56 protein-coding genes and 3 pseudogenes (2 of these 59 only partly in view) are annotated in these 55996 nt (G+C 61.5%); 32 read left to right on the top strand and 27 right to left on the bottom strand.

The window, feature by feature from the left end; all coding sequences use genetic code 11:
- From ACX82Z_RS05150 to ACX82Z_RS05140, 3 genes are all read right to left on the bottom strand, one after another.
- Positions 1-61, bottom strand: partial view of an SDR family oxidoreductase gene (locus ACX82Z_RS05150; protein WP_459586950.1) — the 5' end (the start) only. 671 nt of this gene lie to the left of the window's left edge; 61 of the gene's 732 nt are visible here — the first part of the coding sequence; it begins with the start codon at positions 59-61; its stop codon lies beyond the left edge, outside the window.
- Between the two features lie 254 nt (positions 62-315).
- On the bottom strand, positions 316-1587 hold the full coding sequence (locus ACX82Z_RS05145) for a polysaccharide biosynthesis/export family protein (protein ID WP_459586948.1): 1272 nt from the start codon (positions 1585-1587) through the stop codon (positions 316-318).
- A gap of 65 nt (positions 1588-1652) precedes the next feature.
- Positions 1653-2330 carry a sugar transferase gene (locus ACX82Z_RS05140; protein ID WP_459586946.1) on the bottom strand — a complete coding sequence of 226 codons (678 nt, stop codon included), beginning with the start codon at positions 2328-2330 and terminating at the stop codon, positions 1653-1655.
- 608 nt (positions 2331-2938) lie between these two features.
- On the opposite strand from ACX82Z_RS05140, the gene ACX82Z_RS05135 reads away from it, so the two are divergent.
- From ACX82Z_RS05135 to ACX82Z_RS05125, 3 genes are all read left to right on the top strand, one after another.
- The gene (locus ACX82Z_RS05135) at positions 2939-3175 is read left to right on the top strand and encodes a hypothetical protein (RefSeq protein WP_459586945.1); all 237 of its coding nucleotides are present in this window, start codon (positions 2939-2941) and stop codon (positions 3173-3175) included.
- A 233-nt stretch (positions 3176-3408) separates the two neighbouring features.
- Positions 3409-4425, top strand: coding sequence for a glycosyltransferase family 2 protein (locus ACX82Z_RS05130; RefSeq protein WP_459586944.1), 1017 nt, complete (start codon positions 3409-3411; stop codon positions 4423-4425).
- Positions 4426-4533: 108 nt separating this feature from the next.
- The gene (locus ACX82Z_RS05125; protein WP_459586943.1) at positions 4534-4818 is read left to right on the top strand and encodes a hypothetical protein; all 285 of its coding nucleotides are present in this window, start codon (positions 4534-4536) and stop codon (positions 4816-4818) included.
- Here the strand turns inward: ACX82Z_RS05125 and ACX82Z_RS05120 are convergent.
- Both ACX82Z_RS05120 and ACX82Z_RS05115 read right to left on the bottom strand, forming a co-directional pair.
- Positions 4815-5819: a glycosyltransferase family 2 protein gene (locus ACX82Z_RS05120; protein ID WP_459586941.1), complete on the bottom strand. Its 1005-nt coding sequence runs from the start codon at positions 5817-5819 to the stop codon at positions 4815-4817. The two genes, ACX82Z_RS05125 and ACX82Z_RS05120, sit on opposite strands and share 4 nt — an antisense overlap.
- Positions 5812-7281: a glycosyltransferase family 2 protein gene (locus tag ACX82Z_RS05115; RefSeq protein WP_459586940.1), complete on the bottom strand. Its 1470-nt coding sequence runs from the start codon at positions 7279-7281 to the stop codon at positions 5812-5814. Before ACX82Z_RS05115 ends, ACX82Z_RS05120 begins: the two co-directional genes overlap by 8 nt.
- A gap of 310 nt (positions 7282-7591) precedes the next feature.
- Between ACX82Z_RS05115 and exoK the strand changes: the two genes are divergently transcribed.
- From exoK to ACX82Z_RS05085, 6 genes are all read left to right on the top strand, one after another.
- The gene (gene exoK / locus ACX82Z_RS05110; RefSeq protein WP_459586938.1) at positions 7592-8386 is read left to right on the top strand and encodes an endo-1,3-1,4-beta-glycanase ExoK; all 795 of its coding nucleotides are present in this window, start codon (positions 7592-7594) and stop codon (positions 8384-8386) included.
- 102 nt (positions 8387-8488) lie between these two features.
- Entirely contained in the window at positions 8489-9937 is a 1449-nt protein-coding gene (locus ACX82Z_RS05105; RefSeq protein ID WP_459586936.1) for a lipopolysaccharide biosynthesis protein, read from the top strand.
- Positions 9934-10848 carry a polysaccharide pyruvyl transferase family protein gene (locus ACX82Z_RS05100; RefSeq protein ID WP_459586935.1) on the top strand — a complete coding sequence of 305 codons (915 nt, stop codon included), beginning with the start codon at positions 9934-9936 and terminating at the stop codon, positions 10846-10848. The genes ACX82Z_RS05105 and ACX82Z_RS05100 overlap by 4 nt, the downstream gene beginning before the upstream one ends.
- Positions 10845-11753 carry a polysaccharide pyruvyl transferase family protein gene (locus ACX82Z_RS05095; protein WP_459586934.1) on the top strand — a complete coding sequence of 303 codons (909 nt, stop codon included), beginning with the start codon at positions 10845-10847 and terminating at the stop codon, positions 11751-11753. The genes ACX82Z_RS05100 and ACX82Z_RS05095 overlap by 4 nt, the downstream gene beginning before the upstream one ends.
- Positions 11750-12772: a glycosyltransferase family 2 protein gene (locus tag ACX82Z_RS05090; RefSeq protein ID WP_459586932.1), complete on the top strand. Its 1023-nt coding sequence runs from the start codon at positions 11750-11752 to the stop codon at positions 12770-12772. The genes ACX82Z_RS05095 and ACX82Z_RS05090 overlap by 4 nt, the downstream gene beginning before the upstream one ends.
- Positions 12769-13833, top strand: a complete 1065-nt coding sequence (locus ACX82Z_RS05085; protein ID WP_459586930.1) for a glycosyltransferase — start codon at positions 12769-12771, stop codon at positions 13831-13833. Before ACX82Z_RS05090 ends, ACX82Z_RS05085 begins: the two co-directional genes overlap by 4 nt.
- Here ACX82Z_RS05085 and ACX82Z_RS05080 read toward each other — a convergent pair.
- A complete protein-coding gene (locus tag ACX82Z_RS05080; RefSeq protein ID WP_459586927.1) occupies positions 13805-15055 on the bottom strand; it encodes an O-antigen ligase family protein in 1251 nt (416 codons plus the stop codon). The genes ACX82Z_RS05085 and ACX82Z_RS05080 overlap by 29 nt on opposite strands.
- A gap of 302 nt (positions 15056-15357) precedes the next feature.
- Between ACX82Z_RS05080 and ACX82Z_RS05075 the strand changes: the two genes are divergently transcribed.
- The 5 genes from ACX82Z_RS05075 to ACX82Z_RS05055 all read left to right on the top strand — a co-directional run bounded on the left by ACX82Z_RS05075 (position 15358) and on the right by ACX82Z_RS05055 (position 21894).
- The gene (locus ACX82Z_RS05075; RefSeq protein WP_459586926.1) at positions 15358-16530 is read left to right on the top strand and encodes a glycosyl transferase family 1; all 1173 of its coding nucleotides are present in this window, start codon (positions 15358-15360) and stop codon (positions 16528-16530) included.
- The gene (locus ACX82Z_RS05070) at positions 16527-17519 is read left to right on the top strand and encodes a glycosyltransferase family 2 protein (RefSeq protein ID WP_459586925.1); all 993 of its coding nucleotides are present in this window, start codon (positions 16527-16529) and stop codon (positions 17517-17519) included. The genes ACX82Z_RS05075 and ACX82Z_RS05070 overlap by 4 nt, the downstream gene beginning before the upstream one ends.
- Positions 17516-18481, top strand: coding sequence for a glycosyltransferase (locus ACX82Z_RS05065; protein WP_459586923.1), 966 nt, complete (start codon positions 17516-17518; stop codon positions 18479-18481). The genes ACX82Z_RS05070 and ACX82Z_RS05065 overlap by 4 nt, the downstream gene beginning before the upstream one ends.
- 40 nt (positions 18482-18521) lie before the next feature.
- Positions 18522-19418, top strand: a complete 897-nt coding sequence (galU, locus tag ACX82Z_RS05060; RefSeq protein WP_459586921.1) for a UTP--glucose-1-phosphate uridylyltransferase GalU — start codon at positions 18522-18524, stop codon at positions 19416-19418.
- Positions 19419-19518: 100 nt separating this feature from the next.
- Positions 19519-21894 carry a polysaccharide biosynthesis tyrosine autokinase gene (locus ACX82Z_RS05055; RefSeq protein WP_459586919.1) on the top strand — a complete coding sequence of 792 codons (2376 nt, stop codon included), beginning with the start codon at positions 19519-19521 and terminating at the stop codon, positions 21892-21894.
- Here the strand turns inward: ACX82Z_RS05055 and ACX82Z_RS05050 are convergent.
- From ACX82Z_RS05050 to ACX82Z_RS05040, 3 genes are all read right to left on the bottom strand, one after another.
- A complete protein-coding gene (locus ACX82Z_RS05050) occupies positions 21889-22638 on the bottom strand; it encodes a metallophosphoesterase family protein (RefSeq protein WP_459586917.1) in 750 nt (249 codons plus the stop codon). The genes ACX82Z_RS05055 and ACX82Z_RS05050 overlap by 6 nt on opposite strands.
- A gap of 189 nt (positions 22639-22827) precedes the next feature.
- Positions 22828-23139 (bottom strand): Atu4866 domain-containing protein, encoded by a 312-nt coding sequence (locus ACX82Z_RS05045; protein ID WP_459586915.1) that lies wholly within the window; start codon positions 23137-23139, stop codon positions 22828-22830.
- A gap of 34 nt (positions 23140-23173) precedes the next feature.
- Positions 23174-23896: an SDR family oxidoreductase gene (locus tag ACX82Z_RS05040; RefSeq protein ID WP_459586914.1), complete on the bottom strand. Its 723-nt coding sequence runs from the start codon at positions 23894-23896 to the stop codon at positions 23174-23176.
- A 97-nt stretch (positions 23897-23993) separates the two neighbouring features.
- Between ACX82Z_RS05040 and ACX82Z_RS05035 the strand changes: the two genes are divergently transcribed.
- Positions 23994-24875, top strand: a complete 882-nt coding sequence (locus ACX82Z_RS05035) for a LysR family transcriptional regulator (protein WP_459586913.1) — start codon at positions 23994-23996, stop codon at positions 24873-24875.
- A 54-nt stretch (positions 24876-24929) separates the two neighbouring features.
- Here the strand turns inward: ACX82Z_RS05035 and ACX82Z_RS05030 are convergent, their stop codons facing one another.
- Together ACX82Z_RS05030 and ACX82Z_RS05025 are read right to left on the bottom strand one after the other, a co-directional pair.
- Complete coding sequence (locus ACX82Z_RS05030) at positions 24930-25763, bottom strand: alpha/beta fold hydrolase (RefSeq protein ID WP_459586911.1); 834 nt, start codon at positions 25761-25763, stop codon at positions 24930-24932.
- A 163-nt stretch (positions 25764-25926) separates the two neighbouring features.
- Positions 25927-26850 (bottom strand): alpha/beta hydrolase family protein, encoded by a 924-nt coding sequence (locus ACX82Z_RS05025; protein WP_459586909.1) that lies wholly within the window; start codon positions 26848-26850, stop codon positions 25927-25929.
- Between the two features lie 120 nt (positions 26851-26970).
- Here ACX82Z_RS05025 and ACX82Z_RS05020 point away from each other — a divergent pair, with 120 nt between their 5' ends.
- Positions 26971-27582: a TetR/AcrR family transcriptional regulator gene (locus tag ACX82Z_RS05020; protein WP_459586907.1), complete on the top strand. Its 612-nt coding sequence runs from the start codon at positions 26971-26973 to the stop codon at positions 27580-27582.
- 61 nt (positions 27583-27643) lie between these two features.
- Positions 27644-28030 carry a DUF4260 domain-containing protein gene (locus ACX82Z_RS05015; RefSeq protein ID WP_459586905.1) on the top strand — a complete coding sequence of 129 codons (387 nt, stop codon included), beginning with the start codon at positions 27644-27646 and terminating at the stop codon, positions 28028-28030.
- A 36-nt stretch (positions 28031-28066) separates the two neighbouring features.
- Here the strand turns inward: ACX82Z_RS05015 and ACX82Z_RS05010 are convergent, their stop codons facing one another.
- The 3 genes and pseudogenes from ACX82Z_RS05010 to ACX82Z_RS05000 all read right to left on the bottom strand — a co-directional run.
- The gene (locus ACX82Z_RS05010; protein WP_459586903.1) at positions 28067-28417 is read right to left on the bottom strand and encodes an ethanolamine utilization protein; all 351 of its coding nucleotides are present in this window, start codon (positions 28415-28417) and stop codon (positions 28067-28069) included.
- Positions 28414-29814: an FAD-containing oxidoreductase gene (locus ACX82Z_RS05005; protein WP_459911623.1), complete on the bottom strand. Its 1401-nt coding sequence runs from the start codon at positions 29812-29814 to the stop codon at positions 28414-28416. The genes ACX82Z_RS05010 and ACX82Z_RS05005 overlap by 4 nt, the downstream gene beginning before the upstream one ends.
- Before the next feature lie 210 nt (positions 29815-30024).
- A pseudogene (locus tag ACX82Z_RS05000) lies at positions 30025-30211 on the bottom strand (transposase); the annotation flags it as partial.
- 322 nt (positions 30212-30533) lie between these two features.
- Between ACX82Z_RS05000 and ACX82Z_RS04995 the strand changes: the two are divergent.
- From ACX82Z_RS04995 to ACX82Z_RS04985, 3 genes are all read left to right on the top strand, one after another.
- Positions 30534-30893, top strand: a complete 360-nt coding sequence (locus tag ACX82Z_RS04995) for a type II toxin-antitoxin system HigB family toxin (protein WP_459586901.1) — start codon at positions 30534-30536, stop codon at positions 30891-30893.
- Positions 30894-30995: 102 nt separating this feature from the next.
- Complete coding sequence (locus ACX82Z_RS04990; protein WP_459586899.1) at positions 30996-31556, top strand: recombinase family protein; 561 nt, start codon at positions 30996-30998, stop codon at positions 31554-31556.
- Positions 31502-32770 (top strand): recombinase family protein, encoded by a 1269-nt coding sequence (locus tag ACX82Z_RS04985; protein ID WP_459911621.1) that lies wholly within the window; start codon positions 31502-31504, stop codon positions 32768-32770. The genes ACX82Z_RS04990 and ACX82Z_RS04985 overlap by 55 nt, the downstream gene beginning before the upstream one ends.
- A 128-nt stretch (positions 32771-32898) precedes the next feature.
- On the opposite strand, the gene ACX82Z_RS04980 is transcribed toward ACX82Z_RS04985, so the two are convergent.
- Positions 32899-34250 (bottom strand): IS3 family transposase gene (locus tag ACX82Z_RS04980; protein WP_459586898.1). Its coding sequence is split into 2 segments (ribosomal slippage): positions 32899-33914 and positions 33914-34250, totalling 1353 coding nucleotides; the frame shifts between segments, so codons are not numbered across the junction.
- 92 nt (positions 34251-34342) lie between these two features.
- Between ACX82Z_RS04980 and ACX82Z_RS04975 the strand changes: the two are divergent.
- From ACX82Z_RS04975 to ACX82Z_RS04965, 3 genes and pseudogenes are all read left to right on the top strand, one after another.
- Positions 34343-34462: pseudogene (locus ACX82Z_RS04975) on the top strand (DsbA family protein); the annotation flags it as partial.
- Between the two features lie 251 nt (positions 34463-34713).
- Positions 34714-35290, top strand: a pseudogene (locus ACX82Z_RS04970) (L,D-transpeptidase).
- Entirely contained in the window at positions 35290-36153 is an 864-nt protein-coding gene (locus ACX82Z_RS04965; RefSeq protein ID WP_084466163.1) for an NAD(P)-binding domain-containing protein, read from the top strand. Before ACX82Z_RS04970 ends, ACX82Z_RS04965 begins: the two are co-directional and overlap by 1 nt.
- On the opposite strand, the gene ACX82Z_RS04960 is transcribed toward ACX82Z_RS04965, so the two are convergent.
- Positions 36120-36671, bottom strand: coding sequence for a cupin domain-containing protein (locus ACX82Z_RS04960; RefSeq protein WP_459586895.1), 552 nt, complete (start codon positions 36669-36671; stop codon positions 36120-36122). The two genes, ACX82Z_RS04965 and ACX82Z_RS04960, sit on opposite strands and share 34 nt — an antisense overlap.
- A gap of 244 nt (positions 36672-36915) precedes the next feature.
- Here ACX82Z_RS04960 and ACX82Z_RS04955 point away from each other — a divergent pair, with 244 nt between their 5' ends.
- From ACX82Z_RS04955 to ACX82Z_RS04940, 4 genes are all read left to right on the top strand, one after another.
- Positions 36916-37137, top strand: a complete 222-nt coding sequence (locus ACX82Z_RS04955; protein ID WP_024849394.1) for a heavy-metal-associated domain-containing protein — start codon at positions 36916-36918, stop codon at positions 37135-37137.
- 86 nt (positions 37138-37223) lie between these two features.
- Positions 37224-39173, top strand: coding sequence for a heavy metal translocating P-type ATPase (locus ACX82Z_RS04950; RefSeq protein ID WP_459586893.1), 1950 nt, complete (start codon positions 37224-37226; stop codon positions 39171-39173).
- Positions 39174-39265: 92 nt separating this feature from the next.
- Entirely contained in the window at positions 39266-39910 is a 645-nt protein-coding gene (locus tag ACX82Z_RS04945; protein ID WP_024849395.1) for a DUF924 family protein, read from the top strand.
- A 97-nt stretch (positions 39911-40007) separates the two neighbouring features.
- Positions 40008-40238 carry a hexameric tyrosine-coordinated heme protein gene (locus ACX82Z_RS04940; RefSeq protein ID WP_024849396.1) on the top strand — a complete coding sequence of 77 codons (231 nt, stop codon included), beginning with the start codon at positions 40008-40010 and terminating at the stop codon, positions 40236-40238.
- Between the two features lie 50 nt (positions 40239-40288).
- Here the strand turns inward: ACX82Z_RS04940 and ACX82Z_RS04935 are convergent, their stop codons facing one another.
- Positions 40289-42637, bottom strand: coding sequence for a heavy metal translocating P-type ATPase (locus tag ACX82Z_RS04935; RefSeq protein WP_459586892.1), 2349 nt, complete (start codon positions 42635-42637; stop codon positions 40289-40291).
- A 35-nt stretch (positions 42638-42672) separates the two neighbouring features.
- Positions 42673-44061: a mercuric reductase gene (locus tag ACX82Z_RS04930; protein WP_459586891.1), complete on the bottom strand. Its 1389-nt coding sequence runs from the start codon at positions 44059-44061 to the stop codon at positions 42673-42675.
- Positions 44062-44354: 293 nt separating this feature from the next.
- Here ACX82Z_RS04930 and ACX82Z_RS04925 point away from each other — a divergent pair, with 293 nt between their 5' ends.
- Positions 44355-45134 carry an acetoin reductase gene (locus ACX82Z_RS04925; protein ID WP_459586890.1) on the top strand — a complete coding sequence of 260 codons (780 nt, stop codon included), beginning with the start codon at positions 44355-44357 and terminating at the stop codon, positions 45132-45134.
- A gap of 255 nt (positions 45135-45389) precedes the next feature.
- On the opposite strand, the gene ACX82Z_RS04920 is transcribed toward ACX82Z_RS04925, so the two are convergent.
- From ACX82Z_RS04920 to ACX82Z_RS04910, 3 genes are all read right to left on the bottom strand, one after another.
- Positions 45390-47336 carry a heavy metal translocating P-type ATPase gene (locus ACX82Z_RS04920; protein ID WP_459586889.1) on the bottom strand — a complete coding sequence of 649 codons (1947 nt, stop codon included), beginning with the start codon at positions 47334-47336 and terminating at the stop codon, positions 45390-45392.
- 120 nt (positions 47337-47456) lie between these two features.
- The gene (chrA, locus tag ACX82Z_RS04915) at positions 47457-48677 is read right to left on the bottom strand and encodes a chromate efflux transporter (protein WP_459586887.1); all 1221 of its coding nucleotides are present in this window, start codon (positions 48675-48677) and stop codon (positions 47457-47459) included.
- A 198-nt stretch (positions 48678-48875) separates the two neighbouring features.
- Positions 48876-49799: a LysR family transcriptional regulator gene (locus ACX82Z_RS04910; RefSeq protein WP_459586886.1), complete on the bottom strand. Its 924-nt coding sequence runs from the start codon at positions 49797-49799 to the stop codon at positions 48876-48878.
- 169 nt (positions 49800-49968) lie between these two features.
- Between ACX82Z_RS04910 and ACX82Z_RS04905 the strand changes: the two genes are divergently transcribed.
- Both ACX82Z_RS04905 and ACX82Z_RS04900 read left to right on the top strand, forming a co-directional pair.
- A complete protein-coding gene (locus ACX82Z_RS04905) occupies positions 49969-50550 on the top strand; it encodes a TetR/AcrR family transcriptional regulator (RefSeq protein ID WP_459586885.1) in 582 nt (193 codons plus the stop codon).
- Between the two features lie 232 nt (positions 50551-50782).
- A complete protein-coding gene (locus ACX82Z_RS04900) occupies positions 50783-51391 on the top strand; it encodes a formylglycine-generating enzyme family protein (protein ID WP_459586884.1) in 609 nt (202 codons plus the stop codon).
- A gap of 34 nt (positions 51392-51425) precedes the next feature.
- Here the strand turns inward: ACX82Z_RS04900 and ACX82Z_RS04895 are convergent, their stop codons facing one another.
- Together ACX82Z_RS04895 and ACX82Z_RS04890 are read right to left on the bottom strand one after the other, a co-directional pair.
- A complete protein-coding gene (locus ACX82Z_RS04895; RefSeq protein WP_459586883.1) occupies positions 51426-52631 on the bottom strand; it encodes an NnrS family protein in 1206 nt (401 codons plus the stop codon).
- A 72-nt stretch (positions 52632-52703) separates the two neighbouring features.
- Entirely contained in the window at positions 52704-53144 is a 441-nt protein-coding gene (locus ACX82Z_RS04890; protein WP_024849405.1) for a pseudoazurin, read from the bottom strand.
- 119 nt (positions 53145-53263) lie between these two features.
- Between ACX82Z_RS04890 and ACX82Z_RS04885 the strand changes: the two genes are divergently transcribed.
- Complete coding sequence (locus tag ACX82Z_RS04885) at positions 53264-53968, top strand: Crp/Fnr family transcriptional regulator (protein WP_459586882.1); 705 nt, start codon at positions 53264-53266, stop codon at positions 53966-53968.
- A 7-nt stretch (positions 53969-53975) separates the two neighbouring features.
- Here the strand turns inward: ACX82Z_RS04885 and ACX82Z_RS04880 are convergent, their stop codons facing one another.
- The 4 genes from ACX82Z_RS04880 to ACX82Z_RS04865 all read right to left on the bottom strand — a co-directional run bounded on the left by ACX82Z_RS04880 (position 53976) and on the right by ACX82Z_RS04865 (position 55538).
- Positions 53976-54230 (bottom strand): DUF1858 domain-containing protein, encoded by a 255-nt coding sequence (locus ACX82Z_RS04880; RefSeq protein WP_024849407.1) that lies wholly within the window; start codon positions 54228-54230, stop codon positions 53976-53978.
- Between the two features lie 89 nt (positions 54231-54319).
- Positions 54320-54592, bottom strand: coding sequence for a DUF6522 family protein (locus ACX82Z_RS04875; protein WP_459586881.1), 273 nt, complete (start codon positions 54590-54592; stop codon positions 54320-54322).
- Positions 54589-54978, bottom strand: a complete 390-nt coding sequence (locus ACX82Z_RS04870; RefSeq protein WP_051473326.1) for a group III truncated hemoglobin — start codon at positions 54976-54978, stop codon at positions 54589-54591. Before ACX82Z_RS04870 ends, ACX82Z_RS04875 begins: the two co-directional genes overlap by 4 nt.
- A 113-nt stretch (positions 54979-55091) precedes the next feature.
- Positions 55092-55538, bottom strand: a complete 447-nt coding sequence (locus tag ACX82Z_RS04865) for an Rrf2 family transcriptional regulator (RefSeq protein ID WP_024849410.1) — start codon at positions 55536-55538, stop codon at positions 55092-55094.
- Positions 55539-55787: 249 nt separating this feature from the next.
- Between ACX82Z_RS04865 and ACX82Z_RS04860 the strand changes: the two genes are divergently transcribed.
- Positions 55788-55996, top strand: partial view of a pseudoazurin gene (locus ACX82Z_RS04860; RefSeq protein ID WP_459911618.1) — the start only. The gene runs 229 nt beyond the window's last position; 209 of the gene's 438 nt are visible here — the first part of the coding sequence; the start codon lies at positions 55788-55790; its stop codon lies off the right edge, out of view.

The following is a 55996-nucleotide window of genomic DNA, read 5'->3' as shown; positions in this document are numbered from 1 at the left end:
CGTTGCCGATACCCTGCGCCGCAGCAGTAATCAGCGCCGTCTTCCCGGCCAGATCATGCATGATTGTCCTCCTTGATCGCGTAGCCATCCTGGCGGCTCGAACGACCAAACCTGCCGCTCCGCGCGCTTCTCCCTGATCTCGGATAGCATCACGCGCCCCGGAATAGAACCGAAAAATGGCAGCGCTGCCAACGCTACCATCAACACCGCGCGACGCGGCGTGAACGCCCGGTCGTACGCGGCGATATGTCGGGAAAGCCTTGGGCAGTTGCCGGGGCGCGCTATTGCGCAACGCCGACGCTGTCCGACCGATGATTATTGAATTGCTACGCCCAGCGGCTCGATCTTGACGATGTCGCCCGGCAGGACGGGCGTGTCCTCGCGGGCGGACAGTTCTCTCGTCTCGCCATCCGTCGTGCGCACGATCTTGTAGGCGATCATCGGGCCTTCACCGACTATCAGCGCCGACATCGTCGAGAAGTTGAGCGCTTCGGACATCAGGCCGCGCTGCGTTTCCAGCTTCAAATTGACGGCGATCAGTTCTGCCTCGACACGCTGGCGATCGGTGGCAAGCTCGGCGTCCATGCTGTTTTCAAGCTCGATTGCGTCCTGTTCGGCCCGGTTGAAATCCTGCCGGGCGCGCAGGATCGCGGTTTCGAAATCGAGCAAACGTCCTTCAAGGTCAGCGATCGATCGTTCGGCCGCCAGAACGCGCGTGTTGACGACGAGCCCCTGATCGGCAAGCGATCCGATACTTTCCAGTTCCTTCCGCTCCAGATCGATCTGGCGCTCCTGCGTCGTCGTCTTTTGCTGGAGCGTTTCGATCTCGCTTGTGAGCAATTGCTTGAGGTCCTCGAGCGCTTCGAGGCGCAGTCTCTGGCGATTCTGCCGAGAACTCATGATGGCGCGTTCGTCCTCCATGATGCTTTCGGCATCCGGCCGGTCCGCGATTTCCTGCGGAGTGTCGAAACTATCGGCGCCTTCGACCTCGGCAACGATCCGCGCGCGACGCACGAGAAGTCGAACCTGCTCGTCGGCAAAGACTTCCGCATTTCCCTTGGCGGTGAGCACATCGCGTTCAGCGCGCATGCCATAGTCCGGACGACGCGTCCCGCCCGCGATGCTGACCGCTTTCAGGACGTTGAGGTCGGGAACGTATGGATAGCGCCCTGGAGACGTAACCTCGCCGGAAACATAAAATGGCCGGTGCTCGAGCAACTCGACCGACGCTTCTGGCCGATCCGACAAGCCGAATTTTTGCTGGAGCGCTTCGCCGATCTCGCTGGCCACGTCGGCCGTGGTGCGACCTTCCACACTGACCTGGCCTAGAAACGGGAGCGAGATGTTGCCGTTGGCGGCGACCGTATAGTCCCCGTTGACCGCGTCCCAGCTACGAAAGGTTCCTTCGATCGTCTGCCATTCGACGACACGGACCGTAAGCTTGTCCTGCCCGCCGAGGAGATAATCCTGTGCGGCGGCCGGCAGGACGAACGTCAATAGCGCTGCCGCAAGAAGGCAGGAAACACGCGAAAAGGGACGCGGAAAAACCAGCGCCCTATCCTTGCCATACCAGGCGGTCGACATCATGCAAATTCCTCTCGCAGGTTCGCCCCTCTCCCTCAAAGCCGCCGGAAACGGCGGCGCACAGGCCTTTAGTAACTGCCGCGCGACAGGCAAACGGCGGGCACCGTTCGCACGATGATGACCATATCGCGCATCAAGGACCAGTTTTCGACGTAATGACGGTCGAAGGCGACGCGACGCTCATAGGAAACATCGTTTCGGCCGCTGACCTGCCAAAGGCCGGTGAGGCCCGGCCGCGAACGAAGATAGTAGCTCGCGCTGGTGCCGTAGTTCTTGAGCTCGTCTTTGACCACGGGGCGCGGTCCCACGATGCTCATGTCACCGACGAGAATATTGTAGAGTTGCGGCAACTCGTCGAGGCTGAGCTTGCGAAGCACAACACCGACCGGCGTTACGCGCGGATCATCCTTTAGCTTGCGGGTAGCTTCCCACTCGATGCGCGCTGCCGGATTGGCCTGAAGATGCGCCTTCAGGAGCATGTCGCCATTAACAGCCATCGTCCGGAACTTGTAGCACGCAAACGTGCGGCCGCCGCATCCGATGCGCCGGTGGCCGTAAAAGACCGGCCCTCCTCCGTTCGAAAACCGAACCAGCAATGAGATCAGGACGAGCAAGGGGGCCAGGATCACGAGCCCGCAAAGCGCACCCGCAACATCCATACCCCGTTTGATAACGCCGCCGATTGGGCGTGGAAGGCCGACATCCCGATTATTATTCAGGACGATCGCCCTTGCATGATGCTTCATGACCAGACCCTCAGTCGCTTGTCGACCAAGACACGGTACCGTAAACTTATCGCATCGCAACATAGAAATATGTATCAACTACATCGACATATGTTACCGAGCATGATCATAAAAGCGTCAAATCGCCCACAATTCGAGCAATAACCTCCAGATATTTGCCTAAATACCGTCAAAATCAAACTTAAATACATTAAAGTCACTTGATAAATAAGCCTATAGACGAATAATACGTGAATTAATCAAATTTTGACGATATTTATCATGTGTAATTTCAAGAATTGTGTCGAATTCGCGCTGTCTAAAATTCGATCTCTATTTCTATTAGAATTGTCTTTTGTGCATCGCACCAGAGACGGCACAATCCGCCCGTATCGGATGCGTTGAAAATAGAACCCCTGTTCAATATACTCTCGACCGTCACGTAAAACGCTGACGAAAGTCAGTAACGATAAGGGACGGCCGATTTCCGGACTTTACATTCCGGGTCGGATCAGGGAGGCGATAAGTGACCTACCAGCCTGTGCGCGCTTGAGGCTTTTGCTATGACGGCGCCAAAGTTCATTTTCGGCATGCTGCTCGTCATGATGACCGTAGGAATATGGTCGTATATGGACGGTGTTTCGGCGGGCGTGATCGCTCTGCGGATTTTTATTGCAGCCGTGATACTTCAGGTGGGCTATTTCCTGTTTATCGTCGCTGCCGCACGGAAAGAAAGCCGCGCAACTCAGGACATCGCGCCACGAAAGCCCGCGGATGCGCGACATCCCGATTCCGGTGAATTGATCGACGAGACGAGCCGGAGCGCCAAGTCATTTCCGCATCGAACGGGGCCTCTCAAGGGATAGGCCGGCCCCCTGCACTTCAGTTCGGCCTGCCGTCCGCCGACGATTTGCATCATTTCGTGACTGCGAACACGATGAACCCTCCTGTATAAGCATGGGCAGAATTTGGTCTTGACCAGTTCATGCCCACGCGACTTTCGCCGGGCAACTTGATTGCATTTTCGCGCGGCACAGCGAGATGAATTCGCCACAAAGCGCAGCTACCCGCGAGTCCCGCACGCAAGTGGAGCCAGCGTATGAACCAACCTTCGATCTGCGTGATCATCGCGGCATACAATTCCGGCGCGACGATCGCCACTGCAATACGTTCGGCGCTGCGCGAACCCGAAGTCTCGGAAGTGATCGTCATCGACGACGCGTCCGGCGACGACACGGCGGAAGTTGCCAGACAGAGCGACGACGGCACCCGCAGGCTCGTTGTAAGGCGTCTCGATGAAAATCGCGGCCCGGCGCATGCCCGCAACGCGGCGATCGATCTATCGAGCGCGCCCTACATCGCCATTCTCGATGCCGACGACGTATTCCTGCCCGGCCGTTTCGCAAACCTTCTGACGCATCAGGGATGGGACCTGGCGGCCGACAATATCGTTTTCGTGCCGGAAGAAAACGCAGCGGGACTGGACCGGCTTACCGTCCCGGAGTTCCCGCCGGAGCCCGAATTCGTCGAACCAGCGCGATTCATCGATGGCAATATCTCGCGGCGCGGCAACCATCGCGGCGAGATGGGCTTTCTCAAGCCCGTGATGAAGCGCGCCTTCCTCGACACCCATAACCTGCGCTACGACGAGACGCTTCGGCTTGGGGAGGATTACGCCCTTTACGTTCGCGCCATGGCTGCCGGCGCCCGGTTCCTGACGATAAAATCATGCGGCTATGGTGCGGTCGTTCGCGGCGACTCACTGAGCGGACGGCACAGAACCGACGATTTGGAAGCGCTGGCCCGGTCTGACCTCGACCTTCTGCGCGACAAAGGACTGAAGCCGGAATTGCGCCGGGCGCTCACGCGCCACGAGCGCCACATCAGGGCAAAATACCATCTGCGACGCTTTCTCGACGTGAAGGCCAACGCCGGAGCGGCGGCTGCCTTTGCCTATGCTTTCAACAGCCCAGAGCGGTTTTTTCCGATCGCGCAAGGCGTTGGGCGGGACAAGTGGGCCGCACTTTCGCGCCGCCTCATGAAAACAAAATCGCACCGCGAGCGCCCGCAATTACGTTTTCTTCTCAATTCCACAGGCATCATGGAACGCAACTAGGGTCAGAACCCTGGGATGAAACGATGGGGTGATCCGATGGCGTTCTTTGGATTCAGGGTTCGCAGATATGCGCGCGATGCGGAGACGGACAGGCGCCGTACGGAAAGATTGCTGCGGCTCGCCAACGAAATCGCCGAAGAGATTACAAATGAACGACATGGGCTGGAGCGGCGCTATCGTGCGGCTTCGACCGATGCGGGCTTTGCTGTCGAAGCCATGGGCAATGAAACGGTGGGCACCAGCGATCGGGTGGAAGAGCTCTCCGCGACGATCCTGTCATGCGAAAAACGTCTTTCGCAACTCGCGCTTCAGCTTCGGGAACTGGACGACATCAAAACCAGCATCGAAGGCTTCGGACAAAGCAGCGTAAATATTCAACGCGCAACCGGTTAGGCTGCCATCCTTTCGACAGGTGCTTCGCGTGAGCGAACAAAGGCGTTCAGTTCATCCTGTGCCGTGCCTGCGGTGCGGATGAGCATGCCCCGCGCGATCAGTTCCATCTTCTCGCGCGGGCTCAAAACGTCGCCGACTCGGGTGGTGATCAGCGCCTTGATAAGCCCCCTCGCCCGCTCCTCGCGGCCATAAGCGAAAAGATCGGTAGTAAGAAAATCGCGACGGTCGCTCTCGCGCGCCAGTCGCCACGCCTCGCGCTGGAGGAGCTGGATAGAACGCTTGAGATCGAGTTCGCGGCGCAGCCACGACGCCCGTCCGCCCAGATCGCGTGTCGTCTGTTCGCCGTTTTCGGCCCATACCGCCAGCGGTTTCATCGCAACCAGGATGGGTTCGCTGATGGAAAAGGTGCGCATATATTCCTGAAGCGTTGCCGTGCAGGGATAGGAAACCTCCAATGCACTGCGCGCGTGCCGGCTCCAGAACAGTCCTCCATTCGAAACGCCGATACCCGCGACAAGCGAGAGGCGAAACAGTTCGGGCTCGTAGATGCGCTCCACGAACATCCGATCGAGGACGCCGAATTCGCTGAGCGCGGCCTGCGGCGTGCCGCTCGCGAACTCGACGAACTGGTTGCGCAAAAGCACCTCGACCTTGTGGTCTCGGCATGCGGCGATGTTTTCCTCGATGAAACGGGGAAGAATGTCGTTGTCGTCTTCCAGCACGAAGAAATAATCGGCGTCGTGCGGGTTGGTCCTGGCAAAGCACTGGTCGATGTTTCGCGAAGCAAAAAGCTGCGGTGTATTTTGTCGATATCGGATGCGCGGATCGGCAAGCTCATCACAAACGGCTCGCCCCGCCGCTTGCGCATCGTCGTCATAGACATCGCAGACCCAATTTTCCCACGTCTGCGCCTGAAGAGATTGAAGGCATCGGCGCAAAGCGTCTGGACGCTTGTATGTCGGCGTTCTGACGTGAACGAGCGCGGACCGATCTTCACTCATGGCAGGCTCTTTTCGTTCGATCTAGAAGCTGCTTTTCCGGCAAGATGCGGCTGAACCCATCGCAAAAAGGCTCGCTGGCAATGGCTGCAAAGCGCGCTTGTGCCACATTGGCAATGAGGATCGGTACGGTATCCGGCGTCAACGCGCACGCACGTTCGAGGTCGTCCAACTCATCGATAACCGCTGCGCAAAGCCGCGTACCCGGCATCAGCTTGGCGGCATAGATGCCGGCCATCCCCCACGCGACGATGCGTGCTCGCCCGAGGGAGAGCGGTTGCGCCAATTGCACCCAATTCGATCCGCCAAGCCAATCGCCCGCAGCGCCAGGGCGCGGAACCGCAATCATGTCGGCACTTTCATCGACATCGACGGCCTCAAGCAGCGCTTTCATGTCTGCTGTAGGGACTTTGCCCGTTTCGTGAATGATCGCAGAGGACGTGCCGCCCGTCTTCTGTTTCGCCGGCCCAATGCGGCGTTCGAAATTCTCGCGCACCGAGCGCATCAGGGGAAAAAGCAATGCGGGCCGGCGCGCCGTGAGGCTCGCCGCCTTGCCCAAACGGCGCCCCTTCAAGGCATCGACAAGTTCCTCGAAGGCAAGGCCCGCTTTCAACGCATCCAGCCGGCGCTCGAACAGAACGCGCAATTCATCGGGCAAAGCACCTTCTCTCGATGCCAGCAATCGTTCCTGATTGGCGATCATCGCAGCGACCGTCGACTGCGACAGACGGTGCGAGATCGATTGCGCATGCCGGCGGTAAAGATAAAGCGGTTCGGAGAAGAGGCCGAGCTTTCCTCCGTTGAGCAAAAAGCGCAGCAGAAAATCGTAATCCTCGCCGATCCGCACAGTTTCGTCATAGGCAAGGTGCGCGATGCTCGCTCGCCGGAACAGAGGCTTGAGGTAGCCGAGCGGCGGAATGTTAGCGCCGGACGTGTTGCTGCGTATGAAGAGTTCAGTCGAGACGGACGCCGGTACAGCCTTTCCGAATGGCGCGAGAAGCGTCGTGGTCACACCGTCTTCATCCGAAAAATGAAGGAGGTCGTCCGCAACCGCATCGACGCCCGTCGCTTCGGCGGCGGCGATCATTCGCTCCAGCCGTTCGGGATGGATGATGTCGTCGGAATCGACGATTGCGATCCACTCGCCTGTTGCGGCTGCAAGTGCTCTGTTGCGCGCTGCACCCGGGCCGAAATTTCGTTCCGTCGTCAAAAGACGCACGCGTGGGTCGAGGGCGCAGTGAGCCCGAATGATGTCGACGCTGTCATCGGGTGAAGCATCGTCCGAGATGATCAGTTCGAGATCGCCGACCGTCTGCGAAAGAACGCTTCCGATCGCCTCCGGCAAATGCCGCGCAGCGCTATAGTTCGCCATGATGACGGATACACGCGGAGAGCGTGTGGCCTCGTCGTTCAACGAAACTGTACCCGCACCGGGCGACAGACGAACTGTTTTCTCGTCATCCATGAATTCTGATTCTAGCAAATGCATGCTGCAACGCAACAGACATGGCAATCCGTATGAATTGTGGCGAAGACGAGTAAATGCAACCGTAAGTATCCGTTACGACGGCACTTTTGCCGACGATCCGTAATTTTACGTGAGATGCAAGGTGAGCCATTTGGGTTGCTTGCTCATGCATAAGGTGTCAACGTTATTGCGTTGCAGCATCGAATGTAGATCGTTTAAGGCGACATCCGCTCAGGGAGGAATCCATCGGTAATCCGGCCCAATACCGGACGACCGGAACGAACATGTTTCGTAGGAGCGCTTTGCAGTGCTGACACGTATGATCCTTGCGGCCCGCATGTTTCCGGTAGCCGCTGCATTGGCAATTTCAAGCGCGGCGATAGACGTCGCTGCGGCTCAGTCCGAAGGTTCGAAATCCTTCTTCGATGGTTTCGACCGGTTCGACAGGGCGCGCTGGTACGTTTCCGACGGATGGGCAAATGGCGAATGGCAGAACTGCACCTGGTCCAGCCGTCAGCTCAAGCTCGCTGACGGCGAATTGACGCTCGCTTTCGAGGACCGGCCTTACAAGGATCGGGACTATTCCTGCGCCGAAGTCCAGACCCATCAGCGCTTCGGCCGGGGCATCTACGAGGCAAGGATGCGCACCGGCGCAGGCAGCGGATTGAATGCAGCCTTCTTCACCTATATCGGGCCGGCCGACAATCAGCCGCATGACGAGATCGATTTCGAGGTGCTGACGCGCGACACCTCGCAGGTCAGCCTCAACACTTATGTCGCCGGAGCGCCGCGCCATGGAACGGAGATCGCGGTGCCGGGCGGCACCGAAGACGATTTCGTCGACTATGCCTTCATATGGGAAGAGGATCGCATCCGCTGGTATGTCGACGGCGAACTCGTCCATGAGGCGACCGGTGCCGACACGTTGCCGAGCCACCCGCAGAAAATCTTCTTCAGCCTTTGGGGTAGCGACACGCTCACCGACTGGATGGGCCCGTTCGAGAACCCCGGTCGCGTGGAGATGACCGTCGACTGGGTGGCTTTCACCGAGCTTGGCGAAGACTGCCATTTTCCTGAATCGATCGCGTGCGATCTGGAATGACCGGCGCGATTCAGGCCTGACCCGTCTATATCTGGAGACCGCACGATTTTGGTGGAGCGAGGCGAAACGGCCCGTAGCGAAGACAAGACAGCCTACGCTCATTTGAGCAGCGGCCGCACGCGTGCGGCCGTCCACGGCATCTTCTGGTCCGCTTTGAGCGGCTTCGGGCCGGCCGCCGTCGCCGCCGGCGTCTTCGTCATCTCCTCACGTATCCTGACTCCAGCCGAATTTGGTATCGTCGCGCTTGCCACGAGCATCGCGATGTTTTCAAGCGCGATCGCACCGGCCGGATTCGGGCACGCACTCATCCAGCGCAAGGATATCGGCCGGCGGCATCTGGATTCGGTTTTCTGGCTATGCCTTGCCGTCGCGCTCGTCATTTATGGCGTGCTCGTGCTGGCAGCGCCATCGCTCTCGCGCTGGCTTGGCGAAGGCATGCTTGCCCTTCTCCTGCCGGTAATCGGCCTGCGCGTGCTGTTCGACCTTGCAACGGTGGTTCCGCACGCTTTGTTGTCACGCGCGATGGCGTTCAACAAGATGGCGATGCGCACGCTCATCGCCTCGCTCGTGTCCGCCGGCGTCTGTCTGATCTTGCTGGCCATGGGCTACGGTTTGTGGGCGCTCGCGCTGTCGCAGCTCGCTTCCTCCGTCGCCATATGCGTCGGCACATTGTTGTCGGTCGAATGGCGACCGGGCCTGCGCTTCAGCGGCTCGGCCCTGCGTGAACTCGCCCGTTACGGCATATTCGCCTCCGGCCACCGGATCATCAATCTCATCAATCTGGACCGTATCCTGATCGGTTCGCTGCTCGGCGCGGCAGCGCTCGGTATCTTCAGCTTCGCCTGGCGCATCTTCCAGATCCTGAACGATTTGATCGCCGGAGCGCTCAACGCGGTCTCCTATACGCTGCTGGCCTCGCTCCAGAGCGAGGAGGAAAAGCTGAAGGAAGCATTCCTTTTCGCCACCTTCGCGTCCTCGGCCCTCTCCTTCCCAGTCTTCGTCGGGCTTGGCGCGATCGCGGGCGACCTCGTACCGGTCGTCTTCGGCGACCAGTGGCTGGAAGCCGTGCCGGCAATCCGCGCCTTTTGCGTCATCGGCATGCTGAGCTGCATCGGCATCCTTCAGGCATCGCTGATCAACAGCCAGGGCCATGCGAACTGGTGGTTCTACTATCTGGTTACGAAGCAGACGGTGACGGCGCTCATCATCCTGACCTTCTATTCCTACGGCGTCTCGGTTCTCGTTTTCGCCATGGCCGTCCAGACATTCGTGATGTGGCCGGCCGCCGTCTGGATGGTGCTGCGCATCCTGAAGATCGGCGCATGGGCTTATCTGAAGCCGTTTCTTGCGCCCACTCTCAGTTGCCTGGTGATGCTGGTCGGCGTTCTCTTCGTGAAGATGGAGATGGCGTTCGAGCCGGCATGGCTGCGACTTGGCGCACAGGTCGGGACCGGGGCGCTTCTTTATTGCGCCACGCTCGCCCTTCTCGATCGCCGGCGGATTTTCCAGATACGCGATCTTGTCCTGAAAAGAGGAGCGGTTTCGGCATGAAGCTGACCTACTTCCAGTCCGATCCGTCGAATTTCGGCGACGAACTCAACAGCTATATGTGGCAGCGGCTCCTACCCGCCGACTTCCTCGACGATGACGAAAGCGAACTCTTCCTCGGCATCGGATCGATCCTGCTCGACTACCACCCCAAGGAGCCGCGCAAATACGTGCTCGGCTCCGGTTACGCCCGCTATACCCCGCTTCCCGACATTCATGACGGTTCGTGGGATGTCATTTTCGTACGCGGACCTCGCACGGCGGCCGAGCTGGGCTTGCCACCCGAAAAATCGATCTCCGACGCTGCCGTCCTCCTCCACGGGATGGAGACGCCGGAACCCGCTCCAGAAATCGACGTCGCCTTCATGCCCCACTACGAGAGCCTGGAACGCGGGCATTGGCAGGAAGCCTGCCGCCTCGCCGGCATTCCGCTGATCGATCCGCGTGACGACGTGGAAAAGATACTGGCGCAGATACGCGGCACGAAAATGCTGATCACCGAGGCCATGCACGGCGCGATCGTTGCCGACGCGTTGCGAACGCCCTGGGTCGCGGTCCAGCCGCTCAACGCGGTTCATCATCACAAATGGAGCGATTGGGCGGAATCGCTCGATATCGACTTGCGGCACCATCAAATGCTGCCGTCGAGCGCGCTAGAGGTCTACACGGTTTGGACCAAGGGACGCGGCGAAATGACGGGCCGCGCGGGGCGCATGAGCAAAAGCGCGTTGGCCAGGCCCGCAAACCGCGCCCTGACGCATCTCGCTGCCTCCCGGCTACAAAAGATCGCCACGCGCGAACCACAATTGAGCCGCGACGACGCGATAGCCAACGCGGCCGAGCGCGCCATGACGTGCGTCGATCAATTCGTACGCGAGCGAACCTTGCAGCGACCCGAGAGCGCCACCCGATGAAGCTGACATATTACAGGGGAAGCGTCCCCAATTTCGGCGATGAGCTGAACACCTATATGTGGCCGCGTCTCCTGCCGGCCGGCTTTCTCGACGAAGACGAGAACGAACTGTTTCTCGGCATCGGCTCCATTCTTTGGGAGCAATATCCGAAGGAACCGCGCAAATACGTATTCGGCTCCGGCTATGGCGGCTACGCGAACCCGCCCGACGTCCACGACGGGTCGTGGGACTTGATTTTCGTGCGCGGTCCGCGCACGGCCGCAAAACTCGAACTACCGCCCGAAAAAGGTATCTGTGACAGCGCGATCCTCCTGCGCACGCTCGACATGCCACAACCGCGCGAAGACATCGGCGTCGCTTTCATGCCGCATTACCACAGCTTCTCGCGCGGCCACTGGCCCGAGGCGTGCGATGCCGCCGGCATTCGGCTGATCGATCCGCGCGACGACGTGGAAAAGATCTTAGCTGAAATCCGTGGCGCGAAGATGCTGATCACCGAAGCCATGCATGGTGCGATCGTCGCCGACGCGCTCCGCACGCCGTGGCTCGCGGTGCGCCCCATTCATTCTGAAAATGCGGGAAAGTGGGCCGATTGGTCGGAATCTCTCGATATCGATCTCGCACATCATCCGCTTCAACCGACGAGCCTCTTCGAACTTTATATCAGCGCGACCAAGGGACAGCGTTTTTACGAGGGCCGCGCGAGGCGCTACGGCACGAGCGCTCTTGCAAAGCCGGCGGACAAGGTTCTGACCGCGCTCGCCGCGCGACATCTGAAGCGCATCAGCAGCTACGAACCGCAATTGAGCAGCGATGCACGTATCGATGATGTCTGCACGCGCGCGAAAGAGGCGGTGGACGCGTTCGTTCATGCGCGCCGCCAAAAGATGGAGCGCAGCGCATGAGCGTCACGGTCGCCGTCGTCATTCCCTTCTATCAGCGCGAGCCGGGAATCCTGAAAAAGGCAATCAAATCGGTGTTCGCTCAGGACCTGCCGGATGGCGTGGCCGTGAAGATCGTCGTGACCGACGATGAATCGCCGCTGCCCGCACAGGAAGAACTGCGCGATATCGCATTCCCCTCCCCCTTTAGCCTCGTCATGCTGGATCGCCCGAATGGCGGCCCTGGCGGAGCGCGCAACACCGGCCTCGATCATCTCGATCCGGCCGAGACGGATTTCGTCGCGTTTCTGGATTCGGACGACGAGTGGTATCCGGGACATCTGCGCGAGGCGCTCGCCGCGCTCGTTGACGGAGTCGATCTTTATTTCGCCAACTCCATGCATGACGGCGTCACGTCGTTTTCCTATTTCGACTATATGTCGAGCCGGCATGATCTGAGCGTTGGGCTGACGCCCGAGACCCGCACAATTACAGGCGTCGAGGCATTTGACGAGTTTCTCGTTCACTGTATTCCGCACACCTCGAACGTCGTCTACCGCTTCGCACCGCACAGCGAGGTGCGCTTCGACACCAGCCTTCGCCGCACCGGCGAGGACCAGCTTTTCTGGATCACGCTTGCCGGCCGCTGCGAGAACGTCGCCTACTCGACCGCGATCATGGGTGAGCGTGGGCGTGGCATTTCGGTCTATCGCGACGCGCTGGCATGGGATTCACCGCATGCACCCGACCGGTTGATCGACGGTCTCGTGTTTCGCGATAAGCTTTTGCGCGCCTTCGACATGACGCGCGCGCAACGCGCGCTTAGCGAGAAGGAAGCGCAGGAAACGCGCGATCACCTGACGTTCCTTTGCCTTCGAAACTTGCGGCACCAGCCCGCCATCAGCGCGCGCGCGGCGGCCCGCATCACGCGCGAACTGCCCGGTTTCTGGCTTCATTTCCCGCGCACCTGTCTGCGCGTTCCGGCGCACCAGCGTTCATTCAGAAAGCTGGCCGGCGGACAGACGGCACAAGGCGCGTTGTGAAGATCGCTTTTGCCAGCGCCCACCCCTATCTGCCGCAGATTGCAGGGGGCAGCCAGTCCAACACCCATGAGATGGCGCTCGAGCTGCGCGAACGCGGCCATGAGGTCAGCGTCCTCGCCGGGCTGACCCGCGACGGCTGGATCGGCTTTCGAAATCGCGTGGCGATGAAGCTGACAGGCCGCAAGGCAATCTCCGACACCTCCCAGTCGTATCCGGTCTATCGCGGCTGGTTCGCATGGGAAGGCGTCGGCGACATGGCGCGGACGGACCGCCCCGATGTCGCAGTCGTGCAATCGGGCCAGATATTGCGGCTTGCGAAAGCGTTTCGCGAAGCGGACGTGCCGCTCATCATCTATCTGCATAATGTGGAGTTCGACGATCACGGCGAGGACATGGCTGCGTTCAAGGATGCCGTTTTCCTGGCAAATTCACAGTTCACCGCCGACCGGTATCGTGAGGCCTACGGCATCGAGGCATCGGTCATCAACCCGCTTTTCCAGCCGGATCGCTACACCGTTTCAACGACGCGCGAGAGTGTCCTTTTCGTCAATCCGCATCCGCTGAAGGGCGTCGACCTCGCGCTGGAACTTGCGCGCAACTGTCCCGATATCCCGTTCGATTTCGTGGAAAGCTGGACCCTTTCTGATGAGCAGAACCGGGAACTGAACAAAACGGCCGCCGCGCTGGGAAATGTCACGCTCCACCCGCGAACAGGCGATATGCGTGCGCATTATGGCCGGGCGCGGGTTGTCCTTGTCCCCAGCCGATGGGAGGAAACATGGGGGCGCATCGCGTCCGAGGCGCATTATAGCGGCATCCCGGTCATCGCAGCGCGCGTCGGCGGGCTTACAGAAGCGGTCGGTCCGGGTGGCATCCTGATCGATCCGAATGCCGGGGTTGAAGAATGGGTGGTCGCGCTTCGCGAACTTTGGAATAAGCGCGAGCGCTACGACGCGCTCTCGAAAGAAGCGCTGCGATACGCGGAACGCCCGCAGATCGACCGCAACTGGCAGATCGACCGCCTGATGGACGTCATCGCAACGGCTGTCGCGCGCCGCTGACGTTTTCCGGCCATTTGGACCGCACCGCATAGACAAGCGCGCAGATCGCGATCACGGACGTGACGCTGAACTGGAAATACACCGAAACCTCACCGAAACTCGATGCGATGATCGTCGTCACGAAACCGGCAAAGAATGCGCTTTCGGGGCTCGGTTTACGCAGCGCCCATCCGATCGTCTTGAAAAGCGCGCCATAAAGCAGCGCAAGCTGGATAGTGAGGCCGATCAGACCGATCTCGACAGCGTTCGAGATGTAGGTGTTGTGAAAGTTGAAGCCCGCTCGGGTTTCGATGCCGAACATCGCCCACAACATCTCGGCAGGCTCGTAGCCCTGTACCCAAAACGCCTGATAGCCAAGGCCAAGCAGCGGGCGTTCGGCGATCACGTGAAGTCCATATTCCCAAAGATCGGTACGCCCCGTCAACGTGGCGTCCTTCTCGGTGAATTCGAGAAGGTTTTCCAGCATGATATCGCCATAGCCGGCGACGCCCAGAGCGGCGAAAAGGATAGCGCAGACGACGACGCTGCCGGCAAGAAACTTCTGCATCGGGCTCATGTGACGGCTGAGGACGAGCGCAACCGTGACAATCGCGCCCGGCAGGGCGTAGAGCATCCAGCCGGCCGACTGCGCCCAGAGGAAGAGCGGCATCGAGATCGCCACGCCGGCCAACGCAGAAGCGCGCATGGTGCGTGACGCCGTGCGATCCAGAAAAATCGCGATCGACGTGATGAGGAACCCCGCCACAACGGCAGCAAATGCGTTCTTGCTGCCGAAAATGCCGATCATCGCGCCGATATCGTCGCGCACGCGCCCGAACAGGAGACTGCCCGCGATGCCGATCCAGTAGATGCCATAAAGGCAGCGTACGAACATCAGCGGCGGAACCCTGCTGGCAATGACGACCGCAATCGTCACCGTTAGGGCAAGCTGGATACCATAGCGCAGGGAAAGCCCGGAAAATTGCGACCAAAGCATCGATAGCATGCAAAAGGCGGGCAGGATGAACACGTACCAATGCCGCACCACCGCCGTCACGCTTCGTTCCGGCTGGCTGACGATGAGCAAGGCACCCGCCATCAGGAACAGGAGCGCGGCCATCGATCCGAAGATCGGGTTGAGGATCAATGCGGCAAGCGCCACGAAAACGGTTATGGCGGCTATGTGTACGCGCAGATAGGGACGCCCCGTCTCCGGCACCGTGCCGACCGCGATCACATTCATCCGCTTCCATCTCCGGCTTCGAAGTACGGGATCGGGTGGCAAATAACGAACCCGATCAAATCGACGCGGCTGAAATTCCGCCTCGCTGCGCCGCAATATAAAGCTAACCCTTCGCCTATCGGCGATACAAGCCGGAATTGTGTCTTTCTGAATATGTCGGGCTGGAAGAACAGTTGATTTACAAGGTCACACAAATTCCATTCGGAGCCTTCATCGCATGTAAGATGCACCGCACCAAATTTGTTGCGATGCAGCAGAATACGACGTAGCCTTTTCTCCGACCAACAGGTTTCGGATATCGCATGATCCATATCCTGTATTTCGTCCATGACCTTGCCGACCCTGCCGTAAGCCGGCGGGTGACGATGTTAAGGGCGGGTGAAGCGGAGGTCACGCTTGCCGGATTTTGCCGAACAGAAATCGTGCCGCATTTCGGCGAAACGCGCGCAATAAATCTGGGCACGACCAGCGACGGCCGGTTCGCACAGCGGCTGGCCGCGGTTGCAAATGCGGCAGCCGGTCTTACCCGAAGCCTCCGCACCGTCGCGCGCCCGGACTTCATCATCGCCCGCAATCTCGAGATGCTGGCTCTTGCCGCGCGCGCCAAGGCACTTTTCGGCGATGGTCAGGTGCCTGTCATCTATGAATCTCTCGACATACACCGCCTGCTATTGCGCGACGACGCCATCGGCGCGGCCATGCGCGGTGCCGAGCGGCGTCTAGGCCGCGACGTGAAGGCGCTCGTTACCAGTTCGCCAGCCTTTTCAGCCAATTATTTCGAGCGTTTCAAGCAGGTCTCCGCTCCGGTCAAACTCGTCGAGAACAAGTTTTTCTCGCCCGAACCGCTGGACCACCGGATCGGTAAAGTGGCGCGCCCCGCCGGACCACCCTGGCGCATCGGCTGGTTCGGCGCACTCAGATGCAGCCGCTCGCTCCAGCTTTTCGCCGATTTTACGCGGCGAATGGACGGGGCCTTCAAGGTTGTGTTGCGTGGCAAGCCGGCCTTGAGCGAATTCAAAGACTTTCACGGATTCGTTGAATCGGAGCCTCATCTTTCCTTCGAGGGTCCCTATCGCAATCCGCAGGACCTCGAATCCATCTATCGCGACGTTCATTTTTCCTGGGTGATCGATTTTTTCGAAGATGGCCTGAATTCAAAATGGCTTTTGCCCAACCGGCTCTATGAGGGCTGCCGTTTCGGCGCTGTGCCGATCGCGATGGCCGATACGGAGATCGCCAATTTCCTTGGACGACACCAAATCGGCCTGACGCTCCAGGCTCCAACGATCGACGAACTCGTCGCAAAGTTCGGCACGATGGATCAGGCCGAATTCGGGATGCTCGAAGCCGCCGTCGAAGCCGTCGACACGGCGACATGGACCTGCGATGCGGATGAATGCGTCGCGCTTGTCGCGGATCTCGCGGCGCTTTGTGGCGTCCCCTCAACTCGTTCCATCGCGAGGGCGGCCGCATGACGGGTCCCTCACCGCGCGTCTTGATCGTCATACCGTGCCTCAACGAGGAGCAGCATATCGGGCCGCTCCTGTCATGGCTGCTCCCTGTCGCGGTTCGGCTCGATGCGCTGGTCGTGGTAGCCGATGGCGGCAGCACGGACGAAACGCGATCCATCGCCGCTTCGGCCGCCGCCGATGACGAGCGCGTCGTTCTTCTGGAAAATCCAAAGCGTCTGCAAAGCGCCGCGATCAATCTCGCCGTCGAGCGCTTCGCGAACGGCGCAGAATATCTGATCCGTATCGATGCGCATGGCGGCTATCCACCCGACTTCTGCGACCGGCTGATCGAGGACGCCGACGCGGTCGACGCTGACTCTGTCGTCGTCTCGATGGAGACGAGCGGTGACGGCACCGTACAGCGCGCCAATGCCGCCGCGCAAAATTCGCGTCTGGGCACGGGCGGCTCGAAACATCGCCATGCCGCGCAGGGCCAATGGATCGATCACGGCCACCACGCCTTGATGCGCATATCGGCGTTTCGTGCCGTTGGCGGATACGATGAAACCTTCAGCCACAACGAGGACGCGGAACTTGATCACCGCTTGCGTGCGGCGGGGTTTCGCATCTGGCTGACCGGCGCAACGCGCATGACCTATTATCCGCGCGTGACGTGGACGAGCCTCTTCAGGCAGTATTTCGCCTATGGTCGGGGCCGGGCGCGCAATGTGCTCAAGCACCGGGTCGTGCCGGGAGCGCGCCAGTTGGCACCTTTGCTGGTTTTCCCTGCTGCGCTTTTCTCCGCCTTCACCTTCATCCATTGGATCGCGCTCGTTCCGATCGCTGCATGGGCCGGCATATGCCTTGCGTACGGCCTTGCGACCGCGCTTCGCGAACGCACGCCGCAACTCGCCCTGATGGGCGTGTCCATCATGGTCATGCATCTGGCGTGGTCTGCCGGCTTCTGGCGCGAACTCATCGCAGGCCACGCCGTGAGACGAATTACGTCATGACCCGGATGACAAACAAGACCATCGACATCTGCGTGTGCACGTTTCAACGGCCACAGCTTGCCGCAACGTTGCGCTCGCTGGGTAAGATGCGCCTACCGGCCGGATATGCCACGAGAATCGTTGTTGCAGACAATGACGAGACCGAAAGCGCACGGACGTTGGTAGAGGGCATAAGCGAAACTTCGCCGCTGCCGATTATTTATGTCCATGCGCCGGCCCGCAACATTTCGATTGCCCGCAATGCCTGCCTCGACACGAGCGACGCCGATTTCGTCGCCTTCATCGATGACGACGAGGAAGCAACGACCGATTGGCTTTTCGAACTTGTCCGCGAAGCGGAAACCTCGGGCGCCGATGCGGTTCTGGGTCCCGTCAGGGCCGTGTACGAAGACAGCGCGCCCAACTGGATGCGTGCAGCGGATTTTCATTCGACCTTTCCCGTCTGGGTCAATGGTGAAATCCGCACCGGCTACACCTGCAATGTGTTGATGGACTCAAGATCGCCGCATGTCGCCGGCCGGCGCTTCAATCTGGAACGTGGCCAGACGGGCGGCGAGGACACGGAATTCTTTGCCGACATCCATGAGTCTGGCGGGTATATCGCCTTTGCATCTCGCGCTTGGGTCGAGGAAGCGGTGCCCGATAGCCGCGCAAATCTGCGTTGGCTCGCCCGACGCCGATTCCGCATGGGCCAGACACATGGACGCCTTTTGGCGCAGGATACCGCCATTCTCGGCCGTCTTCGTGAACTGGCGCTCGTATCTGCAAAGATTGCCTATTCTTTCGCCTCCGCCATCGCGATGGCAGCAAGCCCGGCCGGGCGCAACAGAGGGATCTTGCGCGGCATCATGCATGCGGGCGTAGCGGGCGGACTGCTCGGCTCGCGCGAACTGCGCCAATACGGAAACCCGTCCTCCCAAGAGGCTGGCCGCGCACCGTCTGCCATCGCGCGCTCACGTTGACACTGATCCACACCGTCCTGATCCGAAGAGGAAACAAGCGATGAAGAAAGTAAGAAAAGCCGTCATTCCCGTTGCCGGGCTTGGAACACGCTTCCTGCCGGCGACCAAGGCCATGCCGAAGGAAATGCTGACGGTCGTGGACCGGCCGGTCGTGCAATATGCGGTGGACGAGGCGATCGAGGCCGGCGTCGAGCACATCGTCTTCGTCACCGGGCGCAACAAGGGCGCGATCGAGGACCATTTCGACCAAACGCCGGAACTTCTCGCGACACTCGAAAAGGCCGGCAAAACGAAGCAGATCGCAGCGCTCGAAACGACGCTGCCGAAAGCCGGATCAGTCAGCTTCACGCGCCAGCAGGAAGCGCTTGGCCTTGGCCATGCCGTCTGGTGTGCCCGCGACATCATCGGCGACGAGCCGTTCGCACTGCTCCTGCCCGACATGGTTTCCTTCGGAGCGCGCGGCTGTCTCGCCGAGATCATGGACCTCTATCGCGAGACGGGCGGCAACGTCATCGCCGTGGAAGAATGCGATCCGCTGGAAACTGACAAATACGGTATCGTCGGCAAGGGCGCGCAGCGGGGCAAGGGCTTCGAAGTGACGGGCATGGTCGAGAAGCCGGCTCCGAAGGACGCCCCTTCCAACCTCTACATCAACGGCCGCTACATTCTTCAACCGAAGATTTTCGACCTTTTGGCGACGCAGGAACGCGGTGCCGGAAACGAAATCCAGTTGACCGATTCCATGCTGCGGCTTGCCAGAACCAGCCCGTTCTTCGCGCGCCGTTTCGCCGGGCGCATGTATGATTGTGGCTCCAAGGAGGGCTTCATACAGGCCAATGTCGCCTTCGCGCTCTCGCGGCCTGACATTCGCGACGGCGTTATCGATGCCATCCGCGATCTTCTTCAGGAACCGAAACAGCTGACGGCTGCCGAATGACACACCGCTGCCATTTCGAAACGGCACGGTGCTTGCATGAAATGATGAGGCGTCGTGCGGGCCGGATCGGCTCGCATCGATGCCTGAATGGGACAATGGAATGAATCAGGGCTTTTCGTTCGGCAGTTCGCGAGTGATTTCGCAAGTCGAGCCTGCCAAAGAGGGCACGGACTTCATCGATCTCGACCGCCTGCTCGGCGTGGCGATGCGCCAGCTCAAGGTGGTGGCGATCTGTGCGTTGATCGGCCTCGGCCTCGGCGTCATCTATCTTCAGACGACGCCGCCGACCTACACCGCAAACGCGCGCGTGCTGATCGATGACGGCCTTGGCCAGTCGCTTGAAGAAGTGTCTCCGCTGACAGTCAGCCTTCAGTCGGACGCAGCGATCCTGAGCCAGATCGAGATCATCCGCTCCGCGCGGCTCGCCTCCGTCGTGGCCGAAAAGCTGCGGCTCGACCAGAACGAAAACTTCATGTCCCCGCCCTCCTCTCTCCTGTCGCGGATCATCGGGCAGGCACGAGGGGTCGTCGGCTTCCTGCGCTCGACGCCGCCATCCGCCCCGCAGGAGGATGTCAGCGAGGAAACCCGCATCGCCAACGAAGTCGCCGGGCGCAAGCGCCAGGCTGCGGGAATGTTGCAGGGGAACGTGATCGCGCAGCGCATGGGGCGCAGCTATGTGCTGACCATCGGCTTTTCGTCCCATGATCGCCAACTGGCCGCCGACATCTCCGCTGCCTATGCCGATGCCTATCTCGCCGACCAGCTCGAAGCCACGTTCGACGCGACGGAACAGGCATCTGTCTGGTTGCAGGAGCGTCTGGCCGAATTGCAGCAGAACTCACAGACGGCCGCACTTGCCGTGGAAGAATACCGGGCACAGAACAACCTTTCCGAAATGCGCGGCGAGTTGATGTCCGGGCAGCGTCTTGTGGACCTGAACAGCCAGCTAATCCTGGCCCAGGCCGACACGGCGCGAGCGTCGGCCCGATATCGCCAATATAATGAAATCCTTCAGGGCGGCACCACTGCGGCTGCCGAGAACCTCATCGTCTCCGACGAGCAATTGACGCCGGATTCGATCCTGACGACCTTGCGTCCACGCTATGTCGAGATCACGCGCCGCGAGCGCGAAATCTCGGAGAATTTCGGCGAAGATCACCCGCAAGCTGTCGCGCTACGGCGGGAAAAAGCGGGACTGGAGGATCGTATCCTCGCGGAAATCCGCCAGCTCACCCAGACGTTCCGCAACGAATTCGAGATTGCCCAGTCGCGCGAGACGGCCCTGCGCGAAAGCATCGAGCAGGCGACCGGACAAAATTCCGAGGCGCAGCAGTCACAAGTGCGCCTGCGCGAGTTGGAGCAGCAGGCGAATGCGCTCAGTTCGCTCTATCAGACCTTCCTCGCCCGCTATGAGGAGGTCGCGCAGCAAAGCTCGTTCCCCATCGCCAAAGCCCGTATCCTCACACAAGCGGAGCCGCCCCGACAGGCGTCCGAGCCGCGCACCATAACGGTTCTTGGCCTGTCGCTCGTTCTCGGCCTCATGATGGGTGGCGGACTGGGCGTTCTCAACGAGTTCAACGAACGCTTCTTCCGCACCGGCGAGGATGTGCGCAACCGGCTCGGCGCGCGGTTTCTGGGTTATCTGCCCTTGCTCGGCGCTCCCCGGTCTCGCAAATCGGCTGCCGGAAAGGAGAAGGACGACCCAAGTTTCCTTCCCGGTTCTAACGAGCGGCGCAATCTGATGCGCGCGGCGATTACTGCCCCCTCCTCGCCCTTTGCCGAGACGTTGCGCAACATCAAGATCGCGAGCGACGTCGTACTCCAGCGAAGCGGCGGCAAGGTGATCGGTGTCGTGTCGGCACTTCCCGATGAAGGAAAATCGACCGTCGCGGCCAATCTGGCAGGCCTTTTATCAGCCGACGGTGCACGAACCTTGCTTATCGACGGCGATCTGCGCAATCCGGGCCTGACGCGCAATTTCGGCATTCGCGCGGAAGCCGGACTCGTGGAAGCCGTCGTGAACGGTCAGCCATGGCAGTCTCTCGTCAAGGTCGACCGGCAAAGTCATCTGTCCGTGATCCCGGCCATCTTGCGCAGGCGCCTGTCGCATACCGGAGAACTCCTGGCATCAAGCGGCATGCGTAAGCTCCTCGATGAGGCACGCGGCGCGTTCGACTACATTATCGTCGATCTTCCCCCACTTGGGCCAGTGGTCGATTCCAAGGCGTTCGCGCCTCTTGCCGACGGCTTCGTCGTCGTCGCCGAGTGGGGCCGCACGCCCCGCGCTCTGGTGCGCTCGCAGCTAGAAGCCGAGCCCGAGGTGGCATCCAAGATGCTCGGCCTCGTGCTCAACAAGGTCAATTTGAAGAAGCTCGCGCGCTATGGGGCGATCGGCAGCTCGGAAAAATTCCTCGACCGATATGCGTCCTACTATCTCGACGGCGCGGACGGCTCCAAAACCGAGCAACGCTCATGAGACGAACAGCCGACCCTTTTTGCCGATGATGCGCAGCGCCGTCAGACGGCCGGTTCGATAGGCTTCGGTATCGATACCGATCCGGCGGCCTTCGAGTGCCGGGGAACGCACGGGCGTATGTCCATGTACGACCCAATGTTTCAGCTCGTTCGAACGGTCGAGAAATCCTGAACGGATCGTCATCAGATCCGCATCGGTCTGACGCCGAAGGTCGACGCCGGGGCGTATCCCGGCATGCACGAAGATATGGCTGCTCGTATAGACCATCCCCGGCAGCGAGCGCAGGAACGCGACGTGTTCGCGCGGAATCGACTCGCGCAGCATTTTCTCCAGTTCGCCTTGGCCGATCTGAACGCCCTGAAGCTGATGCGGGTCGAGACCATATGACAAAAGAGTCTGTAGCCCGCCCATTTGCAGCCAGAAGTCGAACGAAAGCCGTCCATCGAGAAAGTCCAGCATTGCCGCTTCGTGATTGCCGGCGAGGCAGACACGCTCGAAGCCTTGCGGCGGCGGGGCGACCAGATGATCGAGAACATCGGCCGAGCGCGGACCGCGGTCCACATAGTCACCCAGCATGACGATGACCGGATCGAATTCGAGGATTGCGGCGTCTGCGATGATCTTGTCTTCCAGGCGGCGCAATTCGTCATAGCAACCGTGGACGTCACCAATCGCGTAAAGAACGGCACCTTCGGCGTCGATGGACAGGCGTGGGCGCGATGGCCCGCGTGCAGATCCGGTCAAGAGCCCGACCGACTTGCGAATGTGCGAGAATACCAGAGCCTGAACCTTTCCTGCGACGTCGCCTGCATCGAAGCGGCACCGCCACTTTAGAGCATGTCCGGCGCAAATGGACGGTGCGCCGGCAAAATGCATCAGGCGCACCGTCCATTTGAAGCCAATCATACGACAGGCTACGGCCCGATCATGCCGTCACTGGCGATAAAGGATCATACCGGCGTGATGCAACACGTCGTCGATGAAATCACCATCTGCGGTGAATCCGGTATCGTCCCAGTATTCGATATGCGTGCCGGTCACTTCGTAACGGCCCTCATAGGCACGCTCGCGCGTTCCCCGCGCCTCGACGTAACGGCCGTTCGGCAACAATTCGTGGCGAATATGACCGTCCTCGGTGACCCAAAGGCCGGCATAGGGATGGTTGGCGTTCATTTCGGTCTCCTCTGCTTGCGCGATCTGGATCGTGAGCATTGCCGGTATCAGGACTGCAAAAGCGAGCCGCATGGTCGAACTCCTTGTTCAGTGTCGCGATAATCGATCAATTTGCCGATGCGGTCGGGCGAATGGTGATCTCGGTGGTGTCGACGCCCGCAGGTGCCTCGATCACATGCCGCACCGCCCGGGCGATATCGGCGGGCTGGAGCGCGACGGCCCGGTAGTCGTCCATGACAGCCATCGTCTCTTCATGGGTGATGGTCGAGGCAAGTTCGCTTTCCACGACGCCCGGATTGACGCAGGTGACGCGGATATTCGCGCTTTCCTGCCGCAAACCGTCGGAAATCGCTCTGACGGCAAATTTTGTCGCACAGTAGACCGCGCCCGTCGGCACGACATTGAGCGCACCGATGGAGCCGATATTGATGATCTGGCCGCTTCCCTGTGCCTCCATCACCGGGAGCACCGCGCCGATTCCCCACAAGACGCCCTTGATATTGACGTCGACCATGCGCTCCCACTCGTCCTGCTTGCCGGCGGACATGGGCGAAAGCGGCATCACGCCGGCATTGTTGATGAGAACATCGATGCGGCCCCACTTTTGCGTCGCCGCGTCGGCAAAGGCGGCCACGGAAGCGCGATCAGTGACGTCGAGCGCCATGGCGTCCGCCGTGCCACCGGCGCTGCTTATTTCCGCCGCGATGGCCTCGACGCGCTCAGTTCGGCGCGCACCCAGCAATATCTTCGCGCCGGTGCTGCCCAGTTCTCTGGCGATGCCCTCGCCGATCCCGCTGGAGGCTCCGGTAATCAAAATGACCTTGTCCATGTCGAACTCCCTTGTTGCGTTCAAGGTGAAGATGGACCTCGTGGACCGGTGCTGGTATCCGTCATCTACTTGACTTGTTGGTTAGCATTGCTGGACAATGAAGATCGATCTCAATTTGCTGCCGCTCTTTCTCGCCGTTGCGGAGGAGCATAATTTCCGCGCCGCCGCCGATCGTCTAGGCGTGACGCGCTCGGCCGTCAGTCAGGGCGTGCGCCGGCTGGAGGATGCCGTCGGGACGGCGCTCGTCATGCGCACGACGCGTTCGGTGCGCCTGACGGAGGTCGGCGAACGCCTGCACGAAGCCTTGTCCGGGCCTGTCAGCGACATCGGCACGGCTCTGGAAGGCTCCGGCGGCGCGCCAAGCGGGCTTCTCAAGATCGCCGTGACATCGATTGCCGAGCAATTTCTTTCAGGCCCGCTGATCGCCTCGTTTGCAAAAGCTCACCCCGGCGTGACGATCGACGTCACCGTTACCGATGAGGAATTCGACATCGTCGCCGCAGGTTTCGACGCAGGCGTCAGGCTGGGCGAAGTGATCGAGCAGGACATGATCGCCATCCCCATCACCGGCAATCAGCGCGAGATGGTCGTCGCAAGCCCCGCCTATATCGCGGAACATGGCGCGCCGGCCCATCCGCACGAGCTTGTCCGTCATCGATGCATCGGCTGGCGACCGGCACCGAACGTTGCGCCATATCGCTGGGAGTTTGAGGAAAACGGCGTTCCGTTCGATGTTGCGGTCGAAGCCCAGATCACCACGAACGATCTACGCTTGATGATCCGCGCCGCACTCGCCGGAGGCGGGATCACCTTCGCACTGGAAGAGACCTTCCGGCCATTCGTGGCATCAGGCGAGCTTGTTCCGCTGCTAGGCGACTATCTGCCGCCCTTTCCCGGTTTCTTCCTGTATTTTCCCCAGCGCCGCAATATGGCGCCCAAGCTGCGCGCCTTGATCGATTATGCCAGAAAATGGCGATAACCTCGTTGAAAGCGGCGACCAAAAGGCCGCCGCAATCAATGATGGTCGGTCGCGTCAGCCTTCTTGGATGAACGCGAGAAGATCGGCGTTGACCATGTCCGGATGCGTCGCGAACAGGCCGTGCGAAAGACCCGGATAGGATTTCAGCTTGCCGTTCTGCACCAGTTTGACCGCCTTGTGAGCGGAATTTTCGATCGGAACGATCTGGTCGTCTTCACCGTGCAGAAACAGGACCGGGACCGTGATCGCCTTCAGATCTTCCGTGAAATCGGTTTCGGAAAACGCAACGATACAATCGTAATGCGCCTTCGCGCCGCCAGCCATTCCTTGCCGCCACCAGTTTTGGATCAATCCCTGGCTGACTTCGGCGCCTTCGCGATTGAAGCCGTAAAACGGGCCGCTGGGCAGGTCCATGAAGAACTGGGCGCGGTTCGAAAGCACACCTGCGCGAATGCCGTCGAAAACATCCATGGGAACGCCATCGGGGTTCTTATCCGACTTGACCATAACCGGCGGTACGGCACCGATCAGAACCGCCTTTGCCACCCTTCCGCTCTCGGCGCGGGCAGCATAGCGCGCGACCTCGCCTCCGCCTGTGGAATGGCCGATGTGAATGGCGTCTCGCAAATCGAGTGCCTTGGCGAGTTCCGACACATCCGCTGCATACGTGTCCATTTCATTGCCGGTATCGGTCTGGTCTGAACGGCCATGGCCACGCCGGTCATGAGCGATCACGCGATAGCCATGCGACAAAAAGAAAAGCATCTGATTGTCCCAGTCATCGGAACTGAGCGGCCAGCCATGGTGAAACACGACAGGCTGCGCGTCGCGCGGACCCCAGTCCTTGTAGAACAGGTTCGTACCATCGGATGTGGTGATGAAAGCCATGAACATATCCCTTCGCTTTGAGTTGGGCCGGATACAACGGAGCCGGTTCGACCGTGATGTGGTCACGTGTCGCCTGCGTGACAACTTCACACTTTAGCGAGTGGAAGCTCCGTTGCAGCCAGACAACAATCTCGCACCTGCCGGAGGTCGGCCCCAGCCCGCCTTACTTGGTTTCAACAGCACCCTCGGGACTGGACTCGCCCGCAAGATCGGCAACGGCTAGATCCCATGCAGGATTGCCGGGATAGAGCGCACTGCGCAGATATGCGGTCGAGAGACTCTGAATGGCCGCGACACGCTGCGGGCGTTCGTCGGTGGTTTCACGCGATTCATATCCGGCAAGTCCACCCAGTCCGTGTTCCCCGCCGAAAGCCGTGAACAGCGCCTTTGGCGATGGGCTCAGATCATAGGCGTCACGCCACCAGTTTGGCCCGCGTGTGGTCAGCCCGCCCTGATCCGCATCGCCAAAGACGACGAGCGTCGGCGTGGTCATGGTGGAAAAGTCTGGATGCATGAACGGCAGCGCACGAGCTGCAAATTCGCTCAGATCCGCACCGCCATTTCCAGGCGTCGCCAGAAGCACACCAGCTTTGACGCGCGCATCCTTGCGGCTGACAACCGATCCGTCCGCCGGGTCGGGATGGGTCGCCCCAAGCAAAGTGCTCGCAGTCTGGCCACCCCATGAATGGCCGGCGACCGCGATTCGGCTGCGATCGATCCGGCCCTTCACCATCGGTGCCTTGCTTTCGATCTCGTCGAGCCGGCCAAGAACATCCTGCAAATCCTGCTCGCGGAATCGCCAGAAGTCGGGTCGGCGCGCATCGTCCTGCGAAAGACCGAGCATGCGCGAATCCAGATGGGTAGGCTGGATGACGGCGAAACCATGCGCCGCCCAATAATCGGCCAATGGACCATAGCCATAAAGCGACTGGCCGTTGCCATGAGAAAAGAGAATAAGCGGCAGATCGATACCTTCCTCGGGGGCGGACACGCGCAATTCGAGATCGGCGCCCCTGCCCTCGATTGCCAAGGAAATAGGCGCGATCGAAACGACAGGCGACGGCCCAGCGATAGTGCGAGGTGACATGGCGATACCTTTCAGATATAAAACGGATCAATGTTCCGATACACAAATACGGAACATTGATCCGTTTATCAAGGGCAAATGCGCATAACGCGTCGCGACACCAAAATTCAGGGCGAGCGAATGACGGAAAAGATACGTCAATCGATGGACAATGATGGTGGCGCTCCGCACGTACGCGCGGATGCCCGTCGCAACGAGGAGGCCTTGCTTGCAGCGGCCAGGCTGGTTTTTGCCCGCTCCGGGGTCGATGCGCCGATCCGTGAAATTGCAACCGAGGCGGGGTTGGGTCTCGGCACGCTCTACCGCCGTTTTCCCACTCGTGCCGATCTGGTTGCGGCCGTCTTCCGTCGCGAGGTCGATGCTTGCGCTGAGGAAGCAGTAACGCTTTCGCAAGAGCACGCCCCGCTCACCGCGCTCACTGGATGGCTTTTGCGTTATACGCGTTTTCTTGCGACCAAGCAGGGACTGGCTGCAGCCCTGCATTCGGGTGACGCCGCCTTTGCAAGCCTGCCGGACTATTTTCGAAGCCGGTTTGAGCCGGCGCTTGCCGGTCTCATCGCCAGTGCCGCTGGCGCAGGCGACATCCGGTCCGATATCGCGCCCTATGACCTTTTGCGCGCAATTGGAAATCTTGCCGTCGCAACAGGTGATGACGGCCCGGCCCATACCGAACGCATGGTGAAATTGCTCGTCGATGGCTTGCGATTTGGCGCACCTCGCCAATCACGTTGACCGGGTTGGACCGACCTACCATTGTATCCGGTGTCTGTTGATCAAACCGAGAGCGTAGCTCATGGCTGGTTCTGTTGTCGGAATGCCGAAAGCCCTTCTGCGGCTGGAGGGCTTTTTCGTTCTCCTTGCTGCGGTAGCGGCTTATGCCAATCTGGATGCGAGTTGGTGGCTGTTCCTGCTTTTGTTTCTGGCGCCGGATTTATCTATGTCGGGCTATCTCGCGGGACCGAAAACGGGAGCGACCATTTACAATGCAGCGCATTTTTGCGGCCTGCCCCTTTCGCTCATCGTCTTCGGCGCGGTTCTCGGCTTTCCATATGCACTACCTGCCGGATTGATCTGGGCCGCGCATATCGGCTTCGATCGTGCGCTGGGCTACGGGCTCAAATATGGCGAAGGTTTCGGATCGACCCATCTGGGTCCGATTGGCAAATCCGCCGGAAAGTGACGACTGACAGCGCGGTGCCGGAAAGGCTTCACGAAATCATTCCCGCCCTTCCTTCCAGTGCGGATATGTAACATAGGCAGTCGTTGCGCCCAGTTCATGCGAGAGAATTTTCACCGCCTCGCTTTGCGGCATATAGATGATTTCACCCGGACCGGCAGTGACCCTGATATCGCCGCTCGTCACGGTCAGCTTCCCCTCGAGAATGATCATCACATCATGAACCGCCATCGTTTCCTCGAGAACCTGATCGGGTCCATAGCGGCCATATCCAATCGTGATCGGGCCACCATGGCGCTGGTCGACGAGGTTTCCGGTGTCGATATCACCCTTCTGATCGGGCGCACGTTCGAATGAAGCGTCTGCGAGGGCGAATTTTTGCAGTCTCATGGTTTCTCCTCCTTATGCGGACCGGGTTTTGAAGGCATCTGTTCGGCAACGAGGCTCGGCAGCAGTTCACATACAGTCGGGTGGATGCGCAGTGAACGCCTGAGCGTTTCGGCATCCGCCTTGCTGTTGATGAGGTCGACGACGCTTTGCACGGCCTCATCACCGCCGACTCCGAGGATCGAGGCGCCCAGAAGCCTGCCGGATAACGCGTCGGTGACGATCTTCATCAAGCCTGTCGTCTCGCCCTTCTCTACCGCACGCGCCACGCGCGTCATCGGCCTTTTTCCTACAAGAACCGAATAGCCGGCGCGCCTCGCCTCGTCTTCTCCAAGCCCCACCCGTCCCAGCGGCGGGTCGGTATAGAGCGCGTAGATTGAAGGACGTTCCAGGAGCGTCCGACCGGCACCGTCGAGCAGGTTTTCCGCGACGATCTGGTGATCGTTATAGGCAGTGTGGGTAAAGGCACCGCGGCCGTTACAATCGCCAAGCGCCCAGATGCCGGGAACGTTCGTCTGCAAGGTGTCGTCGACGAGGATGTAGCCGCGCTCGTCGAGCGCCACACCGGCCATGTCGAGGCCAAGATCGTCCGTGTTCGGGCGTCTTCCTATCGCCAACAGAACATGGCTGCCGACGACTTCGCGTTCGCCCCGCTCGCAGGAAAGGTTCACTTTTTTCCGGTCGCCATCGCGTTCGAAGGAAATGCATTCGGCGTCGAGGCGAAAGCTGATACCTTCTGCCTGCAACATTGCCAGTATGGCTTCGGAAATGTCGTGATCCTCGCGAGGTAAAAGGCGTGGCCCACGCTGAACGACCGTAACACGCGCGCCGAAGCGTGCGAACATCTGCGCGAATTCAAGACCGACATAGCCGCCACCGACGACCACCAGATGTTCGGGCACGGTATCGAGGTCGAGAATGCTCGAATTGGTCAGATGGCCGATATCGTCAGTGCCGGGATAGTCGGGTGCGAGCGCCCGTCCGCCGACGTTGAGAAATATCCGCGATGCCGCGATACGCTCGCCGGCGACTTCCATTTCGTTCGATGAGATAAAGCGGGCATGCCCTTCGATCAAAGTCAGATTGGGCACATTGCGCAACCAGCCGTCCAGCCCGCTTCGGGACGCCGTCACGATGGCATCCTTGCGCGCCTTGACCACCTTCATATCGAGACGCCCGGTGCCAACGCCGGAAATGCCGTATTGGTCAGCGCGGCGAACGAGATGCGCGACAAAAGCGCTGGCGACCATGGCCTTTGTCGGTGTGCAGCCGGTGTTGACACACGTGCCGCCGAGGAGACATCGCTCTACCAATGCCGTTTTCATGCCGGCGCCGGCAAGCCTGGCGGCCAATGACGGTCCTGCCTGTCCGGCACCGACGACGATGGCGTCAAATTGCATGGTCAACGACAAGCTCCTTCAGCCGGCCTTCAGTTTCGCAGAGCCAATAAGACCCGCCAACAATTGCCAGTATGCCTTCAAAGCACGGCTTATGTCTTCTCACCCGATAAATCGGTCTGATCGTCAGCCTGGCTATGCTGATGATGAAATCTCCGCACGCACGATTGCAGCCCCGCCCGCCATCGCCTTCATCTTGCCGAAGGCAACATCGAACACGCCCATCAGGCTCCAGCGGATGAAGCGGTTATTAGAGTGTCGTGTGCGGGCCGTAGCCGGCCGGCGAGTCTTTCCACTGCAACCTGCTGCGGATTACATGGCAGATGCCACCCACGACCACCGATCATCGACCCGGGGGAACTCCGTGCGACAGCGGGAAGAACGGCGATATCCGCGCCATCCGCGTTCGCTCAGCAGAAACAAATCATCCATCACAACCTCCTTCAATGGAGACCGTGAATCACATCTTAAACAGAATTAATAGGTCCTGAGCCTAGATTGGCCGTGGAGCAGCCGCGCTGCTCCGGGGCTACCCGCCTAAAGGCCACGGTGCCGTCTGGTACGGTTTTTGAACTCCCCGATCACCAAGGTAAGCAAAGATCGTTTGCGGGGGCGCACCGCAGACACGATCCCAAACCGAATGGGAGCGATGCCATGCGCACGAGGCCCAAACTCGATCCCGATGTCGACGACGAGGCGCCAGCGCGCGAACCGCTCTGTGCATGGTTGCGCCGGGGGACTTCGCAAATACGATTTGCACCAGACCATACTATGCCCGCCGCACCTTGCGGCAGTTCGTCGACGGCCTCGCGGGGCAGAAGGATCAGCCGGCGGTCAAGGCCGCGCTCGATGCCTCGTTCGACGAAGTGAGCAAGGCGGCATGGACGAGTTTGGCGGATGTAAAGCGGCTCTATGCGACGGCCAACATCGTCAGCGTCGAGCGCATCGTCTTCAACATCAAGGGCAATGATTATCGCCTCGTGGTGGCGGTCGACTTCGAGAAGGCCATCGTCTGGATCAAGTGGATTGGCACCAAGGCATATGACAGGATCGACGTGACGGAGGTCAGACATGGCGACTGAGTTGAGGCCCATCCGCACCGAGGCGGATTACGATACGGCACTAGCCGAGGTGGAACGGCTGTGGGGCGCGAAGAGCGGCACGCCCAAAGGCGACCGCCTGACGTGCTGGCGACGCAGCTCGAGGTCTATGAGGAGAAGCATCACCCGATGGACCCGCCCGATCCGATTGAGGCGATCAGGTTCCGCATGGAGCAGCAGGGCCTGACCCGCGACGCCTCGATCGAGGACCAGTTCCGCATCTGCCGGGATCAGGCGAAGCGCGAGGGCTGGCAGGTGGTCGGCTGCTACAAGGAAGCGGCCATCTCGGGATCGAGCATGATCCTGCGGCAGGGCATCCAGACGATCCTGCAGGACGCGCAGGCGGGCCAGTTCGATATGGCGCTCGCCGAGGCGCTGGACCGTGTCAGCCGCGACCAGGCGGACGTGGCGACGCTCTACAAGCATCTCCAGTTCGCGCGCGTGCCGATTTTCACACTGGCTGAGGGCGAGATCAGCGAACTTCATGTCTGCCTCAAGGGAACGATGAACGCACTGTTTCTGAACGAACTCGCCGCCAAGACGCATCACGGGCTGCGCGGCCGGGTCGAGGACGGTAAGTCGGGCGGCGCATCTTCCGCGACTTCGCCGCCGGCGTCGGCCCGCGCTCCATCGCCCGCAACCTGAACGAAGAGGGCATCGCCGGTCCCGGCGGCAAGCCGTGGATCGACACCACGATCCGGGGCCATGTGAAGCGTGGCACCGGCATCGTGAACAACGAACTCTATATTGGCCGGCTGATCTGGAACCGGCTGCGCTATGTGAAGGACCCCTCCACCGGCAAGCGCGTCTCACGCCTGAACCCGGAATCGGACTGGATCGTCACCGAGGTTCCAGAATTGCGCATCGTCGACGACGCACTCTGGCAGGCCGTGCGCGAGCGTCAGGTCGAGATCGCCGAGAAGTATGCCAACGTCACCGAGGCGGTGCGCGCGCATCACCGGCAGAATGCGCTCAACGGCAAGCGTCGGCCGAAGTCGCTCCTGTCGGGGCTGGTGTTCTGTGGCTGCTGCGGCGGGACGTATTCGATCCGGTGCAGCGACCGCTTCGCATGCTCGAACCGCATCACCAACAAGTCCTGCACCAACAGCCGCACCATCCTGCGCGACGAGCTGGAGACCCGCATCCTGGCCGGGCTCAAGGACCGGCTGATGTCGCAGGAGCTAGCGGCGCAGGCCATGCGGGCGCACGCCCAAGAGACCAACCAGCTCAACCGCGAGCGGCGGGCCAATGGCGAAGCGTGGGCGGTGGAACTGGTGAAGGTCGAGAAGCAGATCGCGCAGATCGTCGAGGCGATCGCGGACGGCATGTATCATCCATCGATGAAGGAGAAGATGTCGGGGCTGGAAGCGCGCAAGGTCGAACTGTCGGAGCTGGTCGCCGAACTGCCGGCCGACCTCTCGCCGGATATTCTGCCCAGCGTCTCGGCGATCTACGCGCAGCGTGTGGCCGAGCTGACCGAGGCCCTGAACAACCCGGAAGAGCGGCAACGGGCCGCGACGGCGCTCCGTGCCCTTATCTCGAAGATCGTGCTGACGCCGGGACCGGAGCACGGGGAAACCTGCGTCACGCTGCACGGCGAATTCGTCACCATCCTCGAATGGGTGGCGCGTCAAGCTGTTGGAAAGACTGTGAAAACAAACACTCCCGGAGGCGCCCTCGCGGGAGTGTTGGAATCGGTGGTTGCGGGGGCTGGCTTCCATCATTACTTGCGCTCACAGCAAGTAATGATGGTTGCAGGTTTGAAGCAAGAAATTTCCTCATATTTATCAATGCTAATTCAGGCACCTCAGCGATTAGCGATCGCCCCATATGTCGGACTCTTTGTAGCACAAGCATAATAATTCATCAGAAGACGTCTGGTGCCGGGCGATGCTAATGACCTTCGCAAAGGCTGTCCGTCGTCAGGGTTTTTGGGACAACTGGCGGGGTGAGCTAACGGAGGCTCTGGCCCATCAGGATTGTCATGTTAGGCTGCCGCTTCTCGATGAAGCAAGCGGCGTTGTCTGATGGTTTCGCGTTTGATCCTTTCCCTTTCCAGCATGATGATGTCGCCGCGCCCGAAGTAGACATCGGCTGGTGTGAGATTGCTGATGCTCTCATGGTAGCGGCGATGGTTGTAATGATCGACGAAGGCCGCGATCTGCCGCTCGAGATCGCCCGGCAGGAAGTAGTTTTCGAGCAGGATGCGGTTCTTCAGCGTCTGATGCCAGCGCTCGATCTTGCCCTGTGTCTGGGGATGGCAGGGAGCACCGCGGGTGTGGTCCATGCCCTTGTCCGACAGCCAGGCGGCGAGGTCGGAAGAGACGTAAGACGGGCCATTGTCGGACAACAGCCGAGGCCGCCGCATGACCCTGGCGTTGTCGCAACCGGAAGCCTGCAGCGCCATGGTCAGCGTGTCGGTGACGTCCCCGGCCTTCATCGTGGTGCACAGCTTCCAGGCGATGATGTAGCGGGAGAAGTCATCGAGCACGGTCGACAGATAGAACCATCCCCAGCCGATGACCTTCAGATATGTGAAGTCGGTCTGCCAGAGCTGGTTCGGCGCCGTCGTCTTGTCATGGAACTCGTCGGCGGCCTTGATGACGATGAAGGCCGGGCTGGTGATCAGGTCGTGCGCCTTGAGCAGGCGGTAGACCGAGGATTCCGAGACGAAGTAGCCCCTCGTGTCGGTGAAGGTGACCGCCAGTTCCCGTGGCGACAGCTCCGGCTCGTTCAACGCCAGCTCAATGATCTGATCGCGTTTCTCCTCGGGGATGCGGTTCCAGACCCGGTTCGGCCGGGGCCTGCGATCCTCCAGCGCATCGACACCGCCGGCCAGGAAACGGTCATACCAGCGATTGAAGGTCGAGCGCGGAATACCGAGTTTTTGCAGCGTGCGCCGCGCCGACAGATGCGACTGCTCGACGAGCCGAATGATCTCCAGCTTCTCGGATGCGGGGTATCTCATTCGTCGTCGCCCCCATCCGCAATCATGCTTTTTTTAAGAATCCGCAGTTCCAGCGCCTGCTCGGCGACGACCTCCTTGAGATCGCGCGCCTCCTTGCGCAGAACCTTCACCTCGTCGCTGGTGGCGGCGCGCGCCGTATCCCCGGCAAGCCGCTTCTTGCCGGCTTCCAGGAATTCCTTCGACCAGGTGTAATAAAGGCTCTCCGCGATCCCCTCGCGCCGGCACAGCGCCGCGATCGACTCTTCGCCGCGCAAGCCCTCCAGCACGATGCGGATCTTCTCCTCGGCCGAATATTGCTTGCGGGTTGCGCGGCGGATGTCTTTGATGACCTGCTCTGCCGGCGCTTTCCCGGTTCCGGATTTCTGTCTCATCTTCGCTCCTTTGAAAGGCTACGATGAACCAGAAATCCTCCGTTCTCAGTTAAGCCGATTTGGTCCCATCAGTGCTGACGCCGGACAGGCAGGAATTCGGCGTCGATTCCACACCAACCTTCTTCGTGAATGGAGAGATGTACAAAGGCGTGCTGAGCGTCGAACGCTTCAGCGAGATCATCGATCCGCTGCTCGCGGCGGCTGGCCAGTAAGGGAGAGAGACGATGCGTAGACCAAACATTCGCTCCCTCGCTCTCACTCTCCTCCTGACCACGACATCTGGCGTTGCCATCGCCCAGGAAGGCGACGTCGTCGCCCGGGTCAACGGCCACGAAATTACAACAGGTTTCGCCGCAAATCCGCCAGTCATTGGAAGGCACAGCCGAACGGCAGATCATCAGCGGAATCCGGGCGGCAGCCGAAATCGAGAAGCTTGTGCCGGACGTCAATCCTCCTCAGCAGGATGACGGCCATGACCATTGATCGCCGTATTGTCAGCGGCGGGTTTCTGGCAGCCGTGGCGACGGCTTTTCTGCCGGCGTCCGCCAAAGCGCATCCCCATCCCACAACGCTGGAGCAGCGCTTCATGCCGCAAAGGGTCGCCAATCCATTCGCTTACCCAGCCGGCACGATCGTCGTCGCGCCCCGCGATCGGTATCTCTACCTTCTGGAAACCCCGGCCACGGCCCGCCGCTACGGCATCGGCGTCGGCAAAGCCGGGCTGGCATTCAAAGGCGAAGCGATCATCGAGCGCAAGGCGAAATGGCCCTCGTGGCGGCCAACGCCGAACATGATCAAGCGAGACCCAACGTTATGCGAAGTTCGCCGGTGGCGTGCCAGGCGGACCGGGGAATCCGCTCGGCTCGCGCGCGCTCTATCTCTACCGCGACGGCCGCGACACCCTCTACCGCATTCATGGCACGACGGAGCCCTGGACAATCGGTCAGGCCGTGTCAAACGGGTGCGTCCGAATGGTCAACGAGCATGTTGAAGAGCTTTTCGAGATCGTGCCTGTCGGCACGCGCGTCGTCGTGGTGTGATGAAACGCCAGGTGCTCGTCATCGGCGCGGGACAGGCCGGGCTTGCTGCTGGATATTATCTGGCAAAGAAAGGCATTCCTTTTACCATCGTCGATGCGAACGACCGTGTCGGCGATGTCTGGCGACAGCGTTACGACGGACTGACTCTTTTTACGTCCCGCCAGTTCAGCGCATTGCCGGGAATGGCTCTCCCTGGCAATCGCGAAACCTATCCTGATCGCGACGAATTCGCGGACTATCTCGAAACCTGGGCGGAGCATTTCGGAATGCCGCTGCGGCTCGGACAACGCGTGGTCCGCCTGACAAGGGCGGAAAGCGGCTTCGAAGCGCGCATGTCCGGTGACGAGGTGAGCCTTCCGCGCCGACAGAGCATCTCCCTCATCAACCAACATCAGCAAGTGTCCACTATCCCGACAGGTGGACACTATCTTCGTGTGATCGTCGCCGCACCGAAAGACGCCTCAGCCCGGACGCTTACCCTCCGTCGACCATTCCTCAGGTTGCACCGGAACATCGTGCCGCCCATTTGCGCGATTCAATGCAAGGGCCGTCCTGCACCCGCGCCTCTCCGTCGTGAACGGCGATCAGCGGCAGCGGCAGTTCAAAGACAGGCCGCCGGTGACCAGCACTGCCATGACGCCGATGGCGAATGTCAGATTTTAGCGGATGATCGCCGCCGTGCGGCGGGAAAGCCGGGCGCATCGGGAGTCTTCACCTCATCTCCTGGCAAGGAATTGTCATCTTGCCCTCTCGCGGTTCGGTGCGGGAGGGCAAGCAGGAACATCATTTATGGGTGTTGTCGTCGCAAACCACTGCTCGCCCAACGGCGTTATTCGCTGGTCTTGCCGTCGAAGTGTTCATGAGCGGCGTCGGCTTCAGCCTTGGTTGGATGAACGACACCGTCGACATGTTCGGGTGGGCTGTAGATCGTATAAAGCTTCAGCGGCTCATTGCCGGTGTTCTTGACGTTATGCCGCGCCCCGGCGGGTACGATCATGGCCATATCGGCTCTGATCCTGCTCACGTTGCCATCGATCAGGATTTCACCTTCGCCGTCCTCGACACGGAAGAACTGATCGCCGTCGTCGTGAACCTCTTCGCCGATCTCCTCGCCAGGCTGAAGCGTCATCAGCACGAGCTGCATATTTGTTGCCGTATAAAGAACACGGCGAAAATCCGTGTTTCCTTCGGTCAGTTCCTCGATGTCATCAACAAATCCACGCATGGTATGCTCCTTCTTCCAATTCATTTCACAAGTTTGGCTCGTTTCGTTGATCTCACTCAAATCCGCCCAATGAGAGCTTCGCATATGGTCTTGTCGCCGATACGACTTCGGCGACAGTATCCTCAAGCTGTCGCTCCAGCAGCGGCGCGTCCACATCAAAGCGTCCGCCAGGAAATCGAGAATCGTCGACCTGTGCATTCACGCACGGAAGTCCCTTTGGTTTAGGCGGCAATTCCACCGCAGACCTCAATGTGGTCGCCCGATGAACCAGAACCAAGGCAGCGACCTGTGCATTCATGCAAGCCTGGCTTGCCGGTTTCGCCAATCGCAATGCGGGGTCAAACCCTTAGATCAATGAGGCGGGGGACACCCCTCCCCCATTATCGAAAGGAACCCGATCATGACCCACAAAACCATCCTTCGCAGCGACGAACTTTCCTGCCCCTCCTGCGTGCCGAAGATCGAGAAAGCGCTCAACGCCCTTCCGGGTGTGGCAAAGGCCGAGGTGCGCTTCAACACCGGCAAGATCGAGATTGAGCACGACCCCGCGCAAGCCAGCGTTGAAGCGCTTGTCGAGGCGGTGCGCGGAACCGGCTACGAGGCGCAACCTGCCGCCTTCTGATCGGCACTCCGCCTTTTTCGCCGCGCCGCGAGCCGGCGCGGCAGGCACGCTTTTCCGGCACGGATGAAGATGAAAGGAGCGATGAGATGAGCAATCTTGTCAGCAGGATCAAGAGCGCCTTCGTGCATCCGGCACGGCGGCGCTTCTGGCTGACGGTCAGCAGCGGCGGGTTGATCGCGGCCGGCCTTCTGGCGCGCTACGGCTTCGGCATGATCGAGGCATGGACGGCGCTGATGGTCGCGGCAGCTTTTTTTGCCGGTTCCGACATCGCCATCCGCGCCTGGCGCTCGCTGCGTGTAAAGCATTTCAGCATCGAACTGCTCGTCACCGTCGCGGCGGTCGGCGCGTTGTTTATCGGCGAGGTCTGGGAGTCGGCGGCCGTCACTTTCCTCTTCATTTTCGGTGGTTGGCTGGAGGCGCGCACCATGGGGCAGACCCGTGGCGCGCTGAAGGCATTGCTCGATGCCGCGCCCGCCACCGCGACCGTGCTGCGCGACGGCGATCCCGTCGAGGTGCCGGCGCATATGGTCCAGCTTGGCGAGACCGTGCTGGTCAGGGCCGGTCAACGCATCCCGGTGGATGGAGAGGTAACCGAAGGCGCCGCCGCCGTCAGCGAGGCGGCGATTACCGGTGAGCCGATGCCAGCCGAGAAAGCACCGGGCAGCCACGTTCATGCAGGAACGATCGCCGAGAACGGGTTGCTGCGCATCCGCGCCACCAATGTCGGCGCCGACACCACCCTTGCCCGCATCATTCAGCGCGTCGAGGAGGCGCAGGAGGAAAAGGCCCCGAGCCAGCGTATGATCGAGCGCTTTGCGCAATGGTACACGCCCTCGATCATCGGACTTGCGGTCGTCGCCTTCGCCGTGACGCAGGACATCCGTCTTGCGTTGACGCTGCTTGTCGTCGGCTGCCCCGGCGCGCTCGTCATCTCGACGCCGGTCTCCATCGTCGCCGGCATCGGCCGCGCGGCGCGCAGCGGCATCCTGATCAAGGGCGGCCAGCATCTGGAAAGTGCGGACCGCATCGATACGCTGGCGCTCGACAAGACCGGCACGCTGACGGAAGGCAAGCCGCAGCTCGCCTCTATCGTCGCGCTCGGCGACATTGCCGAGGCCGAGTTGCTGCATCTGGCTGCGACCGCCGAGACCGGATCGACCCATCCGCTCGGCCGTCCCATCGTCGAGGCTGGCCGCAAGCAGGGGCCGCTTTCCACGCTCGAATCGCTGGAGGAACATGCCGGCATGGGCCTGAGCGCCCGCATCGACGGCCGCATCATCGCCGCCGGTAACCGGCGCCTCATGGACACGCTCGGCATTGCGCTGGGTCAGGAGGGCGAAGCCGCCCTGGACCGTCTGCTGTCCAATGGCCAGACGCCGATCCTGGTGGCGCGTGACGGGCAGTTGATCGGGATGCTGGGCATGTCTGACATGGCTCGTGAAGGCGCGGCGGAAGCCATCGCCCGCCTGCGTGACATCGGCATAGGCCGTGTGGTCATGCTGACCGGCGACCAGCATGGTGCGGCCGAGGCCATCGCCCGCGAGGTCGGCATCGACGAGGTCCATGCCGGGTTGATGCCCGAGGACAAGCTGGAACTGATCCGGAAGATGAAGGCGGATGGCGCGCATGTCGCCATGGTCGGCGACGGCATCAACGATGCGCCGGCTCTTGCCGCCGCCGACACCTCGATCGCCATGGGCGCGGCCGGCAGCGACGTCGCCATCGAGACCGCCGACATCGCGCTCCTGAAGGACGATCTTGGCAAGATCCCCGAAGCGATGGCGATCTCGCGCGCAACGCTGGGCAATATGCGCCAGAACCTCGTCATCGCACTGGTGACGGTGGCCGGACTGCTGGCAGGCGTGTTCTCCGGCAATGTCCATATGGCCGGCGGCATGCTGGTCCACCAGCTTTCGGTGCTGATCGTCATCGCCAACGGCATGCGCCTGCTGCGCGTGCCAAAGGCCACCGCACCCGGCGGGCGGACCTCAAAAACAGCCACCGCCCGGCCTGCAACTGTGGCCGCGCGAGGCTGAAGCCTCCTCGCAGACCCCGCAGCGATGCGGGGTCTGTTGTTTTTGCGGCGCCAACCCTGTCTCATTGCTCGCAACCGCCAGAAAGGATCGAAATGAATACCAGGACCGCCCCGTGGAACGACGTTCTCGACTTCTGGTTTCCCGAAGGCCGCTCCTCACAGATAAAGGCTGAAACTCATCGCGATCACTGGTCGTGGCGGTTGCACGGCGGAGCGGATGACGCGATCGTCGAGCGCTTCGCCGACCTCACGAGGAGCGCAGCCTCAGGCGATCTCGACGACTGGGCCGACGAACCCGAAGGCAGGCTGGCGCTCATCATTGTGCTCGACCAGTTCTCACGCTCGCTGTGGCGCGGCACGCCGCGGGCTTTCGCGCAGGACCCTGCCGCACTGTCGCTGGCGATGGAGGGTTTCTCGAACGGCCACTATGCATCGCTGGGCATGCCCTGGTTCAGGATCGTCTACAGTCAGCCCCTTGGCCATTGCGAAGGCCCGGATCACCTTGAGCGCATCGATCTGCTCATCGGGCTTCGCGAAGAGATCGCGGCGGAAGCGTCCGCTTCCCTTCAACCGATATACCAGTCGCTGGTGAACCAGGCCGGTGATGTGCGCAAGGTCATCGCCGCTTTCGGCCGTCACCCGCACCGCAATCAGGTCCTCGGCCGAGAATCGACGCAGGCGGAAGACGCTTACATCGCCGGAGGCGATTTCCCGCACGACAGGGCGTTTCAGGCGTGACGCCTGGAGGCGAAACGCATCGCGGGTTGATGCTTTCGTCGGCTGCTCGGGTAGATTACGGTTGTTGCGTATTCATATTCTCTGGAAGGAAAACATCATGGCTGACACCTGGCTTCCCTCACTCAAGACAGCAACCCCGCAGGAGGGGTTCGACCCTGCCACCAAAATGGCGCGGGTGGGCGTCAAGGTGACCCAGCCGTCCGCCGAGATTCGCGACAAGCTGCGCGCGGCCTACGATCAGGACACCACGCAGCTGATCGCCTCCTCACAGGTGATCGCCATCCATTTCCAGACGGTGGCGGCCGCCAACAATTACTGGCGCGACTGACGCCCTCGCCTACGATTGACGCCAGGGCGTCAGTCGCGTCAGCGTTTCAGTCACAGTTTCAGTCCCCGCAACCGCAGCGCGTTGGCAATGACGCTGACCGACGACAGCGACATGGCGGCAGCCGCGATGATCGGTGACAGGAGCAGGCCGAAAGAAGGGTAAAGCACGCCTGCGGCAACCGGGATACCGGCGGCATTGTAGATGAAGGCGAAGAACAGGTTCTGGCGGATATTCGCCATCGTCGCCTCGGATAACCGCCGCGCCTTGACGATCCCCATCAGATCGCCCTTGAGCAGGGTGACGCCGGCGCTTTCGATGGCGACATCGGTGCCCGAGCCCATGGCGATGCCGACATCGGCGGCCGCCAGCGCCGGCGCGTCATTGACGCCGTCGCCCGCCATCGCCACCACTCGACCTTCCGCCTTGAGCCGGCTCACCACGGCGCTCTTTGCATCCGGCAGCACGTCGGCCTCGACCTCGTCGATGCCCAGTTGACGCGCGACGGCTTCGGCAGTGGTTTTATTGTCGCCGGTCAGCATGACGATGCGGATGCCTTCGCCATGCAGCGCGTTCAACGCCTCCTGCGTCGTCGCCTTGACCGGATCGGCAATGGCGAAGATGCCGCCCGCTTTACCCTCGATTCCGATATAGATCGCCGTCGCGCCATCGTGGCGCAAGGCGTCCGCCCGTTCGGCAAGGGCCGACGCATCGACACCATGCTCCTTGAGGAACGCCGCATTGCCGAGCACGATCGCCTTGCCCTCGACGGTGCCGAGGGCGCCCTTGCCGAGCGGAGAGTCGAAATCCACCACGGGCGGGACTTCGATACCCTTCTTCTCTGCCGCTTCCACGATCGCCAGCGCCAGCGGATGTTCCGACGCCTTCTCGACGCCGGCGGCAAGCCGCAGGATTTCCGCTTCCTCGAAGCCGTTTGCCGCAACCACCGCCGTCACCGACGGCCTGCCCTCGGTGAGTGTGCCGGTCTTGTCGACGACGAGCGTGTCGACCTTTTCCATATGTTCGAGCGCCTGGGCGTTCTTGATCAGGACGCCGGCGCTGGCGCCCTTGCCCACGCCGACCATGATCGACATGGGTGTCGCCAGCCCCAGGGCGCAGGGACAGGCGATGATCAGCACCGAAACGGCCACGACCAGCCCATAGGCAAAGCGCGGCTCCGGCCCCCAGATGCCCCAGACGATGAAGGCGAGAATAGCAATGACGATAACCAACGGCACGAACCAGCCCGAGACCTGATCGGCCATGCGCTGGATCGGCGCGCGCGAGCGTTGCGCATCGGCCACCATCTGGACGATGCGCGACAGCATCGTGTCGCGGCCGACCTTTTCGGCGCGGATCACCAGCGCGCCGGTCTGGTTCAACGTGCCGCCGATGACCTGATCGCCCACAGTGCGGGTGACGGGCATGGATTCGCCGGTCACCATCGCCTCGTCGAGCGAGGAACGTCCGTCCTCGACCACGCCATCGACCGGCACGGTCTCACCGGGTCGCACGCGCAACCTGTCGCCGAGGATAACGTGCTCGACCGGAACGTCTTCCTCCGCGCCATCGTCACTGACGCGCCGCGCCGTTTTCGGCGCCAGATCGAGAAGCGCCCTGATCGCGCCCGATGTTTGTTCGCGGGCGCGCAGTTCCAGCACCTGGCCGAGCAGCACCAGAACGGTGATGACCGCCGCCGCCTCGAAATAGACCGCGACCGTGCCATCTTCCGCGCGAAAGGCGGCGGGGAAAATGCCCGGCGCAAGGACGGCGACGATGCTGTAGGCGAAGGCGACGCCGGTGCCCATGGCGATCAGGGTGAACATGTTGAGGCTGCGATTGACCAGCGACACCCATGCGCGTTCGAAGAACGGCCATCCGCACCACAAAACCACCGGCGTCGCCAGAACGAGCTGAATCCAGATCGATATCCGCATTGGCACCAGATGATGCAGTGCGGGAATAAGGTGGCTACCCATTTCGAGCACGAAGACCGGAGCGGCGAGGACCAGCCCGATCCAGAAGCGCCGTGTCATGTCGGCGAGTTCCGGGCTGGGGCCGGTATCGGCGGTCACCACCAGCGGCTCCAGCGCCATGCCGCAGATCGGGCAGCTTCCCGGCCCCTCCTGCCGGATCTCGGGATGCATCGGACAAGTCCAGATCGCGCCTTCGGGCGCGTCCGGAGCGGGCGACGCTTCCCCTGCAAGATATCGGGCCGGGTCCGCCTTGAATTTCGCCTTGCAGGAAGCCGAGCAGAAATAGTGGGTGTGGCCCTCGTGGGTCAGATGATGTTCCGTCGTCTGCGGATCGACCTCCATGCCACAGACGGGGTCCTTCACAAGATGCGCATGACCCGAATGGTCATGATCATGCGAATGGTGCCGATGCTCGTGTTCGTTCATTCTCTAACCCGCCGCCTCACCTGAACCTTCGAAACTCATCTTCCCTCGACCTTGCCGAACAGCGCATTCAGCCCCTCGGCCATCGTCGGGTGCGCAAGAATGGCGTCGCACAGAACACCGTAGGGCAACCCGCCGAGCATGGCCGCCTGCACCACGGCCATCACTTCCCCGGCCTCCGAGCCGATCATGGTAAAGCCTGCGATCCGATCCTGCAGATCGACCAGCGCCTTCATGAAGCCTGCGGTTTGCGAGGTCGTCCGCGTCCGCAGCACCGCCTTCATCGGCAGTTTCGCAACGCGCATATCCATTCCATTGGCCCGCGCTTCCGCTTCGCTCATGCCGATGCGGGCAAGCGGCGGGTCGATGAACATGCAATAGGGTATCAGCCGCCCGGTGGTCGTTCTGTCTCCACCGCCGAGATTGTCGCGGATAATTCGGAAATCATCGAGCGATGCGTGGGTGAATTGCGGACTTCCCGCGCATTCTCCGATGGCCCAGACGTCCCTTGCAGTTGTCTCCAGTCGATCGTTCACCTTGATGGTGCCGCGATCCGTCAGCGCAATGCCTGCCTCTTCAAGCCCTATGCCTTGCGTGTTGGGGGTGCGGCCGGCCGCGATCAGAATCTCGGTGCCCTCGATCACTTTCGAACCGTCCGGCGTCCGAATGGTGGCGCGCACGCTTTCGCCCGACCGGCCCTCCACCTTCTCGACTTCAGCCGACAAAAGCACCTCCATGCCTTCCGCCTCCAGAATCCGCCGGACTTCCTCGGAAACATCCTCATCCTCGCGCTTCAGCAGTCGTGGCCCACGGTCCACAATGGTGACGCGGCCGCCGAAACGCCGGTAGGCCTGCGCGAGTTCAAGGCCGACATAGCCGCCGCCGAGCACGATCAGATGTGCCGGCATCCGGTCCAGTTCGAGCGCTTCGATATGGGTGAGCGGTCCGGCTTCGGCGAGCCCTGGAATGGACGGAATGGTTGCATGTGTTCCAAGATTGAGAAACAGCTTTTCAGCGACGAGCAGCCGCGTCCCGCCGTCGTTCAAGGCAATCTCGATCGTTTCTGGTCCGATGAGGCGGGCGTTGCCCATGATGAGTTCCGCACCCGTTGCCTCGTAGCGTTCGAGATGAAACGCAACCAGACCCTCGACCATGGCGCGCTTGCGCGCCACGACCGTCTTCATGTCGACCAAGACAGGGCCGGATGCAACGCCGTACTCCGCGGCGTGAGCAACGGCATGAGCAATACCCGCGCTCCATATCTCGTTCTTGCTGGGCAGGCAGTTGATGTTGGGGCACGAGCCGCCGATCCAGCGCCGCTCGATGACAGCTACCTTCTGGCCGGCTTGCGCCATATGCCAGGCGAGGTATTTCCCGCCCTCGCCACTGCCGATCACGACAGCGTCGTAGCGTTCCGCTTCCGTCATCAACTACGCATCCTTCTGCAACACCGCCCCTACCCACGCGATGAAAATATGCCACCCGGCCATATATGCGGGATCATGTCATACTCTTGCGGGGTCGAACAATTACTGTTGCTTTTGCGGGCGACCCCTTGAGGTGGCCTTACTGCCAGTTTCGGCGCCGTCGCATCATTTCCGGGCCACGGCCTTGAAATGGACCGGGATCATCGAATGTAGTCGGTTCTGCTCCAGCTGTATTGCCCGAAAGGGAACATGCAGGCTGCACAGGATTGGCCAACTTTCTGTAGGAGAAAATCATGTCGTTGAATGGCAAAGTCATTTTGGTAACCGGCGCTGGCCAGGGGATCGGGCGCGGCATTGCGCTGCGGCTTGCAAAGGAAGGCGCCGACCTCGCGCTGGCCGATGTCAAGGCTGACAAGCTCGACTCCGTTCGCAAGGAAGTCGAAGCGCTCGGACGCAAGGCCACCACCGTCATCGCCGATGTCAGCAAGCGCGACGAAGTCTACGCCGCTATCGACCATGCGGAAAAGCAACTCGGCGGATTCGACGTCATCGTCAACAATGCCGGCATCGCTCAGGTCAAGCCGATCGCCGACGTCACGCCCGAGGACATGGACCTGATCTTCCGCATCAATGTCGACGGCGTGCTCTGGGGTATCCAGGCGGCTGCGAAGAAATTCAAGGATCGCGGACAGAAAGGCAAGATCATCAATGCCTGCTCGATTGCCGGACATGACGGCTTCGCCATGCTTGGCGTCTATTCGGCGACCAAGTTCGCCGTGCGGGCGCTAACGCAAGCCTCCGCCAAGGAATATGCCAGCGCGGGCATCACGGTGAACGCCTACTGCCCCGGCATCGTCGGCACTGACATGTGGGTGGAGATCGACGAGCGCTTTTCCGAGATCACCGGAACGCCGAAGGGCGAAACTTACAAGAAGTATGTTGAAGGCATCGCTTTGGGTCGCGCGCAGACGCCGGAGGACGTGGCAGCGTTGGTCGCCTTCCTCGCGGGCGCCGATTCCGACTACATCACGGGACAGTCGATCCTGACCGATGGCGGTATCGTCTACCGATAAGGCCGCCTGCCAAATCGCGAACGTTCAGAAGCGCCCGCACCGGGAAACGGCCTTGTGAGAATTTCTCCCTCCAGCGGAATGATTCCGTCTGGAAGAGCCGCCTTTGTCGAGAGAATTGTCCTCTTGTTGCTTGGCATGGCCATCGCCGCCTTCGGCCGCCATTCACACCACAGGTTCTTAACCGGCAATCAACACCTGCTGAAGAGCGGTCGGTTCCTCATCTACGCGGGTTTCGGGGGGATTGCCGTCATCCGGTCAACCCCCTGACTGGTATGAAGGCTCTACAGGGCCGGCGTCGGGTTGGCGTCGCAGTGAGGTCGCACTGCGCGCCCGGATCGGGTCGGCGAGCAGCCTGAGGCCGTTCAGCACCACCAGCACCGTGCCGCCTTCGTGTCCGACGACCGCGAGCGGCAGCGGCAGGGCGAAGAACAGGCTCGAGGCGACCAGAAGCAGCATCATGCCGATGGCGAAAATCAGATTCTGACGGATGATCCGGCGGGTGCGGCGCGCCAACCGATGCGCCGCGGCAAGGCGGGCCATGTCCTCCGACAACAGCGCGACATCGGCTGCCTGCAAGGCGACGTCGCTGCCCGCTGCGCCCATGGCGATGCCGACATCGGCCCGCGCCAGCGCGGCGGCGTCGTTCACCCCGTCGCCGACAAAGGCCACCTTTCCATTCTTCGCCAGTTCGCCCACCAGCCGGACCTTGTCTTCAGGCAGCAGATCGGCATGGACATCCTTTGCCTCCAGTCCGAGTTCCGCGGCGATCCGCAAGCCGACAGGGCGCCGGTCGCCGGTCATCATGGCGATAGTGCCCACCCCAGCCGTCCTGAGCGCAGCCAGTCCGGCGGCCGAGGTCTCGCGCGGGCGGTCGGCCACGGTGAGCGCACCATAGACCCGATCTCCCCGCCCCAGCCACACCACGGTCTGGCTGCCGTCCGTCAGCTGCGCAAATTCGGGTGCGTCGAGCGATGCACCCATGCGCGCGGCCATGCGCGGATTGCCGGCCCAGAGCGGGCCCACGGCATCCTCCCCCGTAATTCCCTCACTGGGCACGGTTTCCACATCGCGCACCTCGGCGGCGGTTATGCCTTTTTCGTCGATGTGGCGGCGGATCGCATCGGCAATTGGATGTTCGGAATGCGCCTCGAGACCGGCGATCAATGACAGGAACCGCTCTTCGGGTTCATGCGTCACAATTTGCTTCACCTCGGCCTTGCCTGTGGTCAGCGTACCGGTCTTGTCGAAGGCGAAGATATCGACCTCGGCCAGCGTCTCCAGCGCCGCGCCGCCCTTGAACAGAACACCCCCGCGTGCGGCCGCCGCCAATGCCGAGAGGATCGCGGCCGGGACCGATATCACAATCGCGCAGGGGCTGGCCGCGACCAGCAGCGTTGCGGCGCGATAAAGCGCATCCTGCATTGTCCAGCCGAGTGCGAGGAATATAACGAGAGCCAGTATCGCGCCGGCCAGCACCGCGATGGTATAGCGCTGGCCGAACCAGGCGCTGAACCGTTCGGAAGGAGCGCGCGCGGCCTGAGCCTCGGTCACCAGTTCGATCATTCGCGCCACGGTGCTTTCCGCGACCGGGCGGGTGACGCGCACCACCAGCACGGCGTTGAGGTTCACCGTGGCCTCAAACACCTTAGCACCGCGACTTTTGCCGACCGGCATCGATTCGCCGGTGATCGTCGCCTCATCGAGCGAGCCTTCCCCTTCCGCCACCTCGCCATCGGCCGGCACACGCGCACCGGGGCGCAGCACCACCAGGTCGCCGGCCACGAGATCGCCCACCGAAACTTCCGTGATGGTGCCGTCAGGAGCGCGCCTGAGCGCGGTGTCGGGACGCAGCGCCATCAGCGCCTCGACGGCATGGCGTGCCCGGCCCATCGCCCGCTGCTCCAACGTGGTCGAGAGGCTGAACAGCGTCAGCAGCACCGCCCCTTCGAGCGCAGCACCCACCGCGGCGGCGGCAAGGGCGGCCACGATCATCAGAAGATCGATGTCGAGAATCCGCTCGCAGAGCGACATCAGGGCCCGGACCCCGGTCGGCACACCACCGGCCAGATAGACCAGCACGAGACCGACCGGTCCCCAAAGACCGGGGATCAAGAAGGCATCGACAGTCGCAAGCGCCATCCCGGCAAGCGTGATGCCGGTCAATGCTGTCATGAAGCGGTCGGAAGAAAGGTCGATTTGCAATTTGTGTTCCTGGCTGTGCCGCGACGGCGGCAGTGGCTGGGGGAGACCGGCGATGATGCGCCGGATGGGCTGGCGTTACATTCCCGGTCGATCAGGCTCCTGGTCGCTATTCTTTTTCCATTACGACATTGAGCTTACCTCCAGGATCGCGCCGCCGGCAGCCGCAATCAACACCACGAGCGATGGCGGGAATTTCCAGCTCATCAGGGCCACGAAGCAGGTCAGCGCCAGCGCAAAGTCACGGGGCGAACCGACCGAGCTGGTCCAGAGCGGATCGTAGAGCGCGGCGCCCAGAATGCCGACCACCGCGGCATTGGCCCCTGCCATCGGCGCCCGCACGCCGGAGCGTGCGCGCAGCGTGTTCCAGAACGGCAGCGCGCCGACAAGCAGCAGGAAGCCCGGCAGGAAGATCGCAAAAAGGGCAAGCGTCGCGCCGGCGATCCCGTTCGGGCCGGGTTCGAGCAGCATGCCGAGATAGCCGGCGAAGGTGAAGAGCGGCCCCGGCACCGCCTGGGCCGCGCCATAGCCGGCCAGGAACGCATCGGGCGTGACCCAGCCCGGGCGAACCACTTCGGCTTCCAGCAAAGGCAAGACCACATGGCCGCCGCCAAATACCAGCGCACCAGCGCGATAGAAGGCGTCGATCACCGCCAGGCCCTGCGCGGGAAATAGCATCACAGCTAGCGGCAGGCCGAAGATCAGGATGAAGAACAGGGCCAGCGCGATTATTCCCGCCTGCCGCGAAACCGGGAAATGCAGCGCTTCACCCGGCGCTCCCGCCGTGTCCCGGCAAAGCCAGAGCCCGGCGAGCCCACCGAGCAGGATTGCACCCAGCTGACCCGTGGCTCCCCCGATCAGCACCGCCATCAATACGGCGGCGAGCGCGATCGTCTGGCGTGAGCGGTCGGGACAAAGCGTGCGCGCCATCCCGCAGACCGCCTGCGCCACGATGGCCACCGCGACCAGTTTCAACCCGTGCAGCACCCCGATGCCGAGCGGGCCTGAAAACGCCCCCGCTCCGAGCGCGAACAGCATCAACAGCAGGGCGGAAGGCAAGGTAAAACCAAGCCAAGCGGCCAGCGCACCCGCCGGCCCGGCACGCTGCAAGCCCAGAGCGAAGCCGACCTGGCTGGATGCTGGCCCTGGAAGGAACTGGCTCAGCGCGACCAGATCGGCATAGGCACGATCGTCGATCCAGCCGCGCCGGGCAACGAATTCCTCGCGGAAATAGCCCAGATACGCGATCGGCCCACCGAAGGAGGTCAGGCCCAGTTTCAGGAAGGCGGCCAGAACCTCGCCGGGCGTTCCTTGTCGTCGGCTTTGGGCCACGGCATTCAGCATGTCATTGGCGGGGATGATCTCTCCGTAATGTTCGCAATGCAGGGCTCGCGAGGCGCCTCGGGCAGGCGCATGCGATCGCTGCCCCTATATTGGGACAATGGGACAGGCAGGTGACTGCGAAAGCACGCGCCTCGTCGTTCCATCGGCATCGCAAGTTGCGTCCATGGGACCGCACCCTGCAGGAGAGATAAGGATGAATCATGCCATGCCCGTCCGGAGACGGCCCGCCTGCGGACGACGGCCCTCCAGAAGGTCGGCGTCGGTGGCGAGCGCATCAGCCATGAAATCCATGAATGCACGGATACGGGCGGTGTTGCGCAGGTCCTCATGGGTCAGCAGCCACAGATCGAGCCGGAAATCTTCCGGAAACAAGGCGATGCGGACAAGATCGGGCGCGCGGTCGGCTACGGCGCAGGGCAGCGGCGCAAGACCGATTCCGGCCCTCGCCGCAGCAATGGCGGCCGCGATCGAATTGGTGCGGTAGATCGGTTGCACTCCGGGCAGCCAATCGGCCAACTGATGGCCGATCGCTCCATGTGACCGGCCGAAGCCGATCCAGTCGTTGCTTGCAAGATCGTCATCGAGCCTCCGGGTGGCACGGTCTGCCGAAGCATAGGCTCCGAAGGCCAGCCGGCCGACGCGCCGGCCGACCAATGTTTCCTGCGGCGTGTTGCCGATGCGCAGTGCGACATCGGCCTCGCGTCGGGTCAGGTCCAGGGGAGTGTCCGAAACGATCACTTCCAATTCGATCCCTGGCTGCGCTGCATGGAAGGCCGCCAGATGCGGCGGCAATAACCCGATCGCCAGCATATCGATAGCTGTGATGCGGATAAGCCCGCTCAGGCGCTGGTCCTGTCCGGTCACCTGACGCGACAGGGCGATAATTTCCTCGTCGATCCGGACGGCGGTCTCCTGCATGGCCTCTCCGGCGCCCGTCAGCGCATAGCCGTCCGGCAAGCGCTCAAAGAGCCGGACGCCCAGACGTTCCTCGAAGGCGCCGAGACGGCGAAACACAGTCGAGTGCGTTACGCCAAGGCTGCGCGCTGCGCCAGACAGCGTGCCCGCCCGGGCCACAGCGAGAAAGAAGCGCAGATCGTCCCAGTTCTGGTTCTGTGCATCCATAAAGGATCACCCCTTCCAAGCCTGCTCCCATTGCCGGCAGCATATCGCCATCTTGCCGGCAACACCGCGCGTTCGTTCTGCCCCGTCAGAGAAGCTTGACCACGATCATTGCTTCACATAAGTATGTGACTACTCACTTACTAGGTGTCTTATGCGAAAATCCGCGGAATTGCGCAAGGCCGAAATCGTCGCGGCCGTCCTCGACCTGGCCGACCGGATCGGGCCGGATCGGGTGACAACAGGTGCTGCCGCAGCCGCTGTTGGCGTAAGCCAGGCGGCCCTGTTCCGGCATTTCCCCACCAAGGCCGCGATGTGGCTTGCCGTGGCGGATCATGTGGCCGGGGAACTGGCAATAGCCTGGCAACGGGCCATGACTGGGACTGATGGCCCCATCGACCGGGTCACGGCGCTGGTGGGCGCGCAACTGGGGCAGATTGTTTCCACACCGGCGCTGCCGATGCTGCTGCTGTTCTCGCGCGAGCTGAATGTCGGCAATGAGGATTTGCGCGCGGCCTTTCGAGGCCTGCTGATGAAGTTTCAGGGGCTGATCGTGGCCGAACTGGCGCGCGGTCAAGCAGCCGGTTCCCTGCGCCGGGAAGTCGCCCCTGAGGACGCCGCCGTGCTTCTGACCTCGCTGGTGCAAGGCATGGCGATCCGCTGGTCGCTCGGCGCGCGCAACTTTTCCCTGATCGAGGAAGGGACCCGACTCCTTGACGTGCAATTGCGGCTTCTGGCCGCGAAGGAGGATTAGGCCATGGGGCGTCGGTGGATGTTCGGTGCGGCGGCGGTTCTGGTGCTGGGCGCGGGGGTGCTGTTCCTCACCGAGCGGCCGCTCACGGTCAGCGTGGTGCAACCAGAGCAGGATGTGGCCCTGCGCATCTACGGCCTTGGCTCGGTCGAGGCGCGGATCCTCAGCCGGGTCGGGTTCGAGGTTGGGGCTGCCCTGACCGCGCTGATCCGGGACAGCGGAATACGATGCCTGCGTGACAGATGGTGGATGCAGGCATCAGGACGGCCCCACCCCTGCCGCGGTGGACCTGCCCGTCACCGGCATCAACTACGCGGATGCGACTGCCTATGCCGCGTGGCTGTCGGAGCGGACAGGCGATGACTGGCGGTTGCCGAGCGACGAGGAATGGTCGTTCGCCGCTGCCGAACGTTTCGGCGACGACGCGCTCGGGCTGGTGGACGATGATGGTTCGAACCCGGCGACGCGGTGGCTTGCCGCCTATCGCAGCCGCAGCGCACCGGACAGGAGCGTTGCTGTCAGGCCTCGCGGTCATTTCGGACAGAACAGCAAGGGGCTTCACGACGTGTCCGGCAGCGTGTGGGAATGGACCACGACCTGCTATGCCAGAAACAGGACAGACGCGGCAGGGCGGCACGCCGAAGCCACCGAGAACTGCGGTGTGCGTGTCATGGGCGGCAGGCACCGCAGCTACATGAGCTTCTTCATCAGCGACGGCAAGAGCGGGGGCTGCGCTGCCGGCATGGCGCCCGACAATCTCGGCTTCCGTCTGGTACGCGATGCAAAGCCCGGCCGGGCCGTAGCATTCGTAAGGCGTCTTCTGAACAGATCGACGGCCGGGTGATCCCGGCCGCAGTCACTTGGAGCTGCCTCTGCGCTCAGGCGGGTGCACGGCCGGGTTGGCGCTTTGCGACGCGGTGCCGCGTCAGCGCGCCAGCATAACACAGCACGAACCCCGCAAACGCCAGAACCCAAAACGTTGCGGCAGCGTGCAACAGCCATGTCGAACCAGGCATCAGGGCGGCGGCGAAGCGGAACGGCGTCGCCAGCACAATGGCGCAGAAGACCAAGACGGTTCCGCCGCCCGCATGAAGTTTACGTCCCGTATGGCCGAGCGTCGCGCGCGCCATCACCGCGAGTGTCATGGCGCCGATGGCACCGATGCCGAAGACGTGGATGCCCGCGACCGGCGGCAGGAGCGTGCTGTCGAGTGCCGCCAGCCCGGATATCAGCAACCCTGCCGGAACGAACAGATAGGCGACGTGGAGGATCAGCAACAACGGTTCCGACGCCGTGCGCCAGCCCGCCCAACGGCTCAGCCGCACGGCATTGAGGATGGCCGCAACGACCAGCAGCACGCCGCTCACCCATGCTTCGGGGCTGATGATCCAGCCAAGAAGCGCGATGGTGGAAACGACGATGACGGCGCCGTCGAAGCGGTTGAACGGAACCGGCAGACGACCCGGGTTTTCCCGAATCAGCCAGTTGCGGGTGAAGCTTGGAATGATGCGCCCACCGATGACCATGATGAGCACGAGGCCGGCAGCGAGGGCGAGATTGCGCGATGTTTCCGTGAGCCCGAAGAACCGTGCTTCGAGGTGGAAAAAGACATTGGCCGCGAACAGCGCGGTTACCGGGAGCAGAACCAGAAGATTGCGCCAGTTGCGGCCGGCGACGATCTCGATCAGCGCCGACACGGCCACAGCCAGCAGGAACGCGCTGTCGAGCACCATGGCGGCTGCCCAGCCGAGGTCTGCAGAGAACCAGACGGCAATCCGTCCTGCAAGCCACAATGCCACGAGGCCCGCCAAAGGCGCGCCGCGCACAGGCAGGCGACCGGTCCAGTTCGGAATTGCGGTGAGCAGGAACCCGGTCACGACGGCGGCAAGATAGCCGAACAGAAGCTCATGCGCATGCCAGTCGACGGGTGAAAGCAGGCTTCTCGTCTCCAGTCGGCCTGCAAGCATCGGCAGCCAGATGAGGATCGCCAGCGCTGCCCAGATGCTCCCAAATAGAAAGAACGGCCTGAAGCCATAGGACAGCAATGCGGGATAGGCCTCCCGTCGCGGCTGCGAAGATACCATGTCGACTGGTCCTGTCTTAAAGAGAACCGGGCGGGACACCCCTGCCCGCCCGGTCAAACTGCCGTCACGCCGTCAGTTCGCAGGCACAGCCGCGAGAAGCTGCTCGAAATGGGTCTTCGCCTTGCCTGGATGCTTGACCGCTTTCGCTTCCTCGAGATTGTTCGGTGCGCCGACCGCGATCAGCATCACCATGCCCATGCCGTAGTGCGGCGTGCATTTGACGCCGTAGACGCCTTCAGCCGTCACGTCGTACACGATCTCCTCGTTGATCTTGCCCTTGAAGGCGACAGCCCCTTCGGGAATCATGCCGTTGATGGTTTCGGCATTATGGGACTTGTGCGTCGGCACGAAGCGGATGGTGTCGCCGGGCTCGGCCTGAACGAAGTCCGGCTCGAACACCATGGCGCCCTTCGCGCCCTTGTTGAGCATCATGACTTCATGCTCGGCTGCGTAAGCTGTTCCCGTGAAGGCGACCGCTGTCGCGAGCGCAATCATTGCCAAGGTCCTGTTCATCATGCCGTCCTTTCCTGTGACAGTCTGATTTGTCTTCGGGACCAGTTCTACGCCCTGTGCGAATCCGCTTCATTGCGCTATCGCAAATGCAGGGCATCAAAATCCTGGGGAGGCCCCACTTGAACAGACTCGACCGTTCGCTGATTGCCGGGCTTCCCGCATTCGAGGGCCTGACGGCCGAAACGCTCGACACCGTGCTGGCGAGCGCGCGCTCGCTGCGGATCGAAAAGGACACTGCCGTCTTCGAACAGGATGAAGAGGCAAGCTCGTTCTTCATCCTGCTCGATGGCCGAGTCCGCGTCGTTAAACTGACGCCGGACGGTCAGCAGGTCATCGTTCGCTATATCGTCCCGGGCGAACTGCTTGGCATCGCGCAGGCGATTGGCCGCTCGACCTATCCGGCCAGCGCAATTGCAGTGACCGATTGCGTGGTGTTGGCCTGGCCGAGCAAGCTGTGGTCCGAGTTCGCGACCGCCCATCCGGGATTTGGGATGAACACCTACAAAACCGTCGGTACGCGGCTACAGGACGTCCAGACACAGGTGGTGGAAATGGCGACCGAGCAGGTCGAGCGGCGCGTAGCGCACGCCCTTCTCCGCCTCGTGCAGCAGTCGGGACGCAAGACCGACGAAGGACTGTTGATCGATTTTCCGATCTCGCGGCAGGACATCGCGGAAATGACCGGCACGACGCTGCACACCGTCAGTCGCCTGCTCTCCGCCTGGGAGGAAAAGGGGCTTGTCAAAAGCGGCCGTCAGCAGGTCACCGTAACCCAGCCGCACCGCCTGATGCTGCTGGCAGATGGACGTGTCGAGCGGGAATGAGCGCGATCTAAGGCGCAGAAAGCGAATCGGGGAGATCGCGCCGCGTGTCGGTACCGGCACTCCGCGTGATCGCAGCGCGCAAATCCGCACGCAAATCGACTTCGCCGATGTCATGCTCGCGGACCGCGTCGTCCACTGTGTGAAACGGCGCTATCGGACAACCGACGCACAGCAGCCCATGGTCGAGGATCGTGCGGATGGTTTCCGGCCAGCGCCGCATGATCTCGTCCATGCTCATGTCGTCGTGATATCGTCCGGTCATGCCACGGCTCCTCCATCGTCGGAACGGGAGAATGCACGACGGCGATGGCCCGCTTCTTTGCGCCGGGGCAACCAACGATCAGTTTTCAGTCAGGCGGGGTGGTGAGTGAAGGCAACCTCATGCTCGATCATGACACAGTCCTGCGTGACCACTGCGCGCCAGAGCCTGTTGCCGCACCTCAGTGACAGCCGCCAGCGGCCTTCGTCTTCCCCCTCACCGCGTTCGACACGACTGATGACGTGACCGCGCCGCATATGGTTCTGCAATTCGTGTTGCGACCAGCCGAAACCCTGCGCGACAAGGGCGGCATCGAGCGTGAAGTCGCCTGAAGCGTCCGACAGAACGAGTTCGCCCCCCGTCACAGGCTTTCCTCCAGGATCGGCTCTATCCGCATCGTGTCTTCCTTGCGGTTGAAGGCGATCGCCAGCCGGAAGGAGTGCGACACCCGCAAGGCGCGATCCATGAACAGCGTTGCCACCTCCGGCGGACAGACGCGCTGGACCGTCGAGCGAAACAGCTTGAGCCAGCGCCTGAAATGCTGCTCGCCCAGTTCGGGGATGGCGAGATGCGGCGGAAGGGGACGGCCATCGTAGCGGCCGGTGCGCAGCAGGGTCGACGACCAGAAATCGCACATCTTGGCGAGGTGATGCGGCCAGTCCGCGTCCGCGATGGCGTTGTTGAAGATCGGGCCGAGCAGATCGTCGCTGCGGATCTGGTCGTAGAAACCATGGACCACCGCGTGGATCATCGTTTCGTCGAGCACTTCCGGCAGGAGCTTTCCGTCGATGACGGGCGTTCGAACTGGGGCGGGGCGACCCTTCATATGACTGGTTCCATCGTTCAAAGGTTGGATTGCATGCGTCACGCAGCCATCGGCGTGACGCCCAGAAGGGTCGCTAACGCCGTCCGGTTTCGCACGGCGTCCGCCAGCGTGTATTTGTCCAGCACAGACAGATATGCCGTCAGAGCCTCGGAAAACATGCTTTTCAGCATGCAGGCCGGTGAAATCACGCATGCTCCGCCCGACTGTTGCAGACATTCGACCAGCGAGAAATCTTCCTCGATGGCGCGGACAAGAGCGCCGACGTTGATCTGTGCAGGCGGTCTTGCAAGACGTATTCCGCCCGCACGACCGCGGACCGTCATGATATAGCCGTGCCTGTTCAACGTTTGCGCCACCTTGAGCAGATGGTTGCGCGACAATCCGTAAGTCTCGGCAACATGATGTACAGTGCAACAACCGTCAGGACGCATGGCGACGTAAATCAGCATGCGTAAAGCGTAGTCGGTGTGGAGTGTCATCCGCATGATTGTTTCTCCGGCCGGGTGCACGCTTACGACGCGACGCGCCTTCGTAAAGTGGCATCTAAAATACCATTAATACCTTCCCCGATCGCGGAAAAGCGCGAAAACGTCGCAGGGAGATATCCTCCGTTTCAACCGCGCTGAGAAAGTGGCATTATCGATACCACAAATAGGCCTGATGCTATAGCTTGGGGTGGAAACACGCCGAACGGGCGATAGATGTACGAAGCGTTCAAAGTGGAAGGAATTGTGATGAGAAGTCTGTTGAGTGCGACCGTGGCTCTTTTCCTCGTGTCGACGTCAATTACGTTCGCCGCAGATCATCAGGTGCAGATGCTCAACAAGGGAGCGAAAGGCGCCATGGTGTTCGAGCCTGATTTTATTCAGGTCGAAGTTGGAGACACGGTGACCTTCATCCCGACTGACAAGAGCCATGACGCTGAGAGCATCAAGGGTATGAT

It is taken from the genome of Aliihoeflea sp. PC F10.4 (assembly GCF_054612275.1).
This window is presented reverse-complemented; position numbering and strand designations above follow the sequence as displayed.

Excerpts from the sequence above, each read along its gene's own strand:
- ACX82Z_RS04965 (WP_084466163.1), top strand. The coding sequence starts at position 35,290 with ATGAAACGCCAGGTGCTCGTCATCGGCGCGGGACAGGCCGGGCTTGCT.
- ACX82Z_RS05015 (WP_459586905.1), top strand. The coding sequence starts at position 27,644 with ATGGCTGGTTCTGTTGTCGGAATGCCGAAAGCCCTTCTGCGGCTGGAG.
- ACX82Z_RS05020 (WP_459586907.1), top strand. The coding sequence starts at position 26,971 with ATGACGGAAAAGATACGTCAATCGATGGACAATGATGGTGGCGCTCCG.
- ACX82Z_RS05120 (WP_459586941.1), bottom strand. The coding sequence starts at position 5,819 with ATGAGTGAAGATCGGTCCGCGCTCGTTCACGTCAGAACGCCGACATAC.
- ACX82Z_RS05080 (WP_459586927.1), bottom strand. The coding sequence starts at position 15,055 with ATGAATGTGATCGCGGTCGGCACGGTGCCGGAGACGGGGCGTCCCTAT.
- ACX82Z_RS05115 (WP_459586940.1), bottom strand. The coding sequence starts at position 7,281 with ATGGATGACGAGAAAACAGTTCGTCTGTCGCCCGGTGCGGGTACAGTT.
- ACX82Z_RS05145 (WP_459586948.1), bottom strand. The coding sequence starts at position 1,587 with ATGATGTCGACCGCCTGGTATGGCAAGGATAGGGCGCTGGTTTTTCCG.
- ACX82Z_RS05065 (WP_459586923.1), top strand. The coding sequence starts at position 17,516 with ATGACCCGGATGACAAACAAGACCATCGACATCTGCGTGTGCACGTTT.
- ACX82Z_RS05005 (WP_459911623.1), bottom strand. The coding sequence starts at position 29,814 with ATGCAATTTGACGCCATCGTCGTCGGTGCCGGACAGGCAGGACCGTCA.
- ACX82Z_RS05070 (WP_459586925.1), top strand. The coding sequence starts at position 16,527 with ATGACGGGTCCCTCACCGCGCGTCTTGATCGTCATACCGTGCCTCAAC.
- ACX82Z_RS04930 (WP_459586891.1), bottom strand. The coding sequence starts at position 44,061 with ATGACGGAAGCGGAACGCTACGACGCTGTCGTGATCGGCAGTGGCGAG.
- ACX82Z_RS05010 (WP_459586903.1), bottom strand. The coding sequence starts at position 28,417 with ATGAGACTGCAAAAATTCGCCCTCGCAGACGCTTCATTCGAACGTGCG.
- ACX82Z_RS04870 (WP_051473326.1), bottom strand. The coding sequence starts at position 54,978 with ATGATCCACGCGGTGGTCCATGGTTTCTACGACCAGATCCGCAGCGAC.
- ACX82Z_RS04995 (WP_459586901.1), top strand. The coding sequence starts at position 30,534 with ATGGTTGCGCCGGGGGACTTCGCAAATACGATTTGCACCAGACCATAC.
- ACX82Z_RS04865 (WP_024849410.1), bottom strand. The coding sequence starts at position 55,538 with ATGCGGATGACACTCCACACCGACTACGCTTTACGCATGCTGATTTAC.
- ACX82Z_RS04895 (WP_459586883.1), bottom strand. The coding sequence starts at position 52,631 with ATGGTATCTTCGCAGCCGCGACGGGAGGCCTATCCCGCATTGCTGTCC.
- ACX82Z_RS05100 (WP_459586935.1), top strand. The coding sequence starts at position 9,934 with ATGAAGCTGACCTACTTCCAGTCCGATCCGTCGAATTTCGGCGACGAA.
- ACX82Z_RS05090 (WP_459586932.1), top strand. The coding sequence starts at position 11,750 with ATGAGCGTCACGGTCGCCGTCGTCATTCCCTTCTATCAGCGCGAGCCG.
- ACX82Z_RS04950 (WP_459586893.1), top strand. The coding sequence starts at position 37,224 with ATGAGCAATCTTGTCAGCAGGATCAAGAGCGCCTTCGTGCATCCGGCA.
- ACX82Z_RS04940 (WP_024849396.1), top strand. The coding sequence starts at position 40,008 with ATGGCTGACACCTGGCTTCCCTCACTCAAGACAGCAACCCCGCAGGAG.
- ACX82Z_RS05055 (WP_459586919.1), top strand. The coding sequence starts at position 19,519 with ATGAATCAGGGCTTTTCGTTCGGCAGTTCGCGAGTGATTTCGCAAGTC.
- ACX82Z_RS04955 (WP_024849394.1), top strand. The coding sequence starts at position 36,916 with ATGACCCACAAAACCATCCTTCGCAGCGACGAACTTTCCTGCCCCTCC.
- ACX82Z_RS04925 (WP_459586890.1), top strand. The coding sequence starts at position 44,355 with ATGTCGTTGAATGGCAAAGTCATTTTGGTAACCGGCGCTGGCCAGGGG.
- ACX82Z_RS04945 (WP_024849395.1), top strand. The coding sequence starts at position 39,266 with ATGAATACCAGGACCGCCCCGTGGAACGACGTTCTCGACTTCTGGTTT.
- ACX82Z_RS05045 (WP_459586915.1), bottom strand. The coding sequence starts at position 23,139 with ATGCGGCTCGCTTTTGCAGTCCTGATACCGGCAATGCTCACGATCCAG.
- ACX82Z_RS05140 (WP_459586946.1), bottom strand. The coding sequence starts at position 2,330 with ATGAAGCATCATGCAAGGGCGATCGTCCTGAATAATAATCGGGATGTC.
- ACX82Z_RS05095 (WP_459586934.1), top strand. The coding sequence starts at position 10,845 with ATGAAGCTGACATATTACAGGGGAAGCGTCCCCAATTTCGGCGATGAG.
- ACX82Z_RS05030 (WP_459586911.1), bottom strand. The coding sequence starts at position 25,763 with ATGGCTTTCATCACCACATCCGATGGTACGAACCTGTTCTACAAGGAC.
- ACX82Z_RS04935 (WP_459586892.1), bottom strand. The coding sequence starts at position 42,637 with ATGAACGAACACGAGCATCGGCACCATTCGCATGATCATGACCATTCG.
- chrA (WP_459586887.1), bottom strand. The coding sequence starts at position 48,677 with ATGCTGAATGCCGTGGCCCAAAGCCGACGACAAGGAACGCCCGGCGAG.
- galU (WP_459586921.1), top strand. The coding sequence starts at position 18,522 with ATGAAGAAAGTAAGAAAAGCCGTCATTCCCGTTGCCGGGCTTGGAACA.
- ACX82Z_RS05135 (WP_459586945.1), top strand. The coding sequence starts at position 2,939 with ATGGACGGTGTTTCGGCGGGCGTGATCGCTCTGCGGATTTTTATTGCA.
- ACX82Z_RS04890 (WP_024849405.1), bottom strand. The coding sequence starts at position 53,144 with ATGAACAGGACCTTGGCAATGATTGCGCTCGCGACAGCGGTCGCCTTC.
- ACX82Z_RS05075 (WP_459586926.1), top strand. The coding sequence starts at position 15,358 with ATGATCCATATCCTGTATTTCGTCCATGACCTTGCCGACCCTGCCGTA.
- ACX82Z_RS05035 (WP_459586913.1), top strand. The coding sequence starts at position 23,994 with ATGAAGATCGATCTCAATTTGCTGCCGCTCTTTCTCGCCGTTGCGGAG.
- ACX82Z_RS05040 (WP_459586914.1), bottom strand. The coding sequence starts at position 23,896 with ATGGACAAGGTCATTTTGATTACCGGAGCCTCCAGCGGGATCGGCGAG.
- ACX82Z_RS04880 (WP_024849407.1), bottom strand. The coding sequence starts at position 54,230 with ATGACCGGACGATATCACGACGACATGAGCATGGACGAGATCATGCGG.
- ACX82Z_RS05025 (WP_459586909.1), bottom strand. The coding sequence starts at position 26,850 with ATGTCACCTCGCACTATCGCTGGGCCGTCGCCTGTCGTTTCGATCGCG.
- ACX82Z_RS05130 (WP_459586944.1), top strand. The coding sequence starts at position 3,409 with ATGAACCAACCTTCGATCTGCGTGATCATCGCGGCATACAATTCCGGC.
- ACX82Z_RS04960 (WP_459586895.1), bottom strand. The coding sequence starts at position 36,671 with ATGTGGACGCGCCGCTGCTGGAGCGACAGCTTGAGGATACTGTCGCCG.
- ACX82Z_RS04910 (WP_459586886.1), bottom strand. The coding sequence starts at position 49,799 with ATGGATGCACAGAACCAGAACTGGGACGATCTGCGCTTCTTTCTCGCT.